Source organism: Streptomyces sp. NPDC059002, from assembly GCF_042740435.1.
In the GTDB taxonomy this organism is placed as follows: Bacteria; Actinomycetota; Actinomycetes; order Streptomycetales; family Streptomycetaceae; genus Streptomyces.
This window is the reverse complement of record NZ_JBHYJI010000004.1, coordinates 57672-115342: the sequence shown is the minus strand read 5'-3', so window position 1 is coordinate 115342 and position 57671 is coordinate 57672. Positions and strand designations below refer to the sequence as shown.

Below are 57671 nucleotides of genomic sequence, written 5' to 3'. Positions count from 1 at the left end.
CTGTTCAGCTCGCGGTACGACAGTTCGGTGTCCGCGGCGACGACGGCGACGGCGTCGGGCGTATCGGCCGCCCACTGTTCGACGACGTCCGTCACCACCGCCGACGGGGTGGCGGTGATGCTGCCCGCCCAGTCGCCGAGCAGCGTCGCCCGCTCCTCGTCGGACAGCGATTCCAGGGCGGCGAGCGGCGCGTTCGGCTGTGCCACGACCGCGCGCAGCAGCCGGATGAGACGGTCCGTCACCGCGCTCGCCCGCGCGTGGTCGAAGGCGCCGGGCGCGTACTGGGTGTGCAGGCGCAGCCGCTTCCCCGGATAGCAGGACAGGGCGAGCGGATACTCCGCCACGACCCGGGCGTGCGCGTACGGGAAGCGCAGTCCCGGCACCGTGCCCGCCAGGCTGGACACGTCCGCCATCGGGTAGTTGTTGTAGCTCATCACGGTGTCGAAGAGGTCGCCGAGACCGGCGAGCTGCTGCACCTCGGCCAGGCCCAGATGCCGGTGCTCGGCGAGGGCGGCCTGCTGGGTGCGCAGGTCGGTGACGACGTCGTGGAAGGTGCTGCCGGGCGCGAGACGGGCCCGTACCGGAAGGGTGCTGAGGAAGGAGCCCACCATCGACTCGACGCCCGGCAGATCGGCGGGCCGCCCCGACGCGACCGCTCCGAACAGCACGTCGCGCTGACCGGTGAGCTGCCCGAGCAGCAGCGCCCAGGCGCCCTGCATCAGCATGCTGAGCGTGACGCCGTGCCGCGCGGCCGATGCGGTGAGCCGGGCGGTGAGGTCCTCGTCCAGGTCCACGATCAGCTCGCCGGGGAGCGCCGCGGTGTCCTGAAGGGTCTTCCGCACCAGGCGCGTCGGCTCCTCGACGCCGTCGAGTGCCGCCTTCCAGGCGAGGCGGGCCGCCTCCTCGTCGCGGCCCAGCAGCCAGGCCGCGTAGTCGCGGTACGCGGGCGGCCCGGCCAGCGCTGCCGGGTCCGCTCCGTGCGCGTACAGGGTGAACAGTTCCTGTGCGAACACCGCCATCGACCAGCCGTCGACGAGGGAGTGGTGCACGCTCCACAGCAGACGGTGGCGGCTCTCGCCGAGCCGGACGATCCGGAAGCGCACCAGCGGCGGCCGTGTCAGGTCGAAGCGGCGCGTCCACTCCTCCTGCGTCGCCTCTTCCAGGGCGGCCTCGCGTGCCTGGTCGGGCAGGCCGCTCAGGTCCGTGACCGTCCAGTCGGCCTCCGCGGAGACGGCGACGACCTGGAGCGGATCACCGCCGGAGCGCCGGGGGAACGCGGTGCGCAGGCTGCTGTGCCTGCGCAGCAGTTGGGCCGCGCTCGCCCGCAGCAGCCCGGTGTCCAGCGGGCCCTCGACGTCCACCCCGATCTGCAGGGTGTACGGGTCGAGGCCCTCGGTGTCGAGCTGGGCGGAGAACAGGAGCCCTTGCTGCAGGGCGGACGTGGGCAGGATGTCGGCGACGGGACCGACGCACCGCTCGAACTCCTCGATCTCCCGCTGCGCGACGCTCACCAGCGGGAAGTCCGACGGGGTCCGTCCGCCGGAGCCGGGCTTGCGGGCGTGGACGACGATCCCCTCCAGCGCCCGGGCCCAGGCCGCGGCCAGGCTCTCGACGTCGGCCCGGTCCAGGAGACCGGCGGCCCAGACCCACTCGGCGACCAGGACGGTGCCGTCCGGCCGCTCCTCGGCCACCGACGCCAGCTCGACGACATGCCGCAGCGGGGTGTCGGGGTGCGCCCCGAGCCCGACCACCGCGTCGGCCCCGTCGAGGGACCACAGGGCGCCCGAACGACCGAACCTGCCCAGGTAGTTGAAGCCGAACTGCGGCGGCGCGAAGCGGGCGAGCAGCGGCTGGGTCTGGGGGTTGAGATGGCGGAGCAGCCCGAAGCCCGCTCCGTGGTCGGGCAGCGCCCGCAGCTGTTCCTTGACGCGCTTGACCGCCGCCCCGACCTCGGGGCCGCCCTCGTCCAGGGCGCCGGGCACGGCCTCGCCGTGGGCGAGCCGGACGGGGAAGGAGCTGGTGAACCAGCCGACGGTACGGGAGATGTCGACACCGTCGGCCAGGTCCTCGCGGCCGTGCCCCTCGACCTCGACGACCGTCGCCGGGGCACGCCCGGGGCCATCGCCCCGGCCGTCGCGGCGCCGCTGCCAGTCGGCGAGCGCCAGGGCGAACGCCGCGAGCAGGATGTCGTTGATCTCGGCGTTCAGCAGTGCGGGCACCTCGGTGACCAGCGCCTCGGTGAGCGGCGCTGGCAGCTCGGTGCGCAGGGTGCCCGCGGTGCCGTGCACGTCCTGTGCCGGGTCCAGGGGGCGGCTGCCCACCGTGGGTCCCGCGTCCTTCAACTGATCGAGCCACAGGGGCAGTTCGGCGGTGCGGGCCGCGGACCGCGCGTGGGCGGACACCTCGCGGGACCACCGCCGCAGGGAGCCGGGCACGGGTTCGAGCGCCGGTTCGGCGCCCGCCGCGAGCTGTGCGCAGGCGGCCCGCAGATCCGGCACCACGATGCGCCAGGAGACCCCGTCGGCCACCAGGTGGTGCGCGACCAGGACGAGCCTGCGGCCGCGCTCGGGGCCGAGGTCGGCAAGGACGGCGCGCAGCACGGCGCCCCGCCACGGGTCGAGCGCGGCGCGGGCGTCGGCCGCGAGCGAGGAGATCACCCGCGCGACGGGCCGCTCGTCCCGGCTCGCGTCCACCACGTCGAGGACGTCGGACGCCGCGACCGCGCCGGGCGGCGCGACGCTCTGGCTCCACAGTCCGGGCACCGGCGCGGACAGGGTCAGGCGCAGCGCGTCGTGCCGGTCGAGCACCGCCTGCAGGGCCCGCGTCAGCAGGTCCGGGCCGAGGTCCGGCGGCACCTCGACGGCCACGTGCTGGCTGTACTCGCGCAGCGGCGCGTCCAGGGCGCCGAGCTGCTCCCTCAACTGGTCGGCGGCGGGCAGGAGTTCGATCTCGCCCACCCCGTCGTCGGCCGCGGCGGCCGCGGCGGGCGCCGCCGGGGCGTCGGGCGCGGGATCGCCGACCGCAGCGGCGATCGCGGCGGGGGTGGCGTGCTCGAAGATGTCGCGCGCGGAGAGGCCGAGCCCCGCGCGGCGGGCCCTGCCGACGACCTGGAGGGCGCTGATCGAGTCGCCGCCCAGCGCGAAGAAGCTGTCGTCCCTGCCGACCGAGCCACGGCCCAGGGCGCCCGCCATCGCGGAGCACAGGATCTCCTCGGCCCTTCCGTGCGGCGCGGCCGCGGCGGCGGGACCGGTGAACTCCGGTACGGGCAGCGCCTTCCTGTCGACCTTGCCGTGCGGTGTCAGCGGCAGCGCGTCCAGGAAGTGGACGTGCGCGGGCACCATGTAGTCGGGCAGCAGCCGGGCGAGTTCCTCGCGCAGCGCCGCGGGGTCGGCGGCGGCGCCGGGCCGGGCGACGGGGTAGCCGACCAGACGCTTGTGGCCGCCCGCGTCGGAGTGGACGACGACCGCGGCGTCCGCGACCCGGTCGAGACCCCGCAACGCCGCCTCGATCTCGCCGAGTTCGATGCGGTGCCCGCGCACCTTCACCTGGTGGTCGCGGCGCTCCAGGAACTCGAACTGCCCGTCCTCGCGCAGCACCACCTGGTCGCCGGTCCGGTACATGCGGCTGCCGGGCGGCCCGTAGGGGTCCGGCAGGAACGCCAGCGCGGTGCGGGCCGGGTCGTCGAGATAGCCGCGGCCCACCCCGGCGCCCGCCGCGTACAGCTCACCGGGGGTCCCCGGCGGCACCGGGCGCAGCGCGTCGTCGAGCACCACCAGACGGGTGCCGCGCACGGCGCGGCCGATCGGGGCGCTGGGTCCGGTCGGCAGGGAGCGGGCGTCGATGACCGCGTGCGTGACGTCGTCCGAGCACTCGGTGGGGCCATAGGCGTTGATCAGCGGGATGGCGGGGTGGTGGTGGGCCCAGCGGACGCACAGGTCGCCGGGCAGGGCCTCGCCGGTGACCATCAGGGAGCGCAGTAGCGGCAGTGCGGGCGGGCCGCCGCTCTCCTGCCAGCCGTCCAGGGCGGCCCGCAGCAGGGACGGCACGACTTCGAGGACGGTGATCCGTTCGTCGGTGGTGAGGGGGAAGAGCAGATCGGGGTCGGCGGCCACGGCGCGCGACACGACCCGCACGCCGCCGCCGACGAGCAGCGGCGCGAGCATCTGCCACACCGAGACGTCGAAGGTCACCGGCGCGTTCTGCACCACGGTGTCGTGCTCGCGCAGGTCCAGGTCCTCGATCTTCGCCAGGAGATGGTTGACCATGCCCGCGCGGTGCACCATCGCGCCCTTGGGGCGGCCGGTCGAGCCCGAGGTGAAGATGACGTAGGCGAGGTCGTCGGCCCCGCCGACCGGGGCGGCCAGGTCGTCGGCCGCGTCCCGTGCCCCGTCGAGGACGAGTATCTGCGCGGTGGATCCGGCGGCGGCGACGATCTCGCGGGCCAGTCCGTGATGGGCGGGGTCGGCGACGAGGTGGCGTGCCCCGCTGTCCTGGAGCAGTGAAGTGAGGCGGGCCTGCGGGGCGTTGACGTCGAAGGGGACGTACGCGCCGCCCGCGCCGAGCACCGCGAGCACGGCCGTGATGAATCCGGTGCCGGGGGCGGCGAGGACGGCGACGCGGTCGGCGCCGGTGAGCGTCCGGCCGAGTGCGCTGGCGGCGCCCACCAGGTCCGTGTACGTGGTGCTGCCGGTGTCGTCGCGCACGGCGACGCCGTCCGGGTACAGGCCGGCGACGCGGCGTACGCGCTCCACCACGCCCTCGTACGCGCCGGTGGGCTGTGAGCCGTGGCCGGTCGCGAGGACGCGGTCGCGGGCGGGGGCGTCCAGGAGGTCGAGGCGGCCGAGCGGGGTGTCGGGGTCCGCCGTCACGAACTCCTCGACGAAGTGGGCCAGGCAGGCGGCGTGTTCGGCGGCGTCCTGCGCGGTGTAGAGGCCCGCGTTGCCGCTGAGGTGGACGGTGATGCCGCCGTCGACGGCGTCGACCACGGTGATCTCGAAGTCGTCGATGAGGCCGGTCGACAGATTGACGACCGTCACCTCGCACGGGCCGAGGGCCATCCGGGTCTGCTGGGGCAGGATGTTGACGAGCGGTCCGAAGGGGCGTTTGTCGTCGCTGCGCAGCCCCATCGCCTGCCGGATCCGGCTCACCCGGTGCCGCTGGTGGCGCAGGATCCGGGTGAACTCCCCGGACGCCAGCTCCAGCAGGTCCCCCGTCCTGGTGCCCGCGGTCACGGGCAGATGCAGCGGCAGGGTGTTGGCGACCATCCCGGGCACGGCACGCATCAGCGCGCCGACCCGCGTCGCCACCGGCACCGTGAGCAGGACGTCCCGCGTTCCGGTGCGGCGCTGGGTGTACGCGGCGACGGCGGCCATCACGACGGTGGGCCAGGTCACCGACGACCGCTGGGCCGCCGCGCGCAGCGCATCGGAGACCTCGGGCGACAGGCTGAACTCATCCCGTACGAAGGCCTGTTCCGGCTTCTGGTCGCGGGTGGACAGGGTCACGAGCTCCGGGGCCCGGCCGAACCGGGACTCCCAGAACGCGGCGTCCCGCCGGGCGCGGTCGGACCCGGTGTACGCGCGCTCGGCGTCCAACAGGGCGCTCAGCGGGGGCAGTCGGCCCTCGTCGGGCGACGCGCCGGTGTCGTAGGCGTCGTACAGCTCCGCGAGCCTGCGCCAGAACACCACCTGGCTGTAGCCGTCGCACAGCAGGTGGTGGATGCAGAGATAGAAGTACCAGCGGTCCTCGGCGAGCCGCAGCAGGGCGAGCCGGAACAGCGGGGCGTCCTCGGGCGTGCCGGCGCCGGAGAGGGGGGTGGCGAGATCGGCCCGCATCCAGTCGGCGGCCGCTTCCCGCGGCGCGTCGGCGCCGGTGAAGTCCACTGTCGTGTACGGCAGTTCGGCCAGCGGTGCGACGTATTGGCGCGGATCCGTCTCGTCGGCGGTGAACCGGGAGCGCAGGCACTCCGCCTCGTCCACGAGGCGGCGGGCCGCGAGGCGCAGCAGATCCGGGTCGAGCGGGCCGGTGATGTCGAGATAGCCCGCCGTGTTGTACGCGTGGCTGCCCCCGGAGAGCTTCTCGTCGAACCAGATGTCGGCCTGGCCCGCCGACAGCGGCAGTTCGGCTGCCCCGGATGCGGTCATGGTGCCTCCTGACTCGGCTGCCATGGAGGCACGGCGCGGAGCCGGGCGCGCCCATGGATACGGACCCGCCCATGCTCGGGCAACGCGGCTGACAGCCCTCTGACGGAGCGCTGATCGCGGATCGCCCGCACCAATCAGTGAGCTGTCAGCGCGCCTCAATAGCGTCCGGGCCATGACCTCAGTGGTGGCGGTGTCGAGTCATCTGCCGGAGACGGTGCCGGTGCACGGGCTCAAGGAATCCCTGGGCCTCAAGGATCAGGAGGTCCGTCGTTTCACCCGGCTCTACGGCCTCGACCGGATCTGCCAGGCCCCCGGCCGGTCGGAGGCCGAGCTGCTGACCGCGGCGGCCGGGAAGCTGGAGGGCCTGGCCGGGCAGGAGGACCGGGTCCGCTATGTGATCCAGGCCAAGGGGATCCGTACGACGGCGCCCTACCCGGACCGCCCCCTGCGGGAGGTCCGCGAGAGCCTGGGCCTGCGCCGCGCGCGCACGTTCGCGGTCGCCGACCACGGCTGCGCCACCGGGCTGCTCGCCCTGGACGTGGCCGGCCTGCTGCTGGCGGCCGACGGGGACCCGGACGCGCTGGCGCTGGTCCTCGCGGGCGAGAAGACCATGACGCCCTTCTCCCAGTGGATCGCCGACGTCTCGATCATGGGTGAGGCCACCGCGGCGGTGCTGCTGGCACCCGGCGGCGGACGCGACCGTGTGCTCGGCTACGCCAGCCGCATCCACGGCAGGGCGGACGGACTGATCGACCTGTCGGGCAGCGGCCTCGCCAAGGAGGCGTCCCGCATCTACCAGGACGCCCTCCAGGAGGTCGTGCTCGCCGCCACCGAGGAGGCGGGCATCACCGTCGCGGACCTGGACCTGGTCCTGCCGCACAACGTGAACCGGGTCTCCTGGACGGTGGCCGCCAAGAACCTCGGCATCCCCGTCGACCGGATCTTCCTCGACAACATCGGCGCCACCGGCCACAGCTTCTGCGCGGACCCGTTCATCAACTACCAGTCGGCCAGGGAGCGCGGCCTGCTCAGGCCCGGCGACCACTACCTGATGACCTCGGCGGGCCTGGGACAGACCTTCGCCGCCACGATCCTCCAGCACTGAACGCTCCCGTACCGACACCGGACAGACAGGAGAGAGGCGTCGACGACATGGACGAATTCCTGAGGGGCTTCCTGCCCAGGCTGAAGACCGCGGTGGCCGGTTCCCCCCAGGCCCCCCTCGTGTTCCTGGGCAACTTCGAGGTCGAGGAGGTGTGGGCGCGCGGCGAGCACACGCTGCCCCGCTTCTCCGCGGCCACGGGCAGTGCCGTGGTCAACCGGATGGACGAGTTCGCGCTGCTCCTCGCGGGCAAGGGCGACCACGTCGTCCTGAAGGCCCCGCCGGACCCCGGCTACCTCGCGTATCTGGAGGGGCTCGGCCTCGACCTGCCCGTCCTGCACACCGTGGCGGCGCAGGACACCCAGCGCACGGTCACCGAGGACGCCCTCGCCGACCCGGCGCTCCTTGCCGCCCTGGGCGAACTGGCGGGGCAGGGCGCCACGTTGGTGCCCCACGGGGTGTCCGTGGTGGAGGAGGAACTCGCCCGGAGCGCGGGCCTGCCCCTCGCGGGCCCCGGCGCCGACGTCTGCAAGGCCGTCAACAGCAAGATCTACAGCCGTCGTGTCGCGGACGGCCTCGGCCTGCGCCAGCCGCGCGGCTGGACCTGCGAGAGCCTCGACGAGCTCGCCGAGGCGCTCGACCACGCCCGGGGCCTGCTCGCCGAGGGGCGCCGCGCCGTGGTCAAGGAGGCCTTCGGGGTCTCCGGCAAGGGCATCGTCGTCCTGGACAACGAACGCTGGATCGAGCGCGTGCTGCGCATGGTCCGCCAGCGCGTCGAGCGGTCCGGGCAGCAGCGGATCGCCTTCGTCGTCGAGGAGTGGGTGCCCCACTCCGGTGACCTGAACTACCAGTTCACGGTCGGCCCCGAGGGCGACGTCCACTTCGACTTCGTGAAGCGGGCCGTCACCGAGGGCGGCGTCCACAAGGGGCACCGGATGCCGGCGCGGCTCACCCCGGCCCAGTCGGACCCGCTGCGGGACGCGGCGGCGGGCATCGGCGCCCGCCTGGCGCGCGACGGCTACACCGGAGTGGTCGGGGTGGACGCCCTGCTCGACACCGAGGGCGGTGTGTACCCGGTGATCGAGATCAATGCCAGGAACAACATGTCGACGTACCAGGTGCGGCTCCAGGAGCGGTTCGTCGACGACGGCCGCTGCGCCCTGGCACGCCACTACCCGCTGCGCCTCACCCGCCCGCTGTCCTTCGACGCCCTGGCCGATCTGCTGCGCGGCCTGCTGCTCGAACAGACCGGCGGATCCGGCCTGTTGGTGAACAACTTCGCGACCGTCAACGCCGGGCACGCCGTCCGCCCCGGCGAGCCGTTCGACGGGCGCCTCTACGGACTGGTGGTGGCGGACTCGGTGGCCGAGCTGGCCGCGCTCGACGACGCGATCGCCGCCAGGCTCATGTCGGAAGGAGCGATTCATGCCTGCTGAGACCGAGGTGCAGGGGCTGAAGGTCACGGACATCGCCGAGGAGTTCGGCACCCCTCTCTACCTCTACGACGGAGACGTACTGCGGGACTGCATGGCGGACCTGCGCGAGCAACTGCACCCGCGCCTGGAGGTGTTCTTCTCCCTCAAGGCCAACCCGAACGCGGCGATCTGCGCCCTGCTGCACGCGCACGGCGCCCGCGCCGAGATCTCGTCGCTCGCCGAGCTCGCCACCGCGCGGGCCGCGGGCGTCGCGCCCGAGGACACCATCTTCCTCGGCCCCGGCAAGAGCCGCGCGGAACTCGCCGCCTGCCTCGACGGGGAGGGCGGGGGCGTGTACGCGATCATCTGCGAGTCGTTCGGCGAGCTGGCCCTCATCGACGAGGTGGCCGCCGAGCGCGGGGTCGTCGCCCCGGTGGCGCTGCGCGTGAACCCCGAGTTCGCCGTCAAGGGCTCCGGGCTCACGATGGGCGGCAAGCCCCGCCAATTCGGCATCGACGAGGCCCAGTTGGCGCAGGCGACCGATCTGCCGGCCCGCCACCGGCATGTCCGCCTGATGGGCGTGCAGGTGTACATGGGTACGCGGATCCTCAGCGAGAGCGCCGTCGCCGAGAACACCGAGCGCATCCTCGACCTGGCCCAGCGCCTCTCCGGGAGCCTCGGCTTCCCGCTGGAGATGGTCGACATCGGCGGCGGCCTCGGTGTCGCCTACTTCGACAACGAGAGCGACCTGGACCTCGGCGACATCGCCGCGCGCATCAATCCGCTGCTCGACAAGTTCGCCGCCGCGCACCCCGACACCCGGCTCGTGATGGAGCTCGGCCGCTATCTCACCGCGCTGTCGGGCACGTACGTCACGCGCGTGCGCTATGTGAAGACCTCCATGGGGGAGAACTTCGCGGTCGCCGACGGCGGCACCAACCACCACATGGCGGCGGTGGGCATCGGCTCGTTCGTCAAGCGGAACTTCCCGATCCAGGTGCTCAACCGCCTGGACGAGCCCGTCGCGGGCGACTGGAACATCACGGGACCGCTGTGCACGCCGAACGACACCCTCGGCAAGAAGGTCGCACTGCCCGAGATCCGGCCAGGTGACCTGATCGGCGTCGGGCGCTCCGGTGCCTACGGGCCGAGCGCGTCCCCGGTGAACTTCCTCAGCCACGGCCACCCCGCGGAGGTGCTCGTCGTGGACGGCACCGCCCACCTGGTCCGTGAGCGCGACCGACCCGAGGACCTGCTGCGACTGCAACGCCTGCCGGGAAAGCCCGCGTTCGGCGGTCCGCGCACCGCCGAGTGACACCCCGAACCCCACGCACCCCACGCACCCCACGCACCCCACGCACCCCACGACACGAACCCCAGGAAGGGAACCCCGACCATGTCCGACACCGCCGTCACACCCGCCACGCCCGAGGCGCCGCAGGACGCCCGCAGGGACGAGGTCGTCACGGCCATCAAGGCCGCCCTGACCCAGGTCCTGAACCAGGACCTGTCCGGCCTCGACGCCGAAGCCCGCCTCTTCGACCAGGTCGGCCTGGACTCCAGCGGAGTCTTCGAGCTGCTCATGGAGCTGGAGGACCGGCTCTCCCTCGAACTGGACACGGACAGCCTGGAGATGCGGCACTTCGAGACGGTGCGCAGCCTCGCCGACTTCCTGCTCACCGAGATGAGCGCCTGACGGTGTACCGGACGCCTGCACCCGACCTCGGCGGTGCCCCGCCTCCCGCGCTGCGTCTGGCGCGGGCGGCGCACCTGGAGTTCCCCCGGGGCGAGCACCGCATCGACGACGCCTTCTCCGCCCGGCACTTCACCGATCTGACCGCGGCCCACGGGCGCGCGTACCGGCCCGATCTGGTGCCGGGCGGCGCGGGCAACGACTTCACCACGATGTCCCGCCGGCTCGTCGAGGACCTCGGGCTCGCGGCCGAGCCGGTGGGCGCGGTGATCGTCGCCCATGCCACGCCTGACCTCGACTGCCGCCACGCGGCGGCCACCTATCTGTCGGAGGTCTGGCCGGACGGGCCGCTCACCTTCGCCGTCGGCGAGCAGGGCGGCATCGCACCGTTCGGCGCCCTGGGCCTCGCCGGGGCCTATGCGCGACGGCACGCCCTGAGCCGGGTGCTCGTGCTGGTGCTCGACCAGGCGTCCCTGCCGTACGACACCGGTGCCGGGCCGCAGGGCGACGCGGGCGTCGCCCTGCTGCTCGCCGCCGACGAGGCCCCCGGGATCCGGCCGTCGGCCCGGGTCACGCCGGGGGTCGCCACGGACGACGTACGGGCCGAGCTCGCCCGGCAGTTGGCGCCCTCGCTCGCCGAAGGGCCCGTGACGCTGGTCGCGGGCCCCGGCATCGACCCGGGACGCGATGTGCCGGACGCGGTCGCCGAGGTGCGCACCACCGCGAAGGGGTTCCCGTGCACGGCGCTGTGGGCGGAGCTCGCGGGTCCGTCCGCGGCGGGCGAGCGGCCGGTCCTGGTGGACCGTGATCCGCTCACGGGCGACCTCGGGGTCTGCCGGACCGCGGGCGGGACGTCATGAGCGCGGTGACGGCACCGGCCGGGTCCCGGGTGTGGACGCGGATCCACCGGACCGCCCGCGACGAGGGGCTCGCCCCCGCCCTGACCGTGCTGCGGCGGACGGCGCTCGACGGGCGTCTGCCGCTCGGCCCGCGGGGCCATGGCATGCTCGCCGCCGCCGAAGTGCCGCAGGACGTCGAGGAGTTGGCTGCGACCGAGCTGCCGGGCGGCCGCGTGGTGATGGTCCGCCACGCGCGTGGGCCCGCCGCGGCGGATCCGGCGCTCGCCCTCGGCCTCGTCTGGCTGCGGCTCGGCCTGTCGGAGCGGCTGCGCGAGGACGTCGTCGACCACCTCCAGGGGCGCACGGTGGGGGACGGGAATCCGCTGCTGCAGCAGCAGTTGGTGAAGGCGGCGGTGGCCGAGGCGCTGCTCGACCATCTGGAGGTGCGCGCCGTGCTCGACGAGGCCGGGACCGGCATGCTGTCGGGCCCGCAGTTGCGCGATCTGCAGGATCAGCTGACCGGTGCCGACCGGGCGCAGGTGCGGCTGCTCGGCGCGTCCGGCTATCTGTCGTCGGGGCCGGGACAGGTCGCGTACGTATCGGAGTTGCTCGCCGAGGCGCACCGCGTGGAGGAGTGACGAAAGAGCGGTCCTGACCTGGGCCGGAGTGCGGAAGCGCTCCGGCCCACCGGCATGCCCGGCGGGCGGAATCCAGGCGTCCGGGGGGTCGGAACGAGCCATTCAGCCACACTCCCCAGTGACAGTTGACGGGATTCAAAGACACCTGTCACTGTTGACTGACAGGTACCGAGCAGGGATTGAGGTATGGGCTGATGGATCGTCAGAATGCCGGGGCGCGGGCAGCGGACCGGCCCACCGTCCGGATCGCCATGTGGAGCGCGCGCCACCCATGGCGCGCCGTCTTAGGCTGGCTGCTGCTCGTCGTGCTCTGCCTCGCGCTCGGTTCGATGGCAGGCACCCGCGCGGCCGACAGCGTCGACTACCGGGTCGGCCAGGCGGGCCGGGCCGAGGACATCGCCCAGGACGCGGGGATCCTGGACCCCCTCGAAGAGAAGATCGTCATCACCCCGGCCCCCGGCAGCGCCACACTGGACAAGGAGGCCGCCCGCGCCGCGGCCGCCGACGCCGTGCGGCGGATGACCGGCGCGCCGTCGGTCGCCGAGGTCAAGAAGCCCGAACGGGCGCCCAGCGGCGACGCGTTGCTCGTCACGCTCACCATGAAGGGCGAGGAGGCGGCGATCTCCGACGACATCCCGGAGCTCCTCGACCGCACGGAGGCCGTCCAGAAGGCCCACCCGCAGGTGCAGGTGGCGCAGACCGGACACTTCTCCATGGGGCAGGGCGTCTCCGAGTCGATGGGGGAGGACCTCGCCACCGCCGAGCGCATCACCCTGCCCCTGACGCTCATCATCCTGATGGTCGTCTTCGGCGCCATCGTCGCCGCCGGAGTCCCGGTGCTCCTCGCGCTCTCCGCGGTCGGTGCCGCGATGGGCCTCTCCCAGCTGTTCTCGCACCTCTTCCCGAGCGTCGGCGCCAACAACAACCTGATCCTGCTCATGGGCATGGCGGTCGGCGTCGACTACTCGCTGCTCTTCGTCAAGCGGGTCCGCGAGGAGCACGCACGCACCGGCGGCCGGATGGCCGACGAGGCCGCCCTGCGCATCGCCGTGACCACCGCGGGCCGCTCCGTGCTGGTGTCGGGCTGCGCCGTCATCGTCTCGCTCGCCGCGCTCTTCGTCGTCGGCGACGTCGTCTTCTCCTCGCTGGCGATCAGCTCGATCTCCGTCGTGGCCATCGTCCTCGGCGCCTCGCTGACCCTGCTGCCCGCACTGCTCGCCAAGCTCGGCCGCGCCCTGGAGCGGCCCCGGCTCCCGCTGCTCGGCCGCCTCGCCGCCCGCTCGTCGGGCCCCGGCCGGCTGTGGCCCCGGCTGCTGCGGCCCGCGATGAACCACCCGCGCGTCGCGCTCGTCGCCGGTCTCCTCGTGATCGCCGGGCTCGCCCTGCCCGCGCTCGGCATGCAGCTGTCCTCGACGGAGGTCAGCACGCTGCCCAAGGTCGCCGCGGTCAAGGCGCGCGACCGGATGATGGAGCAGTTCCCTTCGCAGGGCGCCGACTATCTGGTCGTCGTGCGGACGGACACCGAGCAGCGCGGCGAACTGCGCCCCGCCCTGCGGGACTTGGAGCAGCGCGCGGAGCGTGACCCCCTCTTCCGCTCCGACATGGCGCCGCGCACCAGGATCGCCGACGACGGCACCACCGGCACCCTGCGCATCAAGACTCCCTACGCCATCGACTCGGACAAGGCGCAGCAGGCCCTCGACCGGGTCCGCGACGACCTGGTGCCGGGGACCGCGGGCCGGATCCCGGGCGCGGAGACCGCCGTCACCGGCGACGTGGCGCGCAACGCGGACGTGCTCGACCACCAGATGGACGCGCTGCCCTGGGTCATCGGGGCCGTCCTCGCACTGAGCTTCCTGGTGATGCTGGTCGCCTTCAGGTCCGTGCCCGTCGCCCTGGTCTCCACCCTCCTGAACGTGGCGTCCGCGCTCGGCGCGCTCGGCCTGCTGGTCCTGGTGTTCCAGTCGGACTGGGTGCAGGGCCAACTCGACTACGAGTCCAACGGGTTCATCGTCGCCCGCATCCCCCTCTTCCTGTTCGTCATCCTCTTCGGCCTGTCCACCGACTACAACGTGTTCATGGTGAGCCGCATCAAGGAGGCGGCGCAGCAGGGCAAGGCCACGAAGGAAGCGATCCTGGAGGGCATCGGACGCTCGGCGAGCGTCGTCACGGGTGGCGCCGTGGTGATGGTGGCGGTCTTCGTCAGCTTCATCTTCACCAACCTCCTGGAGATGAAGCAGCTCGGATTCGGGCTCTGCATGGCCGTGATCCTGGACGTCGTGGTGGTCCGCATCCTGATCATGCCGGCGGTGCTGCAACTGCTCGCGGGCAGGCTGTGGTGGCCCGGCAGCGCCGGAGACCGCCTCCAGGTCGCCGTACCGGCCCGGCACGAAGAGGTGCAGGTCGTCCGGTGACGTCACCGGACATGCCGAAGGCCCCCACCACGCGCATGTGGCGGGGGCCTTCGGTGCGCCCGGCCGAGAGCACCGGTGCGCCCGGCCGAACTCACCGGGCGGACGGCGTCACGCGTCGGCGGCCGGTACCGGAAACGGCTGGTCCCGGTCGAACCGGTGGGAGCGGTAGCCCTGGAAGAGATTGAGCTTCTGCATGCTGCTCGTGCCTTCCAGGAACTCCATCGCGCGGGCGTCCCGCGCCAGCTTGTCGAGGAACGGGTGCTCCAGGCGGGCGCCGGGACCGAAGAAGGCGCACGCCTGGAGCGTCGCCTCCTCGGCGAGCCGCGCCGCCCGGACCTTCGCCGCCGACGGGAGATGCCCGCTCGCCCCGTCGTGGTCGACCGCGGCGGCGGCCCGGTGCACCAGTTCCCGGCAGGCGCGCACCTGCCGCCCGAGCCGGTCGAGACGGTGCCGCTCGTCGGCCTTCAACTGCCGCCGGTTGTCCCGTACATACGCGTGCGCGGCGCGTGCGACGCCCAGCGCGATCGCGGCCACGCCGGGCCGCAGCCGGTTGAACGTCTGGATGAACGCCCAGGTGCCCCGGCGGCTCGGCGACAGATGCCGCCCCAGGACCTGCTCGTCGGCGATGGCCACGCCGTCCAGTTCGATCGAGCTGATCAGGGCGCCGCGCAGCCCGATCATGGGCAGTGCCGCGGCCCGGAACCCGGGCACGTCCGTCGCCGTGAGCACCGCGTTCACGCCGAGCGGCCCCGGTCCCGTACGGGCGAAGACCACCCCGATCCGGGCCCGCGCCGCATTGCCCACATACCGTTTGGCGCCCCGCAGTTCGAGCCCTTCACCCTCCTTGCGCGGAGTCAGCGACGTGGTCATCGCGGCGGCATCCGAACCGTGGTCGGGTTCGGTCAGCGCGAAGCACGTCCACAGGGGCTCGGCGGTCATCCGTCCGTAGAACCACTCCTTCTGCGCCTCGTCGGCGAGCACCTCCACGAGGACGCCCGCGAGCAGCGGCCCGGGGGCGGCGATCAGCATCCCCGCGTCCGCGCAGGCCAGCTCCTCCATGATGACCGCGCGTTCCAGGGCCAGTTCACCGCGGAAGCGCCGGCCGCCGATCGGTTCGGGGTCGTGGCCGTAGGCGGCCGGGATCCCCATGCGCGCCAGATAGCGCACGGCGGGCAGGTCGAAGCAGTGCCGGACCCACTCGGGATCCGCGTCCAGGGCGAGGGCGTGCGGGGAGAAGTCCGCACCCCACTCGCTGAACTGCGCGCGCAGCGCGCGCAGCGGTGCGTCGAGCAAGGTCGAGTCGTGTACGTCCGTCATCCGTGCCGGGTGGGTCCGTGCCGTCATCCGCAGCCTCCTGCGTGTTCCTCGGCGGCAAGCGCCGCCGCTCATAGGCAGCCAGGGCCGCCACGAAGCCGTGGCGGCCCTGGTCGTATAGGGGGATGTCAGTGCTGTACGGGCATCAGGGCCTTTCGTGGGGTGACCGGTCCCCGCGTCCCGGGGACAAGGGGGCGAGGAAGCCGTCGAGGAGCCGCGCCACGTGCTCGGCGCGCTCCTGCATGGGGAAGTGGCCGCAGTCCGGGACCAGTTCGAAGCGGGCCAGCGGCAGCCCGGCCGCGAGGGCCCGGCCCTCCTCGGGAGGCGTCGCGACGTCGCGTTCGCCGGACAGCACGAGCACCGGGGCCCGCACCGCGTCCAGGTCGACGAAGGGGGAGCGCAGATAGCACTCGAAGTACCGCATCCAGCCGTACGGGCCGACCTGGTCGCGCAGCCGCCGGGCCAGCCAGTTCCGGTGCCTTTCCGGATAGCGCCCGGCCTCGCCGACGGCCAGGGCCTCCTCGAAGACCCGGTGGAACTCGTTGAGGTGGTAGGTGATCGCCGCCCAGTCGAACTCCTCGGCACGGGAGCGGTGGAACGGGCTCAGGAGCACGGTCGGCCGCGGTGCGATGCGCCCGCTCGCGTACTCCTCCAGGAGCAGGCCCGCCGCGTACGAGTGCGCGACGACGGCGTCGTACGAGGAGTCGGCGAGGTCCGCGAGGATGCGGCCCGGGTCGTCGAGCGTGCTCCAGTCGGTGGCGGCCATGCCGCGCCAGGGCAGCTCCGCGTCCCGCAGCGCGAGCCGGTCGCCGACCTGTCGCACGAGGCGGTCCCACACCGATGCCGTGCCGCCCAGGCCGTGCAGCAGCAGCACCCGTGGCGCGCCGTCCGCCGGGGCCGCCGTGCGCGGCCCCGCCGGTGGGGCGGCCGTCACCGGGGACGTCCGTCGGCCTCGGTACCGGTACCGTGCGGCGCGTCGGGGACCTGGCGGGTCGCGCCGGTCCCGCTGTCGTCGCCGGTCCTGGTACCGGTACCGTGCGGCGATCCCGGGGCCCGGCGGGTCGCGCCGGTCCCGCTGTCGTCGTCGGCCTCGGTGCCGGCACCGTGCGGCGAGTCCGGGACCCGGCGGGTCGCGCCGGTTCCGCTGCCGTCCTCGGCCCTGGTGCCGGTGCCGTGCGGCCGGATGAAGCCGATGGTGTCGGGCTTCACCCCCGCGTCGTGGTGGGCGGTGCTCTCGGTGAAGAGCACGCCCGCGTCCTCCCCGGTCGGGATGTTCGCCACTGCCTCTCCTCCGTCGGGAACCCGGTCGGCCCGGACTACCGGGACAGGCCCTCTTCGACCACCGCGACGACCCCGTCGAGGTTGACCATGCGGAGCAGCTCGGCCTGGTCGATCCCGATGCCGAAGGCGAGTTCGAGCGCGGTGAGGATCTCGATGGCGCTCATCGAGTCGGCGTCATGGTCCTCCTTGAAGAGGCTGGTGCCCGACACGTCCGCGACATCGATCTCCAGGATCTCGCAGACGATTTCCTTGACCCGGGCACGCTGTTCGCCGGTGAGGGTGACCGCGTTGGTCATTTCTCCTCCAGAAGAATCCATTCGAGGGGACGCCCCGAATTCTTCACGAAGGGACTGACGGCGAACTGACAGGCCGCTGATGGCGCCTGGTCACCGGTTTGACTTGGGTGTTTCGATTGCCGCTTAAAGGAGATGTCCGGGCTCCCGCGCAGCGCTTATCGTCCGGTCTCGATCGCGTCCGGGATTCGGCTGCGGAGGGAATTCAAGCGATGAATGCGCTCGACGGAATCATCGAAGGGGTACGCGAGGACCTGGCGGGGCGCACCGCGCGCGTCCCGCTGTCCCTGCTGCGCGACGAGGCGGCGGCCAGGGGGGTGCCGCGCGACTGCGCCGCGCTCCTGCGGCGCGGCGACCACGTCCGCGTCATCGCCGAGGTGAAGCGGGCCAGCCCCTCGCGCGGGCCGCTCGCCGACATCGAGGACCCGGCGGCGCTCGCCGCCGACTACGCCGCGGGCGGGGCCGCCGCGGTCAGTGTGCTGACCGAACAGCGCCGGTTCGGCGGCTCGTTGACGGACCTGGTGGCCGTACGCGAGCGGGTGGACGTCCCCGTGCTGCGCAAGGACTTCGTCGTCGACCCCTACCAGCTGTGGGAGGCCCGCGCGTACGGCGCCGACCTCGTGCTCCTGATCGTCGCGGCGCTCGGCGCGGACCAGCTGGCCGAACTGCACGCCCAGGCGCGGGAGATCGGCCTGACGCCCCTGGTGGAGGTGCACGACGAGGCGGAGGCGGAGCGGGCCGTCGCCGTCGGTGCCACGGTGATCGGGGTGAACGCCAGGAACCTGCGCACCCTGCGGGTGGACCGCACGACGTTCGGCCGCATCGCCCCCGGGCTGCCCGCCGACCGGGTGCGCGTCGCCGAGTCGGGGGTGCGCGGGCCGTGGGACGTGGCGGCCTGCGCGCGGGCCGGCGCCGACGCGGTCCTGGTGGGCGAGGCGCTGGTCACCGGCGGCACCCCGCGCGCCACCGTGGCCGCGCTGCGGGCCGCGGGCCGCGTCCGCCCCGTCGCCCTGCCCGCCCCGTGATGTCAGCCGGTCTCCGCGAGGGCCCGCTTGCCGGTGACGGACACCCACCGGTCGAGGACGGCGGCCGCCGCGCCCGAGTCCACCGACTCCGCGGCCCGTTCGAGACCCACGGCGAGCCGGGCCGCCACGGTCCTGCCGCCCGCGGGTTCCAGGGCGGCGAGTCCGGCGGCCGCCGAGAGCAGCACCGCGTCCCGCACCGGGCCGCGCGCTCCGGCGAGGACCTCGTGGCACACGCGTGCGTTGTACGCCCGGTCGCCGCCGCGCAGCGCGTCAGCGGGCGCGAGGGCGATGCCCAACTCGCGCGGATCGAGGACTTCTTGGCGCACCCGGCCGTCCGACACCGACCAGACCGTGGAGGTGGTGTGGACCGACAGCTCGTCCAGGCCGTCGTCGCCGCGGAAGACGAACCCGTCGGTCCCGCGGCGCCCGAGCACCCGCGCGAGCAGCGGTGCGAGGCGGGCGTCCGCAACGCCGATCGCGGCCGCCGTCGGCGCGGCCGGATTGACCAGCGGGCCCAGCACGTTGAAGACGGTGCGCACCCCCAGCTCCCGGCGCGGCCCCGCCGCGTGCCGCATGGCCGGATGGAACAGCGGGGCGAAGCAGAACGTGATGCCGACCTCCTCGGCGACCCCCGCGACCTCCTCCGGCGCGAGGCGCAGCGCCACCCCCAACTCCTCCAGGACGTCGGCCGATCCGCACGCCGACGACGCGGAGCGGTTGCCGTGCTTGACGACCCGCGCCCCCGCACCCGCGGCGACGACCGCCGACATCGTCGAGACGTTGACGCTGCGCGAGCCGTCGCCGCCCGTCCCGACGATGTCGAGCGTCGGGCCCGGCACCGTGATCCGCACGGCGTGCCCGAGCATCGCGTCGACCAGGCCCTCGATCTCCTCCGCGACCTCTCCCTTGGCCCGTAAGGCGATGAGCAGTCCCGCGAGCCGCACCGCGCCCGCGTCGCCCGACATCACCTGATCCATGGCCCAGGACGTCTCACGGGCGGACAGGTCACGCCCGCCGAGCAGTGCGTCGAGCAGCTCGGCCCATGTGTGGTCCGACGGTTCGCGGGTCACGTCATTTCCCCCTGGCGAAGAAGCGAATGTCGAATTCCAGTGTCCGGGCGCCACTTCACTCCTGCCAGACCACTCGGCCCCGCTCCATGCGGTCCACTTCGAAACGACCGATGCGCTTGACGTAACCGAAGCGTTGAAAGGAGAGACGTCATGGCTCTGCATATGGCAGTGGACGTCGCCCGTGATTCCCGCACGTCCCTCACCGCGCAGATACAGAACTTCATCAAGCGGGAGATCGAGGAAGGAATTCTGCATCCCGGCACACGACTTCCCTCCAGCCGTCGGCTCGCCCATGACCTCGACGTGTCCCGCAGCGTGGTCGTGGAGGCGTACGGCCAGCTCGTCGCCGAGGGCTATCTGGAGGCGGCCCAGGGCGCGGGCACCCGGGTCGTGGAGCACCTCACCGCCGAGGCGGTCGTCCCGACCCTCCTGGAAGCGGGGCGCCGGACCGACGCCCGGTGGGACCTGCGGCCGGGCGGCGGGAACCTGCCCGCCTTCCCGCGCCGCGAATGGCTCGGCTGCTACGAACGCGCCCTGAAGTCCGCCGACTCCTCGGCGCACGCCTACCCGCCGCTGGCCGGTGACCCGGGCCTGCGCGTCGAACTCGCCCGCTATCTGGGGCGCGTTCGCGGTGTGCGCGCCGACCCGGAGCGGATCGCGGCCGTGGCCGGGTTCTCGCAGACCCTGAGCCTGCTGTGCGGCGTCCTGCGCGGGGACGGCATCGACGCCATCGGGGTGGAGGACCCGGGCCACCCGGGACAGCGCCAGTTCGTGCGGGAGTGCGGGCTCCGGGCCGTGCCGCTGCCCGTGGACGGGGCGGGACTCGACGTCGGGGCGCTCGCCGCCACCGGCCTGCGCGCCGTCCTCGTCACCCCGGCCCACCAGTACCCGACGGGCGTGACCCTGGCGCCCGAACGCCGCGACGCGCTGGTGCGGTGGGCCAGGGACACCGGCGGACTGATCGTCGAGGACGACTACGACGGCGGCATCTGGTACGACCGCGGACCGCGCCCGCTCGCCCTGCAGCGCCTCGCCCCCGAGCACGTCCTGTACGCGGGCACGGCCAGCAAGACGGTCGCCCCCGGACTCCGCCTCGGCTGGGTCGCGGCCCCTGCCGAACTGCTCGGGCGGCTGCTGCGGGAACGGGCCCGCCACGACCTCGGCACGGAGACCCTGACCCAGCTCGCCTTCGCCGAACTGCTGCGCAGCGGACTCCTCGACCGCCATCTGCGCCGCCTCAACTCCCAGGCCCGCGACCGGCGTCACGCCCTGGAGGAGGCGGTCCGCCGCCAGCTGCCCGGGGCGGCGGTGACCGGGCCCGCGGCCGGGCTGCACACCTACGTCAGGCTGCCCCCGGCCACCGACGAGGCGGCCCTGGTCGCCGGGGCCCTGCGCGCCTCGGTGGCGGTGCGCGGCGGGGCGGCCTTCCGCACCCGGCCGCCGGAGGGGGAGGACCCCGCCCTGGTGATCGGCCACGCCCATCTGCCGCGGTCCGGCGTGGCCGAGGCGGTGCGGATCCTCGGGACGGTCAGGGCAGGCGCCCCGCGGCGGAGCGCTCACCCGAGGTCCTGAGGAAGTTCTCCATCATGGCGAGGCCGCCGGACGTCATCACCGACTCGGGGTGGAACTGCACGCCCTCCAAGGGCAGTTCACGGTGGCGCAGGCCCATCACGTACCCGTGGTCGGCGGCCACGGCCGTGCGGGTGAGCACGTCGGGCAGCGGTTCGGCGACGACCAGGGAGTGGTAGCGGGTGGCCTCCAGGGTGTGCCCGAGACCGGTGAACACGCCCGCCCCGTCGTGCCGTACGGCGCTGGTGCGCCCGTGCATCACCTGGTCGGCCACCTCCACCCGGCCGCCGTACGCCAGGGCGATGGCCTGATGGCCGAGGCACACCCCGAGCACCGGAACCCGCCCTGCGAACTCGTGCACCAGCTCCACATGGCCGGAGTCGGCGGGGTGCCCGGGACCCGGGCCGAGCACCACGGCGTCCGGCTCCCGCCCGGCAAGGGCCTCGGGGGAGCGGGTCAGGGAGCGGACCACCTCGGTGCGCGCCCCCAGGGTGCGCAGGTACTGGTCGATGATGTGCACGAAGCTGTCGTACGCGTCGATCAGCAGGACGCGCCTGTCTCCCATGCCCCGCACACCCCTCACGCCTCCCGTGCCTCTCCTGTCCGTCATGCCTGCAGCTCCTTCCCCGTGAGGGCCCAGTGCGCGGCGCCCATCTTGGCCAGCGTCTCCCGCCACTCGGACTCGGGGTCGGACTGCGCGACCAGGCCCGCCGAGCTCTGCGTGGAGTAGGTGGTGCCGTCGTACTCGACGGACCGGATGCACAGCGCGAGTTCGGTCCACCCGCGCGCGTCGACCAGGCCCACCGCGCCCGCGTAACTGCCGCGGCGCTCCCGCTCCAGACCGTCGATGATCTCCATCGCGCGCACCTTGGGCGCGCCGCTCATCGTGCCCGCGGGGAACGTGGCACGCACCGCCTCCCAGGTGCCCGCGTCCCCGGCGAGCCGTCCGGTGACCGTGGAGACGAGATGGAAGACGTGGGAGAACGCCTCCACCGCCATCAGCCGGTCGACCGGCTGGGTGCTGGGCCGGCACACACGGCCGATGTCGTTGCGGCACAGGTCGACGAGCATCACGTGCTCGGCGCGCTCCTTGGAGCTCTCCTGCATCTCCTTGACGCGCTGCTCGTTCTCCGCCTCGTCGGGGCCGCGGTGCGCCGTGCCCGCGATGGGGCGCATCTCGATCCGCTCGCCCTGGATGCGGACGTACAGCTCGGGGCTCGCCCCGACCAGCAGATGACCGGCGCGCGGCGCCAGATACATGTACGGCGAGGGGTTGCGCGCCCGCAGCCGCCGGTACAGGTCGACGGGGGTCAACTCCGTGCGGACGTCGATGCGGTGACCGATCTGGATCTGGTAGATGTCACCGACCCGGATGTGCTCCAGGCAGCGCTCGGCCCAGCCGAGGAACGTCTCGCGGCTCACGCTGTCGCGCACCGACACGGGCGCGGGAGCCCCGGGCACGGCCGACGCGGCGTCGGCGCCCCGCTCCGCGGCGTCCGCGACGAACTCCGCCACCCGCCCCGGATCCACCGTGCGCTCCCCGAAGTCCGGGCTGTCCGCGGTGAGTCGGTGCACCGTCGCGGAAGCGGGGTCGTACCAGACGGTGTCCCGGAAGAGCGTGAGGGTGATGTCGGGGCCCCCGGCGGCGTCGGTCCGCCGCGGCAGGGACTCCATGTGCCACACGGCCTCGTATGCGAGCGAGGCCAGGAACCCGAAGGCGTACCGGCTTTCGGGGACGTCGGTGTCCACGCGGAACGCCTGCTGGGCCGCCGGGAGCATGCGCCACAGCGCCTCCCGGTCGCCGAGGAGCAGTCGCCCGTCCCCGGCCGGGGCGAGCCCGGCCTCCTCGGCGGTGCGGGTCAGCGCCGCCACCACCGCGGGCGCCCCGTCGATCTCGACGTGCCGCGCGAACACCCGTATCTCCGCGAGGGAGTTCACCCCCACGACGGCCGATCCGTCGTCGAATCCGGAGCCGTCCGCGCTTTCCAGCAGAAAGACGTCCCTGTCGCGGCAGACCCCGCGCAGCCGCTCGTACAGCTCCAAAGGGTCGTGATGCGGTAGCTCGACGGAGGTGACCCGCACCCCGATACGCCGTGCCGTCTCCATGGTGAACCCCCTGTGAATCGGCCGCTGTTGAAGCGAATACGCGAGTGTGCTCGCCGGTGCATTCAGCGAAACAGCGGCCGGACCGCCGGGGCCAGACCAATTCCGCACCCCGTATGCGGACCACTTCGAAAGAGCTTGACCCCGGCCATGGCCCGGGATTCAGCTGGAGTGAATCCCGCCCGTGCACAACGGTTCCCGCTGAAAGGCTCTTGCGATGGAGAATTCCCCTCTCGAATCCTGGCGCACCAGGACCGTGGCACAGCAGCCGATGTGGCCCGACGCCCGTGAACTCACCGAGGTCACCGACTGGTTGGGCACGGCACCACCGCTCGTCTTCGCCGCCGAATGCGACGCGCTGCGCGACCGGCTCGCGGCCGTGGCACGCGGCGATGCCGTGCTGCTGCAGGGCGGCGACTGCGCGGAGACGTTCGACGGTCTGACCGCCGACGCGATCCGCGGCAAGCTCAGGACCCTGCTGCAGATGGCGGTGGTCCTCACCCATGCCACGGCGCTGCCCGTCGTCAAGATCGGCCGCCTCGCGGGCCAGTACGCCAAACCGCGCTCCAGTCCCGTCGAGCGGCGTGCCGGTGTCGAACTGCCCTCGTACCGCGGCGACGCCGTCAACGGCACCGCGTTCACCGCCGAGGCCCGCCGCCCCGCCCCCTGGCGGCTCAAGCGGATGTACGAGAGCTCCGCGACGACCCTGAACCTGGTGCGGGCCCTGACCATGGGCGGCTTCGCCGGTCTGAGCCAGGTGCACGCCTGGAACCGGGGCTTCGTCGCGACGTCGGACGCCGGTGCCCGCTATGAGGCGATCGCCGACGAGATCGACCGCAGCATCGCGTTCATGCGCGCCTGCGGCGTCGACACCTCGGAGCTGAGCACCGCCGAGTTCTTCGTCGGCCACGAGGGCCTGCTGCTCGACTACGAGGCCGCCCTGACCCGCACCGAACCCGACACGGGCCGGGCCTACGCCACCAGCGGCCATCTCCTGTGGATCGGGGAGCGCACCCGCGATCCGGACGGCGCGCACGTCGAGTACTTCTCCCGGATCGCCAACCCCATCGCCGTGAAGCTCGGCCCCGGCGCGACCCCCGACACGGTGCTCTCCCTCATCGACCGTCTGGACCCGCGGCGCGAGCCCGGCCGTCTGACGTTCGTCGTGCGCGCGGGGGCCGACCGGGTCCGCGACGTGCTGCCCACCCTGGTCGAGAAGGTGCGGGCCGAGGAAGCCCTCGTGTGCTGGGTCAGCGACCCCATGCACGGCAACACGACCACCGCGCCCAGCGGCCACAAGACCCGCGACTTCGCCGCGGTCCTCGACGAGGTGCGCGGCTTCGTGGAGGTGCACCGGGCCCTTGGCACCCATCCGGGCGGCGTGCACGTCGAGTTGACCGGCGACGACGTCACCGAGTGCGTGGGCGGCGGCAACGCCGTCCTCGCGGAGAACCTGCACCACCGCTACGAGACGGCCTGCGATCCGCGCCTGAACCACGCCCAGTCGCTGGACCTCGCCTTCCTCCTCGCGGAGATGTACCGCTGAGTCAGCGGAGCGTCAGGCTCCGTCTCTAGGGTCACGAGCCACCAGGGGCTTTCAGGGGTTCTCGCGGCAGAAGGACGCGCGACAGAAAGAGGAGATACGGACTGATGAGGTTCGACGACCTGTACATCACCGGAGTCGGCGTGCACATACCCGGTCGGGTCGCGGTGTCGGACGCCGTGGTACGCGGTGATTTCGACGAGAAGCTCGCGCGGCGCACGGACATGGAGTCCATCGCCGTCTCGGACGGCGAATCGGGCCCCGAGATGGCGGCCAAGGCCGCCCGCACCGCACTGCGGCGCTCCGGCACCGTGCCCTTGGACATCGACCTGATCCTGCACGCCGACGTCTACTACCAGGGCCACGACCTGTGGGCCCCGGTCTCCTACATCCAGCGCGAAGCGGTCGGCAACCGCTGCCCCGCCATCGAGGTCCGCCAGCTCTCCAACGGGGGCATGGCGGCCATGGAACTGGCGGCCGGGATGCTCACCGGCGGGATGCGCACCAGCTCGGCCCTGCTCACCACGGGCGACCGGTTCTGCCCGCCCGGCTTCGACCGCTGGCAGAGCGATCCGGGCACCGTGTACGGCGACGTCGGCACGGCACTGGTCCTCTCCCGCCACCCGGGCTTCGCGCGACTCCGCAGCCTGTGCACCGTCTCCGGGCCGGAGCTTGAGCAGATGCACCGGGGCGACGACCCGTTCGGGGCCGAGCCGTTCGAGGTCCGGCGGCCCGTGGACCTGGACGTGATCAAGCAGGCGTTCATCGACAAGGTGGACGTCTCCTACATCGTCGCGCAGTCGACGGCAGGCCTGTCCGAGGTGCTCAAGCGCGCGCTCAACGAGGCCGGTTGCGAACTCTCCGACATCGACTGGTTCGTCCTGCCGCACTTCGGGCGCCGCAGGCTCACACAGACCTTTCTGCGGCCGTGGCACCTCGACCGGGACGCGACCACCTGGTCCTGGGGCAGAACGGTCGGACACCTCGGCGCGGGTGACCAGTTCGCGAGCCTCACCCACCTCGCGGAGTCGGGCAAGGCCGAGCCGGGACAGCGGTGCCTCCTCGCGGGGGTCGGGGCCGGATTCACCTGGTCGTGCGCCGTGGTGGAGATCCTGCAGGCGCCCTCGTGGACGGGCGCCGCGGCGTGATCGTCCGGCGGCATCAGTTCGCTGTCAGCGGCCTTTGCGAGCGTGGGGCGGTCAGCAGTCACCCGTGAAGGAGTTGGTCGAGGTATGTGGTCCAGACACGTCACGACGGGCCTGACGGCGCTCGCGGTGGGGGCGTCCACGCTGCTCATGTCCCCCGTCGCGACCGCCGCGGCGACCGCGGTCTGCACGCCGGCCAGTCTTCCGCTGCCCGCGGGAGCCACCGAAGGCATCGTCACATCGGCCGACAGCGCGGGCGGCTACGCGGGGCACACCTACGGCACCGCGCCTCATGCCGTCCGCTGGAAGAACGGCCAGGTCACCGACTACGGCACCCTCGCAAGCCTGCCCGGCTCGCGCCCGACCGTCGAAGGCGTCAACCGCGACGGCACCGTGGTCGGCCACGCGGTCGACGACAACAACAACGTCCTTCCCTTCCGTTCCCGCGACGGCAAGCTGGAGGCCCTTCCCGTGCCGTCGTTCGACGGCGCCATGAACGCCTTCCCCACGGCGATCAACGACAGCGGCGACATCGTGGGCTACGCCAGGGCCGACCGGGACAAGGCCCCCATGGTCGCGGTCAGGTGGCCCGCGTCCGCGCCGGGCACCGTCGTACGCCTGACCGGCGGCCTGCCGACCACCGGGCAGACCAGTGCCGTCGGCATCGACCAGGACGGCACCGTGCTGGTCAACGCCTACCCCGCGGACGACCCGATCAGCGCCACCTCCGCCCACCTGTGGCGCGCGGGGAGCAGCCGGAAGCTGGCGGCCCCGGCGGGCGCGGCCAGGACCCAGGGACACGCGATCTCCAACGGCCGGGTCGCGGGGACGGCCGACGTCAACGGCGTCGTGTGGGACCAGAACGGCACGGCCATCACGGCCGACAAGGACGCACTGCTCTACACGATCAACCGCTCCGGCCAGTCCGTCGGCTACAAGGACGCGCCCTTCGGCGCCCAGGTGCTCGGGGTCTGGCAGCTCGGCACGGAGATCGCCACGCTCACGGGCATGGAGAAGAACGTCAAGGTGTCCGCGGACGACGGCTCCCTGGCCGGGAGTCTCTACTCCAGCACCACGCGCCGCACGATCCCGACGACATGGCGGTGCAGCTGACGTGGCCGACTCGCTGCACATGGCAGACATCGCGCGGCGCGCGTGGTGCACGCCTGATGAACGTCATGAATTCCGGGAAAGACTCGACGACTGCGGATTCGTCGTCCTCGATCCCGGCGACACGGACGACCTGGTCCTCGACGACATCATGCGGGGCCTCGGCGAGCCGGTCGCCTACAACTTCGGCACCAAGCTCACCCTCATGCCGGACGAGGGCAGCGAGAACGTTCAATTCACCACCCGTGGAATGCCGTTGCACGCCGACGCGACCTTCAACGCGGGGCCGCCGGTGAAGTACATCGGAATGCACTGCGTCACGGCACCGGAAGTGGGCGGGGAAACCCTGGTCGCCAGTTCCGACGCGTTCTTCGAGCACGCCCCGGCCGAACTCCTCGAGACGATGAGCGGCATCGTCGTCGAATACCGCAACCGGATATCCGGCTATTACAAGGACCGGCCCGAGGGAGACCACCCCCGGCTCGCGCCGATCCAGGTCGATCCGGAGACCGGCGGGAAGCGACTGGTCATCGGCTTCAGCGACGCCGACGATCCGACGCGCACCCACGACTCCGTGGTGGTCGGATACGGCGAGGAGGAAAGCGCCGAACTGCTCCGGGAGATCAGCGCGGTGCTGCACCGGCCGAGCGTGCTCTACGCCCACGCATGGCGGCCCGGCCAGGTGATGATCCTGGACAACCGGCGGCTCGTGCACGGCCGCGCCGCCTTCCCCGGCCAGCCCCGCAAGATCGTCCGCCTGTCGGTTTCCTGAGCTCGGGGGACAGATGAACAGCTTTCCTTCGCTCCTGCTGGACGTCCGAAACCGCCGCGACGGCCTGGTGACACGGGTCGGCCCGGCCGGAGAACCGAGCACGACCGGCCACCTCCTCGTCGAGGAGCTGGGCCGCGGCCTGCCGCTGCCCGCGGGCGCGGACAGCTGCGGCACCATCGAGTGGAGCGGCGACCGGGTGGTGATCCGCACCAGCCCGCAGAACCCCACGGTGCTGTACCGCTGGGGCGAACCCGGCGCCGACCGCTTCCTCATCGGGACCGACCTCGCCGACCTCACCGCCCGCGTCGTCCCCGGCACGGCGGCGGACCACGACCGCACCGGGCGACTGCGCGCCGCACGCGGGTCGATCCACAAGATCGGTGGCGGCCGTACGGTCGTCCTCGCCCGTGCCGGTGGCACGGTGGAGATCACCGAGACGGTCACGCACAGCTGGAAGGCGTCGCCCGTGCGGGGCGAGAGCGCCGTCGAGGCGGGCGACCGGCAGATCGAGGTGCTGCGCCGGCAGATCGTCAACGCCGGTGAGCCGCGGCCCGTCACCGCTGTCGTCTCCGGCGGGGTCGACTCGGGTCTGGTCGCCGCGCTGGCCAAGGAAGCCGGAATGCTCGACCACCTCGCCACCCTGGGCACCCCGTGGGGCGACGAATACGCGACGGCGGACGAGCTCGGCGAGCACCTGGGCATGCCCGTGCGCCACATCGGGCTGACGGAGGAGGACATCCTCCGCGCCCTGCCGGAAACCGTCCGCATGCTCGGCGCCCCGGGCGCGGAAGCCGTGGCCGGGGGCGTCGCCCTCGTGGCGGTCTACCGGAGCGGGCGGCTGCCCCGCGGGACCGTACTGACCGGCGTCGGCGCCGACTTCATCAACTCCGGCCTGCGCGTCGACGCGGGTCCGGTCGCCGATCTGCGGCAGGCGGTCGCCCAGTGCCTGGCCGACGCGGCGCTCGCCGGGGAGCTGTCGGGCCTCGCGGCCGCGGCGCACGGCTACACGCTGCGCCACATGTACTGGAACACGCCCGTGATCCAGTCCGCGCTCGACACCGATCCCGGCGTCATGCGCCACCGCGACCGGGAGAAGGGCCATATGCGCGCGGCGGCGACGCGGCTCCTGCCGGACCGCATCGCGTGGCGGCGCAAGCAGGCGCTCCACCACGGCAGTGGTGTGCACCGCAATCTGGAGGGCGCCATCGCCCGGCGCGTCGGCGTGCACACCGTCGACGTCGAACGGTTCTACGAGTGCGTCGGCTTCGAACTCGCGGACACGCTGGCCGTGTCGCCGGACGAGCCGGTCGACTCGGACACCTGCCTGCAGGGCGCGATCTCCAGGTACGTCCGTGAGCACTGTTGAGGAACGGGGAACCGCACCATGGCACTGATTGACGTAACCGATGTCGACCGGACCCGGGTCCTGACCCTGGCGCACGAGAAGCCGACGAATCCGTTCGGCAAGGAGATGGCGCACCTCTTCATGGAGGCCGTCGGCAAGGCGGACGCCGACGACGACGTCGACGCCGTCGTGGTCTTCGGCGGGCAGGACCGATGTTTCAGCGCGGGCGGCAACTTCAACGAGGCCCGGCTCCTTGCCACGGACGAGGCCATCAACGAAACCATCGACTGGTGCACCGACCTCTATCTGTCGGTCCTGAACACCCGCAAACCCACCGTCGCGGCGATCGACCGGCACGCCATCGGCCTGGGGTTCCAGCTGGCCATGATGTTCGACTGGAAGATCATGTCGACGCGCGCGGACCTGGTGATGCCCGAGCTGGAACACGGCATCGGCGCCTCCATGGCCGCCACCATCCTCTCCACGGCCTGCGGCCACGACGTCGCCCGCCACGTCATCATGTCGTGCCGTCCCATCGGCCCCGACACGGCACGGGACCGGCGCATGGTGGACGAGATCTGCGAACCGGAGTTCCTGCTCGAACGGGCGCTGCAGCGCGCCGCCCGCATGGGCCGGTATCCGGAGATCGCGTTCTCGGCGACCAAGCGGGTGCTCGTCACCCCCATGCGGGAGGCCCTGGAGAACAGCCGCGAGGCCTCCAAGGCGGTGCACCGGGCGACGTTCGGCGCCAAAGCGATGCACAAGCACTTCGACAACGTCCTGGGCACCGGCGGCGGACAGGGCAGGGGCGCCGCCTCATGACGGCCGGCAGCCACCCGGCCAAGGCCGGCGGAACCGAAGAGGGCGCGCTCTACTCGGCGTTGCGTGCCGTCACGGGACGCGGCCCGGACGCACCGGCGGTGGTGGGGTACGACGGCGTCGCGCGGTCCCGTGGCCGACTGCTCCAGGCGGCCGACGCCATCGCCGCGTCGCTCGGCGGGCACGGCCCGTCCCGCCGCGCCGTCGGCCTGGCCGTCGACGATCCGTTCACCTTCGTCGCCTCCTACTTCGCGGCCGCCAAGCTCGGCCTGGTCGTCGTCCTGCTCGACGGCGACGCGGCCCCCGAGGAACTGGCGCGCCTGGCCGCGAAGTTCGACCTGTCCCTGCTGATACGGGACGGCGCGGCGGGCAGCGGCTCCATCGAGGCCGAGGCGGTGGGCACGGCCCCCGCGGGCGCCCCCGCACCGCACGACTACCGGCCCACCGACTTCGTGGTGCACTGCACCTCCGGCTCGACCGGGGAGCCCAAGGGCGTCGTCATGAGCCAGGCCGCGGTCATGGAACGCGTACGGTCCTGGTCGCAGGAGGGCGAACTGAGGCCGTCCGACGTGGTGTTGTGCGCCCTGCCGCTCTGGCACGGGCACGGCATCGACGTCCTGACGCTGCCCAGCCTGCTGAGCGGGGCGAAGGTCGTCTTCACCCGCGGCAGGCAGCTCACCGCCCGTGGTCTTGCCGGTCTCGTCGCGCGGCACGCGGTGACCGTCGTCAGCGGGCTTCCCGTGATGTACCAGACGCTGGTCGCCGCCGAGGGCGTGGACGGGGCGAAGCTCGGCTCGCTGCGACTCGCCCTCACGGGCAGCGCGCCGATCGGCGCCGACACCCAGGCGCGGTTCCGCGAGCGGTTCGGGCTGCCGCTGCGCCAGGGGTACGGCCTCGGTGAGATCGGCGTCATCACCTACGACGGCAAGGACGCGGGACCCGGCTCGATCGGGCTGCCCATGCCGGGGATCGAATGGCGCCTCGACCCCGTCGACCCGTCCGAAGGGCCCGGGGGAATCTGCGAACTGTGGGTGCGCGGGCCGTCCCTGGCGCGCGGGTACTACCGCGACGCGGCGGCGGAGGCCGAGATGTTCGTGGACGGCTGGCTGCGGACGCACGACCTCGTCGTCGAGGAGCCGGACGGCTGGTTCATCCGCGGGCGCAGGTCCAGCTTCATCAACGTATCCGGCAACAAGGTCGCACCCCTTGAGGTGGAGACGGCGCTCCGGGCCTGCGACGGGGTCGTCGACTGCGCGGTCGCCGGAGTGCCCGACGGCGAGGGCGGCGAGCAGATCGCCGCGCTGGTCGTGGCCGGTCCCGGCCGCACGGTGGAGTCGGTCCGGCGGCAGATGGGGGCCCGGATGCTGCCCCACCAGCTGCCGCAGAAGTACACCTTCGCGGCCACGGTGCCGCGCACCCCGGTGGGCAAGACCGACCACGAAGCCGTCAGACGGCTCATCGAAGGCGTAGGAGCACCCACCGGATGACCGCCGTCGAATGGTGTGGCAGACAGCTGACCCACGCCCAAGTCGAGTCGGCCGTCGGCGCGTTGGCGGAGCGGCTCGCCCCGCTCGGCGTGGCCAGGTCCTGCGTGCTGGTCATGGGGCCGCTGTCGCCCGCGTATGTGATCGGGCTGCTCGCGGCCTGGCGGGCCGGTGCGGTGCCGGTGCCCGTCGACGCCGGGCTGAGCCGGGACCAGTACGCGTGGCTGGACCGCCGTACGTGTCCCGCGGTCGTCATCAGCAGTGATGTCACCCCCGTGGACCAGTACCGCGGCGCGACCGCGGGAACGGCCGAGATCGTGCTCGACGCGGGCACCGGCGAGGTCGTCGTCGACTCGCTGCCGGACGTCCCCCGGCGGGCACGGGTCTTCCGCGACGCGGACGCGGGATATGTGATCCCCACGTCCGGGTCGACGGGCGAACCGAAGGCCGTCGTCGGGAGCTACCGGGGCCTGAGTTCCTTCCTCGCCTGGTTCCGCGAGGAGTTCGCACTCGACGCGACCGACCGGTGCGCCGCCGTCACCCGCGTCAACTTCGACCCGTCGCTGCGGGAACTGCTCGGTGTGCTCGGCGCGGGAGGAACGCTGTCACTGCCGCCCGTCGACGCCCAGCTGGACTTCTCGGCGCTGGCGGGACACTTCATCGATTCCGCCCCGACGACGGCATTTCTCGTGCCGTCCATCGCGATGCGTCTGGCCGGTGAACTGCGTTCTGCCGACGCCCAGTTGACAGACCTCCGGCTCGTCTTCTTCGCGGGCGAGACGCTCGGCCGACGTGTCGTCGAAGAGTGGGCCGCGATCGCTCCCAACGCCGAGATCGTGAACCTGTACGGGCAGACCGAGGCGACCCTCGCCCAGCTGTACCGGCGCCACGTACAGCGCTTCGAGCACGGCGCGGAAGAGGCGACACCGGTCGGAAGGGTCCGCCCCGGCATCGAGGTGACCATCGACGAGCCCGACGGCGAGGGAATCGGCGAGGTGCTCCTCACCGCGGACGCACCGGCACTCGGGGTGCTCGGCGCCGCGGCCGGGGACGCGCCCGGCGCGCACGACGTCGTGCCGTTCGCCGTACCGCTGCGGACCGGTGATCTCGGATACCGCGGCGCCGACGGCGACATCGTCCTGGTCGGCCGCTGCGGCAACGACATCAAGTTCGCGGGGCGGCGCGTCTCCTTCCACGGATTCATCGACGCCGTCGAGGCGTTGGACGGCGTCGGGCAGTGCGTCGTCGTCGACCGGGAAGGCCCCCAGATCTTCGTCGCGGCCGCACCGCACGACTTCGCGGCCGCACCGCACGACGACGCGGCCGCCGAGGGCCTGCGTGCCGCCGTCCACCGCATCGGCCGGGAGAAGCACCTGCCCAGGTTCGCACTGCACGTGCGCGCGCAGCTGCCGATGCTGCGCAGCGGAAAGGTGGACCGGCGCGCGCTGATCGCGTCCGCCGACCTCCTGGCATCCGCCCCCGCCGCCACGGACCCGGCGGCGGGCGACGCGGAGCCCGCGGGGATCGAGCAGGTCCTGCGCGCGGCCCTGGGCTGCGAGGGCGACGACGCGACCGGATTCGCCGAAGCAGGCGTCTCGTCCCTCGACATGGCTGTCGCCGTGGCGAAGATACGGAGGCGCTACGGGCTCCGGCTGACCGTCCAGGAGTGCTTCGCCCTGCGCGATGTGGCGGCGCTGGCCCGCGAGATCGAGAAGCGGCAGCACGTCGCGGTCCCGGTCGCCGACGGGGAGACCGCGGGCGGGGCGGCCGGGCCCGGCACCCCCTACCCGCTGTCGACCCGGCAGGTCGGGTACATGTGGGTCTGCATGGCCGACGGCAACGCGAACTGGTGCAACCTGTCCCGGGAGATCCGGTTCGACCGGCGCCATGCCGCCGCCGAGGTCGAGCAGGCGCTGCACACGCTGCTCCGGCGCCACGACGCACTCGCCCTGGCGCTCACCCCTGGCGGAGATCGGCAAACCTTCACGGATCCGGGGGAGTTGACCTGCCCGGTCCGTGCCGTGGCCACCGACGACCCCGTGGACTCGGCGGAGTTCCGCGCAAGGCTGCAGGCCGAGCGCGGCGCCCTGGTGGCCGAGCTGATCGACCCCACGGCTCCGCCGCCGCTGCGGGCCGTGCTGGTGGCGGGCGCCGACGGCTGTTCGGTCGTGCTGGCCGTCCACCACTTGTTCGTGGACGGCCTCGGCCTCGATGTGCTGGCCGGTGAGCTGACCGCACTCCTGACCGGACGAGGACTCGAACCCGCCGGGCCCCCGGACGGCTATCGCGACTACTGCGTGGCGACCGCGCGTACGGAGCTGCCCCACGCGGCCGCCGACTACTGGCGGCAACTGCTGGACGGCGTCACCCAGTTCCGGCTGCCCGAAGCCACCGGCAGCGACGCGGCGCAGGGCGAGCTGGTCTCGAAACCCCTCGGCGCCCTGTGCACGCGTGCCGTGCACCGGATCGCGGAGGACCTCGGTGTCTCCGCGTTCACCGTGGTCCTTGCCGCCTTCGAGAGGGCCGTCGCGGAGACCTTCGGCGTCGACCGGCCGCCCGTCATCGTGGTGGGGCAGCACCGCGGGGACAGCCCGGCCGACGTGGTCGGGAACTTCACCACCACCCTCGTCGTCCGTACGCCTGGTGCCGGATCCCTGCGCCACGACATCGCCGCCGTCGCACGCCAGCTGGCCGACGGCGCGGCCCACAGCGACTGGGAGTTCGACCAGCGCGTCACCGATCTGGGGCTGACCGGCGCGGACTGCTTCCCGCTGTCCACGGTCCTGTTCAACCAGCGCCCCATGCCCCGCGACCTGCGCGCCCGCGACCTCGGCGACTGGCAGCCGCGGGCACTGGGCCGGGGGCTGCGCTACCAACTGCAGGGAGAGCTCCAGATGTCCGGCAGGGAGATGGTCGTCGGCTACTACTACCGGAAGGGCATCTCCGGCGACGGCGTGATCGAGCGAGTGCACCGCGTTCTTCTGTGGACGATCCGCGCGGGACAGGAGGCGCTCCATGACTGAATCCACCGTGTCCGCGGCGCACCCGCCGTACGCACTGGGACCGATCCAGCGCGGGTATCTGGTCGGCGACCAGGACGGACTCGAACTGCGCGGCCCAGCACGGTACTACGTCGCCTGTGACCTGGACCCGGCCCGCGCGGACGGCGTCCAGGCGCGACTCGACCGGCTGGTGCGCGAGAACCCCGTCCTGCGTCTGCGCGTCGGCGACGACCTGACACTGTCGCGGCTCGACGACGACGTGAGCGTTCCGGTGACCGTGCACGCGGCCACCGAAGAGACGTTCCCCGCGATCGACAGCGGGGTGCGCGACGCGTTCCGCTCCGACCGCCTCGAGTTCGACGCCTGGCCGCAGCTGAAGGTCACCCTCGTGCGCACGCCCCGCAGGGCGCGGCTCCATCTGGTCTACGCACTGTGGCTGATGGACGCGGCGTCGCTCGCGGACTTCCTCGAAGGGCTGGTGTCCACCGAGGCCGAGGCCGAGACCGGGGCGGCGGGTCCAACGTCCGCCCCGGCGGATCCGGTTCCGGCCCTGCCCCGGACCACGGCCCGCCGACGGGAACGCGACGAACGCTACTGGCGAGGCGTGGCCCCGCGGCTGCCGGAGGCTGCCGAGGTGCCGCTGCGCCCCGGCTGGCGGCAGCCCGGCCGGTCCGTCATGCACCGCATGCTGCTCATCGACGAAGCCTCGGCGGGCGCGCTGGCGGCCCGTGCGCGGCGGCACGGCCTGACCCTGCCGATGGTCTTCCTGACGGTGTACGGGGCGCTCCTCGGCGCGGTCGGCGGCGACCGGCCGCACACGCTCACGCTCGTCCACTCCCAGCGGGACGAGGCCGGTGCCGGGCAGGCGATCGGCAACTACGGCGACACCGTTCCGCTGGCGATACCGGAGCGGGCGGGACGCGACGTCGTCACGCTCGCGCGGGAAGTGCAGGGCCGCTACCTGGAGCAGTTGCTGCACGCGTCGCTCAACGGCTTCGACATCGCACGCCTCGCCGGTGCGGGCACGGACCGGAGCCGCCTGCGGCACCCCTTCGCCTTCACATCGGTGGCACTCGACACCGGACGCGAGGAGGCGCTCGGCCTGCGCCGTGTCTGGGACAGCATTCAACTCAGGGTGCCGCAGGTCCTCCTGGACCATCAGGTCGGCGTGGACGCCAACGGCACGATCCGGCTGGGCTTCGACTGGCGTACGGACGCGTTCGACGAAGGGTTCGTCACCGACTTCATCGACGCCTACGCCCGCATGGTCGCCCAACTGGCCGCGGACGAGGCGAGTTGGACCCGACCGGCCGGGCGACCGGACCCTGAGCCCACCGCCATCCGGGCCGCCACCCGCTCCGCGGCCCCCATGACCCTGCAGCGGCGCGTCATGGAGACCGCCGAGCGCGTGCCCGACGCCATCGCGGTCCATGACGAGGAGGGCTCTCTCACCTACCGCATGCTGGCCGACGCCGCCGCGGACGTCGCGGGGCGCCTGGTGGCGGCGGGCGTCGGCGTCGGTGATCACGTGGCGGTCCAGCTGCCGCGCGGCCGTGACCAAGTCGTCGCGATCCTCGGCACGTTGCTCGCCGGTGGTGTGTTCGTCCCGCTGGACCACGGGCTGCCGTCCGGGCGCCTCGACCGCATCGCCCGTCAAGCGGGGCTGCGCTGCGTGGTGACCACGGCGGAGGCGGGCGAAGCCGGTCACTGGCAGCGCCGCGGGGTCCGCCCGCTCGCCCCGGCATCGGCGGCGGCACGGGCGCGGAGCCTCCCGCCGGACCGCGGCGCGCCCGACGTCGCGTACGTCATCTTCACCTCGGGGTCGACGGGGGAGCCCAAGGGCGTGGTGATCCGCCACGCCGCCGTCCTGAACACCATCGACGCGATCAACGACATGGTCGGCCTCGGCCCCGCGGACAGCGTGCTCGCGGTGTCGTCGATCGGCTTCGACCTGTCGGTGTACGACCTGTTCGGTCCGCTGCTCGTCGGCGCGTCGGTGACGGTCCTCTCGGAGGACACCGCGCGCACCCCGTCGGCCTGGCAGAAGGCGGTCATGGCCCATGGGGTGACCGTCTGGAACTCGGCTCCCGCGCTTGCCTCGCTGCTCGCGGAGGAAGGCGGCACCCTGCCCTCGCTCCGTGCCTTCCTGCTCAGCGGGGACTGGATTCCGCTGCACTTGGCCGGTGCGCTGCGGGAGTTGTCCCCGGAGGCCGACGTCATCAGCCTCGGCGGTGCCACCGAGGGCTCCATCTGGTCGATCCACCACCGGATCACCGAGGCCGACCGCTCCGGCCGGTCCGTCCCGTACGGAAAGGCGCTGCCCGGACAGGCCATGCTCGTCCTGGACGCGCAGGGGCGCACGTGCCCGGACTGGCACATCGGCGAGATCCACATCGGCGGGGCGGGCGTCGCCGACGGCTATCTGAACGATCCGGTCCGTACCGCCGAGGCGTTCGCCGACGATCCCGAGTACGGCTGGGTCTACCGGACCGGCGACCGCGGCCGTCGCGGTCCCGACGGCGTCATCGAGTTCCTCGGCAGGGCCGACGCCCAAGTGCAGGTCAACGGTGCCCGGGTGGAGCTCGGCGAGATCGAGTCGCGGCTCGACGCGCTCGCCCCAGTGCGCGCCAGCGCCGCCTGCGTCGCGGAGGAGGGCGGGGGCGTTCTCGCCTGTGTGACCTTGACGCCCGACGCGCCGGCCGACTGGCGGGAGCGGAGCATGGCGGCGCTGCGGGACGAACTGCCGTCGTACATGGTCCCGTTCGCGCTCGTCGACGTCGACGAGATCCCGCTGACCGTCAACGGCAAGGTCGATCAGCGCAGGCTTCGGGCGCGCGCAGCCGCGACCGGTGCACCGGCGCAGCCGCCCGTGTCCCACGGCCTCCGACTCCACGTCCACGAAGTCGAGTGGTGCTGGAAGGAGATCCTCGGACGGGCCGCGGGGCCGGAGGGTTTCCTGGAGTCGGGCGGCAGCTCCCTGGACGCGATCCGGCTGCTCTCGCTGCTGCGCGGCAGGTTCGGACACGACATCTCACTCGGACGGTTCCTCATGGACCCGACCGTGACCGGCCTCGCGCAACTGTGCGGAGCCGCACGGGGGCCGGAGGGCCCCGCCGTGTGGAGCTTCGCCCCGCGCACGGTGGCGGGCCCGCGCGGCCGGGTGGTCTTCTTCCCGCCGGTCGGCGGCGGTGTCGCCTGCTACTCGGGGCTGATCCAGAGCCTGCCGGGGGACCTCGACGTCCACGTGCTCGGCCTCGACCGGCCCTTCGAACCCCCCGACCGGACCACGGGACTGACCGCCGCCGCGGGCGCCTGCCTCGAACGCCTCGCGGCGCAGACCACGGACCCGGGGGTGCCCTGCGTCTTCGTCGGCTGGTCCTTCGGCGGCGCGCTCGCCGTCGAGGCGGCACGGTCGGCGCCCCGCCCGCCCACGCGGGTCGTCGTCGTCGACACCCCGGTCTCCGCCGACGCACGGCACTGCGACGACACCGACGCGGCCCTCCTCGCCGGATTCGTCGGCGACCTCCGGCACGCGGGCGGCGTGGCCGTGACCGAGGCCGACGTGAGCGGCGATCCGGCACTGCACCGCAGGTTCGAGGTGTACCGGCAGAACATGCTGCTGCTGCGGGACTGGCAGCCGCGCTCTTTGGAGACCCCCGTCGTCGAATGCCGCGCCGGGCAACGGCCGGCCGAGCCCGACCCGGGCGCCTGGCGGCGATGGTCGCCGACGCTGCGCACGGTCGCGCTGACCGGCGGGCACTTCGACGTATTCACGCCACAGAACGCGTCCCGCGTGCGGGACGAGATCGAGGGGGGACTTCGGTGAACGAACCCATGGTGTCCGAGGCGATCGCCGCCGAACTGCGCGAGCAGGGCTATCCGTTCGGCCCGGACGAGTACCACACGGACCTGATCGGCGCCGGAGTCAACTCCGTGAACCTGATCAGACTCCTTTCGCGCCTGGAGGACCGGTTCGACATGGAATTCGAGGCCGCCCGGCTCTTCGGCGAGCAGGTGACGGTCGCGCGGCTGGCGGACGTGATCCTCGCTCGTACGGCACGGGCCGCGGAGGGGAGGAACTCATGACGGCCACCCACCCGGCACCTCTGCGGGAACGGGCCCGGCACATCGCCGCGCTCGCCGCGGAGCGCGCCGACAAGGCCGAGGCCGCGCGCACCCCGGACCCCGACGTGATGGAAGCGGTGACCGCCGCCGGATTCACGAACCACTTCGCACCGCCGCCGTACGGGAACCCGCAGAGCACCTTCCTGGAACTGAAACGGGCCGCGGTCGTCATCGGCGCGGAGTGCCCGGCGACCGCCTGGTGCGCGGTCCTCGCGGCGCTCATGGCCCGCGCGGCGGGCCATCTGCCGCCGGAAGGACAGCGGCGGCTGTGGGCCAAGGGGCCGGGCACCCTCATCGCGGGCGGAGTGACCCCCAGGGGCACCGCCGCCCCGGCCGACGGCGGCTGGACGCTGTCCGGGGCCTGGCCCTCGGTGACGGCGGCGGAGCACGCCGACTGGATGCTCCTCGCGGCCCGCGTGGCGGGCGCGGCGGCGGACCCGGTGGCCGGTGCCCGGGTGTTCCTCGTGCCCTGCGACGCGGTGCGCGTCGAGAAGACCTGGGACGACATCGGGATGCGGGCCACCGGCAGCCACACCGTGGTCGTCGACCGGGCCTTCGTCGCGGCACCGATGACGTTCCCGCTGGCGTGCTTCGCGGAACTCGACGACCCGCAGCCCGGTCCCGACGGCCGCGCGGTGCCGCTCCTCGCGGTGAACACGTTCATGTTCAGCCTGGCGATGCTCGGCGCGGCCCGGGGCGCGGTGCGCTGCTGGGAGCGGCTGGCCGGGGCGCGGATCCGCGAGCGCCCGGCCGGATACGACCCGGTCATCTCCCACTACGCCGATGTGTTCGCGCGCAGTTCCGGCGAGATCGACGCGGCCGACCTGCTGCTCGACCGCGTCGGAGAGTTCATCGACACGGCCGGGGCCGTGACCCGCGCGGACGTGGCGCGCAATCAACGGGACTGCGCCTTCGCGGCCGATCTGCTCGTCGGCGCGGTGGACCGGCTGATGCGCGCGTCCGGCTCCGGCGGCCACAGCACCGGCTCGGTCCTGCAGCGGCTCTGGCGCGACGTGCACACGGCGGGCGCGCACGCCGCGCTGCAGTTCGGCCCCGCGGCGGCGAGCTACGCCCGGGAAGTCCTGAAGGGGGACGACGCGCATGCATGAGATCACCGACATGCGGGAACTGGCCGCGGCGGCGCGGTGCGACCGGGGGCCCTCGTCCCCGTACCTGGAGAAGCTGGAGCGCCACGGCTTCGTCGTCATGGAGCCCGAGGGCCCGGAGCAGATGCCCCTGGAGGACATCATGGCCCCGCTCGGCGACCCGGCCTCGTACCGGTTCGGCACGCAGCTGATCCAGGAACAGCGCGCGGACACCGACAACTCCCAGTTCCGGACCGGCGCGATACCGATGCACGTGGACGCGCACCTGAACGCCAACGCGGTCAGCTACATGGGGTGGGAGTGCCTCGAAGCCCCGTACGAAGGCGGCGAGACGCTCATCGCGAGCAGCGCGGCCTTCTTCGCGGCGGCACCGGACGACCTGGTGGGGACGCTGCGCGGCATCGAGATCGAGTACTGGTCGAGGGTGTCCGGGTTCTACGCGGAGCGGCCCGGGGGGAATCCGGTCGTGGCGCCGATCCAGGTGGACCCCGTGACGGGCGCGGACGCGCTGTGCGTCGGCGTCGACTTCCCGGCGGATCCGAGCCGCAATTTCGGTGCGGCCGTGGTCGGTTACGGCAAGGAGCGGAGCCTGGAGCTCTTCGAGCGTCTCGCCCAGGTGCTGAGCCGTCCCGAGGTCGTGTACGCGCACCGGTGGCGGGCCGGACAGGTGCTGCTGATGGACAACCGTCGCGTCCTGCACGGCCGGGCGGCCTACCCGGCCGATTCCCCGAGGAAGTTGCGCCGCATCTCGGTGAGTTGAAACCGGAGGAGTTCTCTTGCCTGATGTCACCGCGTCGCCCTCTGCCTCATCCGTCCGGGATGCGGCCGGACTTCGTCCGGGCCTGGCGCTGACCACCCTTCTCGCCTGCCAGTTGATGATCACTCTCGATGTCACGGTGATGAACGTCGCGCTCTCGCGCATCCGGTCCGACCTGGACTTCAGCACCGCCGGTCTGTCCTGGGTCATCGACGCGTACACCCTGGTCTTCGGCGGGCTGCTGTTGCTGGGCGGACGGCTCGGCGACCTCATGGGCCGCCGCAGGATGTTCGTGGTGGGCGTGGCCCTGTTCACCGGGGCCTCGCTGGTCGGCGGCCTGGCGCCCACCGCTGGCTGGCTGATCGCGGCGCGCGTCGCGCAAGGCGTCGGCGCCGCCCTGGCGGGACCCAACGCTCTGGCGCTGCTGACCTCGATATTCGTCGAACCGAAGGCCCGGGTGAAGGCGCTGGCGCTGTACTCGGGCATGGCCGGTGCCGGGTTCGCCGTCGGCCTGATCGTCGGTGGTCTGCTGACGCAGTGGCTCGGCTGGCGTGCGGTGCTGTTCATCAACGTCCCGCTGGGCGTGCCCGCGGTCGTGCTGGCCCTGCGGTATCTGCCCGAGGTGCCGCGCGGGCGGGCCCGCCTCGATCTGCCGGGCGCGCTGACCGGGACCGCCGGGGTGGCCGCCCTGGTGTACGGATTCATCAGCGCCGCCGCACGGGGCTGGGGCGATGTGACGACGGGGGTGTCGCTCGGTGCGGGCGTGGTGCTGACCGCGCTGTTCCTCGCCGTCGAGCGGCGGACGGCGGGGCCCTTGCTGCCGCTGAGCCTGTTCGCCGACCGCAATCGCGCGGCCGCCTACACGAATGTCTTCTTCGGCTACATGGCCAGCATGTCGATGTTTTTCTTCCTGTCCCTGTACATGCAGGACGTACGCGGAATGAGCCCGCTGGCGACGGGGTTCGCGTTCCTCCCGACGGCCGTCCTGATGTTCGTACTGATCCGTCTGGTGCCGCTGCTGCTGCGCCGGGTCGGCCCGAAGCCGGTCACGATGGCCGGATCGGCGTCGATGGTCGTCGCGCTGGTGCTGCTCACCCGACTCTCCACCGAAACCCACTACTTCCCGCTCGTGTTCGTCGCGGCGGTCCTGATGGGGTGCGGCACCGGCCTCGCGTTGATGCCGCTCAGCGTCATCATCATGTCCAGCGCGCCGCCGAGCGTGTCCGGGGTGGCGGGCGGCGCGATGCAGACGATCCAGCAGACCGGCGTCGCGCTCGGCCTCGCGATCCTGTCCACGGTGTTCGGCGCGGCCTCCAGGGGCGAGCCGGGTCCACCGCACCAGGTCCTGGTCAGCGGCATCACCGCCGCCTTCGCCGCCGCCGCGACGATGGCGGGGCTGACGCTTCTGGTCACCTTCCTGTTCCGCCGTGACGCACGGGACGGCGCGTAGCGAAGGGTTCGTCGGGCTTCACGAGATTCGCGGCTTAGAGGAGGTCGTTGTGGCTACAGACTCTGTCCACCGCTTGAGCGGGGATTTCTTCCAGAACCCGCATGCCGTGTACCGGGAGTTGAACGAGCGGGGCCCCGTGCACCGCGTCGAGTTTCCCAGCGGCATGAACGCATGGCTGGTCACCGGATACGACCTCGCCAAGGAGGTCCTCACGGATCCCACCCTCAGCAAGGACCTGTACGGCCCGCCGGGCGAGCAGGCCGAGAGCAACGGCAACACCGTCCTCCGCCTGGACCCGCCGGTCAACGACCACATGCTCTACTGCGACCCGCCACGGCACACCCGGCTCCGCAAGATCGCGATGAAGGCACTCTCCAGCGGAACGATCCGCGATTTCACCCCGCGGATGGAGAAGATCGCGGATTCCTTGCTGGACGGGATGGCCGACAGGGCCGGTACGGACGGCATGGCCGGTCAGGAACCGGTCGACCTGCTGCAGGCATACACCTACCCCTTCTCGATCTCGGTCATCTGTGAACTCATCGGCATCCGCGCCTCCGACCGGGCCGAATTCCAGGGCTGGTTGGCGACCCAGGTGTCCACCGCCGACGCCGACGAGAAGCACGCGGCCGCCGCGCGTTTCGAGGCGTACGTCCACCGTCTGTGCGAGGAGCGGGCGGGAAAGGGCGGCGGCGATCTCGTCTCGGAGCTGATGAGCCCCGCCGACGACGGCGACCGCCTTGACCGGCGCGAGCTGGTCGGCATGGTGAACGTGATCCTCCTCGGCAGCCAGGAGACGGTCGCGGGACTCATCGGCAACGCCGTCCTCATCCTCCTCAACCAGCCGCGTCTGCTCGCCGGACTGCGCCGCGACCCGGCCCTGGTCCCGGCGTTCCTGGAGGAGACGCTGCGGTACGAGAGTTCGGGGAACGTCGCGACGCCGCGCTTCACCACGGCGCCGGTCCGCATCGGCGGGCACACGGTGGACAGCGGCCAGATCGTCCTCGTGGCGCCGGCCGCCGCCAACCGCGACCCCGGCCGGTTCGACTGCCCCCACGACATGGACCCGTCGCGGCCCGACAACCGGCACCTGGCCTTCGGGTACGGGGTGCACCGCTGCCCCGGAGCCGCCATGGCCCGCACGGAGTCCCGCATCGCGCTGACCCGCCTCCTGAGCCGCTTCCCCGACCTCTCGCTCGCCGTGGACGCCGAGGAACTGACGTGGCAGCCGAGCCTCATCTCACGAGGTCTCCTGTCGCTCCCGGTCCGGCTCGGGCGGTCCTGCCCCGCTGTCGCGGACGTCGGCAGCCCCATTCCGCAGCAAGAGCAATCGAAGGGATTGGACGCACATGGACGCACTCGCTGAAGCCGTGCTTTCCGGAGCCTCCCCTGATGTCCTCAAGGGCCTTCCGGTACCGGCGGAGTACATGGCGGCACATCTGCGGATCGAGGATGTGGACATCTTCTCCGGCCTCGCGGACAAGGACGTACGGAAGACGATCCGCGTCGGCCCCGTGCCCATGCCGGAACTCGCCCCGGACGAGGTGCTCGTCGCCGTCATGGCGTCGGCGTTGAACTACAACACGGTGTGGTCGGCCAAGTTCGAGCCGATGCCCAGCTTCGGCTTCCTCCGGCACTACGCGAAACAGGGCGGCTGGGCGGCACGGCACGACCAGCCGTTCCATGTGATCGGCTCGGACGCGGCCGGTGTCGTCGTGCGCGCGGGCACCGGCGTACGCAATGTGCGGATCGGCGACCACGTGGTCGTGGCGACCGCGCACGTCGACGACCAGGATCCCGTCACCCACAACGACGGGATGATGGGCGCCGAGCAGCGGGCCTGGGGCTTCGAGACCAACTTCGGCGGCCTCGCCGCCTACGCGGTCGTACGGGCGAGCCAGCTGCTGCCGAAGGCCGCCCATCTCAGCTGGGAGGAAGCCGCCTGCAATCCGCTGTGCGCGGGCACCGCCTACCGCATGCTGATCAGCGAGCGCGGCGCCAACATGCGGCAGGGGGACGTCGTCCTCATCTGGGGCGCGGCCGGTGGCCTGGGCGGCTACGCCGTCCAGATGGTGCGCAACGGCGGCGGCATCCCCGTCGGGGTCGTCGGCTCGGACAAGAAGGCCCAGATCGCCCGGGACCTCGGCTGCGAGCTGGTGATCGACCGGCGCGACATCGGCGAGATATCGGCCGACCCGGAGGTCGCGGTCAAGTCGGGGAAGCGGCTCGGGAAAATCATCCGCGAGGAGATCGGCGAGGACCCCAACATCGTGTTCGAGCACGTGGGGCGGGACACCTTCGGCATCTCGGTGTTCGCGGCCCGACGCGGCGGCACGATCGTGACCTGCGGGTCGAGCACGGGCTACCAGCACACCTTCGACAACCGCTATCTGTGGATGCGCCTGAAGAAGATCATCGGGAGCCACGGCGCCAACCTGTACGAGCAGTGGCAGACGAACCGCCTCATCCAGCGCGGCCGCGTCGCCTCGATGCTCTCCGACGTACGCCCCCTGGAATCGGTCGGCGAGGCCGCACGCGCCATTCAGAACAACGCGCACATGGGCAAGATCGGCGTCCTCTGCCTGGCCCCGACGCCGGGCCTCGGCATCACCGACACCGCTCTGCGGGATCGGCTCGGGAGTGACCGGGTGGCGCCGTTGATGCCGGCGTAGGGTCCTCCCAGCCTGCCCCGCGTGCGCCCCGTGTCAGACTCGACTCATGGATATGGGCCGTGAGTCCCGCTGGGAGAAGGACGCGATGACCGTCGAGATCATGTTCGCGCTGTTCAGTGCCGCGTTCATCGCGCTCGCGGTGTTCTTTGCCGTGCTGCTGCCCGGCCTCGTCTGGGAGGTGTCGCCGCGCGTCGGCAAGGGGCTCCAGATGGCCGGTGGGGTGCTGGGGCTCGGGGCGGGCGGGTGGCGGGTGGTGCATGTCCTCGTGAGGTTCGACCGGCATCGGCGCGCGGGGCGCTGACGGGAGCGGGGCGGGGCGGTCCGGGCCGGGCCGGGGTCAGGTGCCGTCCGGGTCGAGGGCCCGGAGGACGGCGGGGGCCTCGTCGGCGTGTACGCGGAGTTCCGTGCGGCCCGATGGGGAGCGGAAGGCGACCGTCGCGCTGTCGGCCGAGGCCATCTCCAGGGCGGGTGCGGTGAAGGGCACGGCGTTGGTGCGGCCCTTGCGGGGCTGCCAGAAGGTGGTCCTGCCGCCCAGCAGGAGGTGGCCGTTCTGCCAGGTGCTTCCGGTGAGTTCGGGGTCCTTCAGGTCGACCGGGATCCTGACGTCCTTGCCCTGGGCGAGCTGGGCGAGCTGGGCGAGGCGGCGTTTCCTGCGGCGCTTCTGCACGAAGCCGATGGGTGGGAAGTAGGCGAGGGCCTCCATGACGACGCGGAAGAGGCCTGCGAGTAGTTCGCCCATGGGTGCTGCGCCCTTCGCCCAGTTTGTGCCGATATGCGGGTGCCGTTGATGTTACGCGGACAGGTGTGGTTCTTCCGTCGTCAGGAGTGACGCGAGGAGCGAGCGCGCCTGCACATTGACGTAATGGCCGTGCTGGGTGAGGGAGTTGAGCTGGCCGGGGGTGACCCAGATGAAGCCGTCCGGTGGTGTCGTGGGGGCCGTGGACTCGTCCGCCTCGACGATCAGATACCGGCTGCGGGCCCGCAGGAACCGGCCGCCCTCCTCGGAGAGCGTCGTACCGAAGAGGACCGCGGACCGCGGGGCGTTCAGCACGTCGGCCAGGAACGGGGGCCGGCGGTCCGGCGGCAGGTGGGCGTGGTTGGCGGGGGTGCACTGGACCGTCGGGCCGAGCTCCACCGTGTCGAGGAAGCCGCCCTCCCTGCGCGCGCAGGCGAGGACATGGCGTACGCCGCCGAAGCGGCGGGTGACGAAGGCGGTGACGCCCGTGCCGAGCGGGTGGAACAGGGGCTGGGTCCACTGGGGGACCTCGCGGCCCTCCGCCCGTACGTTGACGGCCACGACCTCGAAGTAGCGGCCCTCTTCATGGGAGATGGCCCAGCGGTCGCGGTGCCAGCCGGTCACCGAGGAGAGCGGTGTGAGCTCGGCCCGCACGTCGCGCAGGGAGCGTTCCTCGGTGAACCAGGACCGGACCTCCGTGTCGCAGTGCAGGGCCGACGCGGTCTCCGGGGCGAACGGCAGGCAGGCGAGGACGGAGCGGGTGTCCATGTTGACGACGTCGTCGTGGCGCAGGAGTTCGCCGAGCTGGCCCAGCGTCAGCCAGAGGTAGCCGTCGCGGACCGGGACGTCCTCGTCGACCTCGACGACCATGTTGCGGTTCGTCTTGCGGAAGAACCAGGAGCCGTGTTCCGACTGGAGCACGTCGGCCAGGACGCGGCCGCGCGCGGGGCCGGTGAAGTGGCCGAGGTAGGCGACGTCGCGGCCCCGGTGCACCTTCGTGTAGTTGCTCCGGGTGGCCTGCACCGTCGGCGAGAGCTGGATGAGGCCCGCGTTGCCCGGCTCCATCTTGGCCTGCATCAGGAAGTGCAGGACCCCGTCGAACTCCCGGGCGAGCAGCCCGAGTATGCCCACCTCGGGCTGGTTGATGACCGGCTGCCGCCAGGCGTGCGGCGCCGCCCCGCCGACCTCGGCGCGCAGGCCCGCCACCGAGAAGAACCGGCCGCTGCGGTGCGCGAGGTCGCCGGTGCCCGGCGCGAACGACCAGCCGCACAGGGCGTCCAGCGGGATGCGGTCCACGAGGTAGCCGCCGGACCCGGCGCGCGCGGCGAGCAGGCCGGGGACGTCCGCCGTACGGACGCCGGAGCCCTCGCGGGCGAGGACGGAGAGGGCCAGGCGGTCGGCCAGGGCGGCGTCCGCGCGCGGGCGCGGGCCGGGGCCTGTGGCAGGCGGTGAGTCCATGAAGTGCCGGGCGTCCACGCGGTGTTCCGCGTCCGCCAGGTGCTGCGTGGGTGTCATGCGTCCCCTCCTCCGCTCGTCCCCCTGCCGCGGACATAGCGGTCGAGGAGCTCGTCGGGGTAGTCCGGGCCGAGGCCGAACTCCCTCGACTCGGGGACGAGGGAGCACATCAGGCGGGTGGAGACCCGCAGTGTTTCCGGTGGTACGTCGTGGAAGCGGCGGCGTGCCCGGCAGCCGAGCCGCTCCTCGACCCCGGCCACCAGCCGCTCGGCGGGCACGGCCGTCCCCGAGGCGACGTTGACGACGCGCCCGTGCACGCCGAGGGCGAGCAGCCGGTCGAGCACGACGAGGAAGTGGCGTACGTCGAGGAGGTCGCGCCGCGCGCCGCGGTGCACGGCGACCTCGCCCGACCTGATCTGGCGCACCAGCGAGGGCACCAGCTGCCGGGCGTTCTGCTGGGTGCCGACGAGATGGCTCAGGCGCAGCGTCAGCCAGCGGGCGCCGGAGTCGGCGACGAGCCGCTCCATGGCGAGCTTGTGCCTGCCGTACGCGGAGAACGGCGCGGGCGCGCCGTCCTCACGGCCCTCGCCCTCCCTGCCGTACAGGCCGCCCGCCGCGGAGGAGAGGAACACCAGGAGCCGCCCGTGCTCGCGGCACCGCTGCGCCGTGCGCCGGACCAGGAGCTCCTCGCGGCGGAAGCACTCCGGCGAGGTCTCGGAGGTGTCGGAGACACCGGCCGCCACGAGCGTCGCGTACGGGATGTCGGGGCGGGCACCGAAGTGGCGGCGCGCCTGAAGGGCGATGAAGCCGCCGCCGATCACGTCGACGGTCACGTCGGGCGCGGTCACGCCGGGCACGTGCGTGGCGGGTGCGGTCGCGTTCGCGGTGGTCAGGCCCGGGGCGGTCGCGTTCGCGGCGGTCAGCTCCGCGGCGTTCAGGTCCGGTGCGTTCAGCGTGGTCATGACGGGGCGAGCCCGCGTTCCACCGCGTCGGCCGCGGCCCTCGCCCCGCCGAAGCCCCGGATCTCCTCGCGCACCGAGGCGACACGGGCGCGGACGGCCGCGTCGGCGTGCAGCCGCAGCACCGCGGCGCGCACGGCGTCGGGGGAGACCGCGCGCAGCGGGAGCGCAGCGCCGAGGCCGAGTTCCCTCAACCGCAGGGCGTTGCCCGCCTGTTCGCGGAGCCGGGGCACGACGAGCGACGGCACCCCGTGGTACAGGCACTCCATCACGGTCGCCATCCCGCCGTGGTGGACGGCGAGCGACGCCCGGGCGAGGACGGCCCGCTGCGGGACCCACGGGTGCGCCTCAACGCCGTCCGGCAGCGGACCGAGCGCGCCGGGGTCCGTGCGGCTGCCGACGGCCATCACCACCCGCCAGTCCAGACCGGCGAACGCCTCGGCCACGGTCCTGAAGAAGTCCGGGTGCGCGGTGTCGATGGAGCCGAGGGTGACCAGGGCGAGCGGGGGCCCTTCGGGCGGGGGACCGTCCTGCGGGGCGTCGACCGGCGCGAGAGCCGGGCCCGCGAAGGTGAACTCCGGGCCCAGCTCGGCGCCGCCCGGCTGGAACAGCCTCGGCGTCAGGACGAGGCCGCCCGCGAGCCGCGCGGTCAGATGGGCGCGCGCGCCGCCGCGCACACCGTGCTCCGTGAGGAACGCGTCGAGCCCGGCGAGGAACTCCGCGGCCACCGGGTTGGCGCCGGGCGTGCCCGGTTCGGCCAGGGACCAGTGGGTGGGCGACGCCGTGTACGTCCACACCTGGGTCACCGGGATGCGCCACTTCGCGGCGAGCACGCTGCCCGCGCCCGCCGGGTCCTCGGTGAGGACGAGGTCGGGCCGGTCGTCGGCGAAGCTCCGCGCGAGCAGGGGGAGCGTGGCGCGGGCGTCGTCGAGGTAGAGGAGGGGCAGCCGGTGCACCTCGCGCGGCCAGTCGGCCGGGTCGGTGGGCAGCGAGGAGGCCAGGACGACGGGCGTGGCCCCGGCGGAGCGCACCAGCGGGGCGAACTCCTCCGTGGTGACATGGCTGACCCGGTGCCCGCGCCGCACCAGCTCCGCCACCACGCCGAGGAGCGGACTGATGTGGCTGTGCGCGGCGGCGGTGCAGACCGCGATGTGCGCCCGGCTAGCCCCGGTCACCGCTCGCCTCGCCGCCGGGCTTCGCCATCCGGACGCGCAGTTCTTCCAAGTTCGCGATGAGGCGCGGCAGTTGAACCGGCTGGTTGCCGTCGCGCTTGCCGGTCGTCATGCTCAGGCCGGTGACCGGCGGAGCGATCACCACGTTCGGGCGCTCGGCGAGGGCGGCACGGTGGCCGCGCATCGCGGCGCTCTCCCAGCCGCCCGGGGGCAGCGCGGCGGCGAGCGCGATGGGGGCCTCGGTGCACTGCAGGGCCATCACCGCCGGGGTGTCGGCGAGACCGAGCGCGAGGCGCGCGATGAAGTGCATTCCGGCGGGATAGACCGCGACGGCGTCGGGCCAGTTCGCCAGTTCCACATGGAGTTTCCGCGCCTGCGGCTCCTCGGACCAGGCGTCCTCGAACACGACGCGATTGGTGAGTACGGAAAGTCCTTCGCGTGTGACGAAGCGCTGCGCGGACCGGGTGAGAACAATCCGCAATTCGGTCTTCGGGTAACTCACCTGAAACCAGTTCACCCAGAGCGGCAGAAAACTCGCGTTGGAAGATCCGGTGCCGACGAGAAGGAGTCTCTCAATTCCTGTCGGAGGTACCTGGGTGCCAGGCATTCCCCAGTCTTCTTCACGTGGCATGGCGTACTCCGGATCTTGGATGGGAAGGGGCGAATGCCGCCCGGGGGGACCCGGGCGGCACCCGCTTGTGGACCTGCGTCAGCAGCCGCACCACGAGCAGCAGCAGGAGCAGAGGATGGCCTGCGCCTCGTTGTTGTCCGTGTCGTCCTTGAGGAGCTCGTCCTCGGTCAGGGCGTCCACGTCGAGCAGGTCATCGGCGAGCAGGTCAGCGATCGGCACGACTGTCTCCTTCACTGTGCAGAAGAGATACCGGTGAACGGGACAGCTCACCGGAGCCACCGCCCGAGGCGAGTGGCCGCCCTCATGATGTCCGCGGCGAATGGTGAATTCTTCAGCCGCTCACCTGGTTTCTCGGACCCCGTTCCGGTGGGAGTCGCGGCAGGACCTCATACTCAGGTGGGAGGTCGTATATCCAACTCCGGGATGGGGTGCGGGAAAAGGTGTACGGAGCAGTCGAACCGCCCTACCAGTACCGATAATTCCTTTGCTACGGTGCGGTTCTGAATTCCGTCCGTCCGGAGACAGCAGGTGGAACGATGTCCCATATCGCCTTCTTCAACATTCCTGGCGCCGGCCATGTCAATCCGACCGTGGGAATCGTCGAGGAGCTGGTGGCGCGCGGGCACCGCGTCAGCTATGCCGTGACGGCGAGCCAGGGCGCCGAGGTGGCGAAGGCCGGCGCGATGCTGGTTCCGTACGAGACGACGATGAAGCGCTTCCGGGCCACCATGACCCAGCTGGAGGACAACGACCGTTTCACGACGGGCGACTTCGTCCAGGTGCTGCGCGGTCTGACGCAGGAGACGGAGGCGCTGCACCCGGCGCTCGACCGCGCCTTCGCCGGTGACCGGCCCGACCTCCTGGTCTACGACGGCCTGTCCGGCTGGACCGGCCGACTGCTCGCGGAGAGCTGGGGCATCCCCTCGATCCGCAGCATCCCGACCCTCGCGACGAACGAGCACTGGTCCCTGGCGACCGACGGCGAGTACGCGTCCTTCGACGGCGAGCAGTCCGGGCTCAACGAGCTGTACCGCGACATCGGCGTGATGCTGGAGCGGCTCGGCGCGGGCATCTCCACGCAGGAGTTCTTCGCCTCCAACGACCGAGGCCCCGCCCTGGTGTTCATACCCAAGGAGTTCCAGTACCGGGCCGAGACGTTCACCGACGACTTCCACTTCGTGGGCCCCGGCTGGAACGAGCGGAAGCTCGACGGCGACTGGCGGCGCCGCGGACCGGGCGAACGCCCCCTGGTCATGGTGTCGTTGGGGACGATCCACAACGACGACGTGGCGTTCTTCCAGCAGTGCGTGGACGCCTTCGCCGATGCCGCGTGCGACGTGGTGATGGCGGTGGGCGGCCAGGTGGATCTGGACCGGCTCGTGGGGGTGCCGTCGCATGTGGAGGTGCGGCGCCACGTGCCGCTGCTGCGGGTGCTGCGTGAGGCCGATCTGTTCGTGACGCACGCGGGGATGGGCAGCGTGATGGAGGCTCTGTCGTTCGGTGTGCCGATGGTGACGGTGCCGCAGATGGCGGAGCAGCGGGCGAACGCCGACCGGGTCGTGGAGCTGGGCGCCGGAGTACTGCTGCACCGCGACGAGGTATCGGCCAAGTCACTGCGGGCCGCGGCGGATGCGGTCCTTGGCGATCCGGGGTACGCGGAGCGGGCCGGGGTGATGCGCGGGCACATCGAGCGGTCCGGTGGCGCGGTCGAGGCGGTCGACGTGATCGAGTCGCTGCTCGCACCGGCACCGGCACCGGCTGCCCCCGGCACCACCCACGCCGGAGCCGCCCGATGAGCGGCGGACGCACGGCACACATAGCCTTCTTCTCGCTGCCCGGCAGCGGACACGTGAACCCCGCCCTCGGCGTCGTCGAGGAACTGGTCGCGCGCGGCCACCGCGTGAGCTTCGCCGTGACCGAGCGGTTCTCGGAGGCCGTGGCGGAGGCGGGCGCACGGCTCGTCCCGTACGAGTCGACGATGGACGGGCTCCCCGCCAAGGACGACCCGGCCGACCGCGCGGAGCGCTTCGGCAGCGACGACCTCGTCCGGGTGCTGCGCGACCTGCTGCGCGAAACCCTCGCCGTACTCGGCCCGTTGGACCGCTTCTGCGCCGAGGACCGCCCCGACCTCATCGTGTACGACGACCCCTCGGGGTGGGGCGCCCGGCTCGTCGCCGCGCGGCGCGGCATCCCCGCCCTGCCGTACCGCACCACGTTCGCCGCGGGCGAGGAGTGGTCGCTGGCGGAGCAGCACACCGACGTCGACGTGTCGGACCCCGAGATCATGCGGATCTACCGGGGCATCGCCAAGCTGCTCGCCCGCGTCGGCGTCCGGATGCAGCCGCAGGAACTGATGGCGGGCACCGACAAGGGCCCCGCGCTGGTGTTCGTGCCCCGCGCGTTCCAGTACCGGGCCGAGACCTTCGGCGACGACTTCCACTTCGTGGGCCCCTGCCTCGCCCGGCGCGCCTCCGAGGGCGACTGGCGGCGCGCACACCCCGAACGGCCCCTCGTCCTCGTCTCATTGGGGACGATCCACAACGGAGACCTCTCCTTCTACCAGCGGTGCGTGGACGCCTTCGCCGATGCCGCGTGCGACGTGGTGATGGCAGTGGGCAGCCAAGTGGACGCGGACCGCCTCGTGGGGGTGCCCTCGCACATGGAGATACGTCGCCACGTGCCCCAGCTGCACGTGCTCCGCGAGGCCGATCTGTTCGTGACGCACGCGGGGATGGGCAGCGTGATGGAGGCCCTGTCGTTCGGCGTCCCGATGGTGACGGTGCCACAGATGGCGGAACAGCGGGCGAACGCCGACCGGGTCGTGGAACTGGGCGCCGGAGTACTGCTCCACCGCGACGAGGTATCGGCCAAGTCACTGCGGGCCGCGGCAGATGCGGTCCTCGGCGATCCGGGGTTCGCGCAGCGGGCCGGAGTGATGCGCGGGCACATCGAGCGGTCCGGTGGCGCGGTCGAGGCGGTCGACGTGATCGAGTCGCTGCTCGACGCGGAGCCGGAGTCCGTGGAGCCGCAGTCCGCCGAGCCGGAGTCCGTGGAGCCGATGGCCGCCGAACCGCAGGCCGCCGAACCGCAGCCCGCCGCTGCGACGTCCGGCCCCGCCCCCACCCCCGCCGGAGCCGGTCGATGACCGCCCCCGTCCTTATCGACCACCCCGCCTTCTTCGGGGACCAGCACGGCTATTACGAGCGCGTACGAGAGGACACCCCTGGGCCCCACCTGGTGCGCAACCCGCACGGGCTTGAGTACTGGCTGGTCACGCGGCATGCCGAGGCCAAGGCTGTGCTGCTCGACGCGCGGTTTTCCAAGGAGCCCCGGCTCGCGGCGCCTGCCCTGAGCGCGGCGGGCTATCCCGACCAGGGGCCTGGCAGCTTCTTCCTGCCGCTGGTCAACAGCGATCCGCCGGACCACACGCGGCTGCGCGCGCTCGTCTCCGGCGCGTTCACCCCGCGCCGCGTCGCCGAACTCGGCCCGCGCGTCGAGGAGATCACCCACCAGCTCATCGATGAATTCGACGCGGGCGCCGGACAACCGCCCGTCGACCTCATGGCCGCCTTCGCCTTCCCGCTCCCCGTGCTCGTGATCAGCGAACTCGTCGGTGTGCCGCACCGCAGCAGGGCCGCCCTGATCGCGTGGGCCACGCGGATGCTCACCGTTTCCGGGACGGCGGGCGGCGGCCCCGGCGAGCGGACCCGGCGGCTCGGCCTCTGGTTCGCCTCGCTGGTCGCCGCGCGGCGACCCGGCGTACGCGGGGACGTACCGCCGGAGGAGCAGCCCGATCTGCTGAGCGCGCTGATCGCGGCGCACCACCAGGAGGAGCGGCTCAGCGACGAGGAACTCGTCAGCCTGCTCGTGCTGTTGCTGGTCGCCGGGCACGAGACGACCACCGGCATGATCGGCAACGCGGTCGACGCCCTGCTGCGCCACCCCGAGCAGCTCGCCAGACTGCGCGCCGAACCGGACCTCATGCCGGGCGCCGTCGAGGAACTGCTGCGCTACGAGGCCTCGTTGGCGCGTACGACCCTGCGGGTGGCCCGCGAGGACGTCGAGGTGGCGGGCGCCGTCATCCCGGCCGGTGCCATCGTCAGCGTCTCACTCGCCGCCGCCAACCGTGACCCGGACGTCTGCCCGGAGCCGGGGCGCCTCGACATCGCGAGGGAGCGGGCCCCGCACCTGTCGTTCGGCCACGGCATCCACTTCTGCCTGGGCGCGCCGCTGGCGAGGCTCCAGGTGCGTACGGCGTTGACCGCACTGCTCGAGCGCTGTCCCGGACTCGCGCTCGCGGACCCCGGCCAGCCGCAGCACTGGCGGCCCGTCGGCGACATGCGGGGGCTGCTCACGCTGCCGGTGCGCCTCACCTCCGGAGCCACGGCATGAGCGACGGCATGATCGAAGTGAGCGCCCTGCACAAGCGGTTCGGTGCCACGCCCGCGCTGGGTGGCGTCGATCTGTCCGTCGCGCCCGGCACCGTCTGCGGTCTGCTCGGGCCCAATGGCGTCGGCAAGACCACGCTGGTGCGGATCCTGGCCACCCTCGCGCGGCCGGACGCGGGAAGCGCGCGCGTCGCCGGGCACGACGTGGTCGACGAGGCCGCCGCCGTGCGCTGCCGCATCGGGCTCACCGGGCAGTACGCCTCCGTCGACGAGCTCCTCAGCGGCCGGGACAACCTGGAGATGTTCGCCCGGATGTACCGGATGCGCGGCGCCGCCGTGCGCGGACGCGCCGCCGAACTGCTCGAACGCTTCGGGCTCCAGGACGCCGCGCGGCGCCCCGTGCGCACCTACTCCGGCGGCATGCGGCGCAGGCTCGACCTGGCGGTCAGCATGATCGTGTCGCCCGCGGTGGTCTTCCTCGACGAGCCGACCACGGGACTCGACCCGGAGAGCCGGGGCGAACTCTGGGACAGCGTCCGTGAGTTGGTGCGCGGCGGTACGACCGTGCTGCTCACCACGCAGTATCTGGAGGAGGCCGACCACCTCGCCGACCGCATCGCCGTCCTCGCCAACCCGGACGGCGCGGGCGGCCGCGTCATCGCGAACGGTTCGCCGGACGAGCTGAAGGCGTCGCTCGGCACCGAGCACATCGACCTGACGGTCCGCGAGGCGCATCAACTCGACCTGGCCGCAGCCGTGTTGGAACGCGCGGGCGGCGGACAGCGGGCCGAGGTCAGGACCGAACTGCGCCGGGTGACCGTCGCCGCGGGAACGGGCGAGGCGCACGGCACCGCCGTACTCGCCGCCGCACTGCGGGAGCTGGCCGCCGCGGGCGTCGCGGTCGAGGACCTCGCCCTGCGCCGCCCCACCCTCGACGAGGTCTTCCTGCGGCTCCTCGGCGACGCCCGCCGCACCCAGGAGGCGGCACGGTGAACCGCACCGCCCTCGCACGGCGCGCCCCGCTCGCCGTGCCGCCCCTCGCCATCAGCCCGGACGAACCCTGGTACGTCAGGCTCCGCTGGTGCGCGGGCGACGCCGCGACCGTCACCCGGCGCTATCTGAGCCATCTGCGCAGCGCCCCCGAGCGCGCCGCGATGGCGCTGCTCCTGCCGCTCCTGTTCACCGTGCTCTTCGTATACGTGCTCGGCAGCAACATGCAGGCACCGGGCGGGAGTTCGTACGTCGACTTCCTGCTGCCCGGGATGCTCGCGCAGATGACGGTGTTCGGTGTCTCCGCGAGCGCGGGAGTCGTCGTCGAGGACAAGGAGAAGGGGGTCATCGACCGCTTCCACTCGCTGCCGATGAGCCGCGCGGGCGTCCCCCTCGGGCAGTCGCTCGCCGAGATCATCGGCGGCGCGGTCAGCCTCCTCGTGATGGCGGGCTGCGGACTCCTCGTCGGCTGGCGCCCCGGCGGCTCGGGACCCGGCATCGCCGCCGCTTTCCTGCTGCTCGTCGCCGCCCGCTACGCCTTCAGCTGGCTGGGCATCTGGCTGGGCCTCGTGGTGTGCTCCCGCGCGGTGACCGACCTCATCGGCATGCTGACGTTCCCGCTCACCATGGTCTCCAACATCTTCGTCCCCGCCGACGGCATGACGCCCGCCCTGCGCCTGGTCGCCGAGTGGAACCCGGTGAGCGCGATCGTCTCCGCGGCCAGGGGACTCTTCGGCGACCCCATGGCCGTGCCGCCCGACGCCGCCTGGCCGACCGCCCACCCCGTCGCCGCGGCGCTCGGCTGGTGCGCGGTGCTGCTCGCGGTCTTCGGGCCGCTCGCGGTGCGCGCCTTCCACACCCCGCGGTACTGAACGGAGCACGTCATGGCACACATCGGGTTCTTCAACATCCCCGGATTCGGGCACGTCAACATCACCCAGGGCCTGGTCGCGGAACTCGTCGCCCGCGGACACCGGGTGAGCTACGCCGTGCCCGCCGCGTACGGGGCGGAGATCGAGCGCGCGGGCGCCCGCCTGGTGCCGTACGACACCACGCTGACCGACCCCAGGGCCACCCTCGCGGCGACCGCGGACCCGGACCGGCTGACCACCGTCGACTACGTCCACAACCTGCGCGGCCTGACCCGCGAGACCCGCACGATCGTGCCCCCGCTGCTCGACGCCTTCCGCGCGGAACCGCCCGACCTGATGCTCTACGACGGGGTGCTCGGCTGGGCCGGACGCATCGTCGCCGACGCGCTCGGCGTGCCCGCGATCCGCTGCGTGCCGACGCTGGCCGTCAACGAACACTGGTCGCTGGCCTCGGCGGGCTACGCGCACTTCGATCCCGCGGACCCCGAACTCGCCGCCGTCTTCCGGGAGATGGGCGCCCTCTTCCAGGACCTCGACGCGCCGGGCGCGGCACGGGACTTCTTCGGGGCCGGGGCGCCGGGGCCGCGCCCCACGACCCTGGTGTTCCTGCCGCGCGCCCTGCAGTGCGCGGGGGACACCTTCGACGACAGCCACCACTTCGTCGGGCCCTGCGCGGCGCCCCGCACCCTCGACGGCGGCTGGACGCCGCCCGGCGACGGACGCCCCGTGGTCCTCGTGTCGCTCGGCACCGTGCAGAGCGGCAGGCCGGGATTCTTCCGGGACTGCGTCGATGCGCTGCGCGCAACCGACTGGCACGTGGTGATGGCCGTCGGCGCACACGACCCGGCCGGGCTCGGCCCGCTCCCGCCGCACATCGAGGCGCACGCCCACGTGCCCCAACAGGCGGTCCTGCGGCACGCCGACGCGTTCGTCACCCACGCCGGCATGGGCAGCGTCCTGGAGGCGCTGAGCAGCGCCGTGCCCATGGTCACCGTCCCGCAGATGGGGGAGCAGCGGGCCAACGCGGACCGCCTCGCGGAGCTGGGCATCGGCGTCCCGCTGCACCGCGACGCGCTCGACCCGGCCGCGCTGCGCGCCGCGGTCGCCGGGCTGCTCGGCGACCCGGTGGCGCAGGAGCGCGCCCGCGCCATGCGCGAGCAGATCCGCGCCGCCGGGGGCCCCGCGCGGGCCGCGGACATCGTGGAGCGCCACCTGCCCGCCGTATCCACCGCGTCCGCCGTATCCGCCGCGACTGTCGCGTCCGCCGTATCCACCGCGACTGCCGCGTCCGCCGCGACTTTCGCGTCCGCCGTATCCACCGCGACTGCCGCGTCCGCCGCGTCCGCCGCGACGTTCGCGTCCACCGCGTCCACCGCGTCCACTGCGCCCGCCGCGACTTTCGCGTCCACTGCGCCCGCCGCTCCTTTCGCGTCCGCCGCGCCCGCCGCTCCTTTCGCGTCCACCGCGCCCGCCGCTCCTTTCGCGTCCACCGCGTCCGCCGCGCCCGCCGGGTCCGCCGTATCCGCCGCGACGTTCGCGTCCGCCGCGACGTTCGCGTCCACCGCGTCCACCGCGTCCACCGCGTCCACCGCGTCCGCCGCGTCCGCCGCGCCCGCCGCGTCCACCGCGTCCGCCCGTACGGAAGGAGCATCGTGAAAGCACTCGTGCTCGCGGGAGGCGCGGGGACGCGGCTGCGGCCCATCACCCACACCTCCGCCAAACAGCTGGTGCCCATCGCCAACAAGCCCGTCCTCCACTACGGCCTCGAAGCCATTGCGGACGCCGGGATCAAGGAGGTCGGCATCGTCGTCGGCGACACGGCCGCCGAGATCGAGCGGGCCGTCGGCGACGGCTCGGCCTTCGGCCTCGACGTGACGTATCTGCCGCAGGAGAGCCCGCTCGGCCTCGCCCACGCGGTCCTGATCGCCCGGGAGTTCCTCGGCGACGAGGACTTCCTGATGTACCTCGGGGACAATTTCATCCTCGGCGGGATCACCCCGCTCGTGGACGGCTTCCGCGCCGCGCGGCCCGACGCGCAGATCCTGCTGACCCGGGTGGCGGACCCCAGCGCGTACGGGGTGGTGACGCTCTCGGAGACGGGCCGCGTCACCGGCCTGGAGGAGAAGCCGGAGCGGCCCAAGAGCGATCTGGCCGTCGTCGGCGTCTATCTCTTCACCCCGCTCATCCACCGCGCCGTACGGGCCATCTCCCCTTCCGGACGCGGCGAGCTGGAGATCAC

Annotated in this window: 46 protein-coding genes (2 of these 46 cut by a window edge); 32 read left to right on the top strand and 14 right to left on the bottom strand. The window is 72.7% G+C overall.

Annotated features, from left to right (window positions below):
• Nucleotides 1–6143, bottom strand: partial view of an amino acid adenylation domain-containing protein gene (locus tag ACFWZ2_RS05900; protein WP_384542416.1) — the 5' portion only. The gene continues 5224 nt to the left of window position 1, outside the view; 6143 of the gene's 11367 nt are visible here — the first part of the coding sequence; the start codon lies at nucleotides 6141–6143; the stop codon falls past the left edge of the window.
• Nucleotides 6144–6315: 172 nt separating this feature from the next.
• Here ACFWZ2_RS05900 and ACFWZ2_RS05895 point away from each other — a divergent pair, with 172 nt between their 5' ends.
• The 7 genes from ACFWZ2_RS05895 (at nucleotide 6316) to ACFWZ2_RS05865 (ending at nucleotide 14244) form a co-directional block, all read left to right on the top strand.
• Nucleotides 6316–7248 (top strand): 3-oxoacyl-[acyl-carrier-protein] synthase III C-terminal domain-containing protein, encoded by a 933-nt coding sequence (locus ACFWZ2_RS05895; RefSeq protein WP_384542414.1) that lies wholly within the window; start codon nucleotides 6316–6318, stop codon nucleotides 7246–7248.
• Nucleotides 7249–7295: 47 nt separating this feature from the next.
• The gene (locus ACFWZ2_RS05890) at nucleotides 7296–8681 is read left to right on the top strand and encodes an ATP-grasp domain-containing protein (protein WP_384542411.1); all 1386 of its coding nucleotides are present in this window, start codon (nucleotides 7296–7298) and stop codon (nucleotides 8679–8681) included.
• A complete protein-coding gene (locus ACFWZ2_RS05885) occupies nucleotides 8671–9975 on the top strand; it encodes a type III PLP-dependent enzyme (protein WP_384542408.1) in 1305 nt (434 codons plus the stop codon). Before ACFWZ2_RS05890 ends, ACFWZ2_RS05885 begins: the two co-directional genes overlap by 11 nt.
• An 81-nt stretch (nucleotides 9976–10056) precedes the next feature.
• Nucleotides 10057–10356 (top strand): acyl carrier protein, encoded by a 300-nt coding sequence (locus tag ACFWZ2_RS05880; protein WP_384542405.1) that lies wholly within the window; start codon nucleotides 10057–10059, stop codon nucleotides 10354–10356.
• A 2-nt stretch (nucleotides 10357–10358) separates the two neighbouring features.
• Entirely contained in the window at nucleotides 10359–11213 is an 855-nt protein-coding gene (locus tag ACFWZ2_RS05875) for a hypothetical protein (protein WP_384542402.1), read from the top strand.
• On the top strand, nucleotides 11210–11830 hold the full coding sequence (locus ACFWZ2_RS05870; RefSeq protein ID WP_384542399.1) for a hypothetical protein: 621 nt from the start codon (nucleotides 11210–11212) through the stop codon (nucleotides 11828–11830). The genes ACFWZ2_RS05875 and ACFWZ2_RS05870 overlap by 4 nt, the downstream gene beginning before the upstream one ends.
• A gap of 194 nt (nucleotides 11831–12024) precedes the next feature.
• Nucleotides 12025–14244, top strand: coding sequence for an MMPL family transporter (locus ACFWZ2_RS05865; RefSeq protein WP_384542396.1), 2220 nt, complete (start codon nucleotides 12025–12027; stop codon nucleotides 14242–14244).
• 108 nt (nucleotides 14245–14352) lie between these two features.
• Here the strand turns inward: ACFWZ2_RS05865 and ACFWZ2_RS05860 are convergent, their stop codons facing one another.
• The 4 genes from ACFWZ2_RS05860 to ACFWZ2_RS05845 form a co-directional block, all read right to left on the bottom strand.
• Nucleotides 14353–15588, bottom strand: a complete 1236-nt coding sequence (locus ACFWZ2_RS05860; protein WP_384542393.1) for an acyl-CoA dehydrogenase family protein — start codon at nucleotides 15586–15588, stop codon at nucleotides 14353–14355.
• Nucleotides 15589–15703: 115 nt separating this feature from the next.
• On the bottom strand, nucleotides 15704–16492 hold the full coding sequence (locus ACFWZ2_RS05855; RefSeq protein WP_384542390.1) for an alpha/beta fold hydrolase: 789 nt from the start codon (nucleotides 16490–16492) through the stop codon (nucleotides 15704–15706).
• Nucleotides 16489–16839, bottom strand: coding sequence for a hypothetical protein (locus ACFWZ2_RS05850; RefSeq protein WP_384542387.1), 351 nt, complete (start codon nucleotides 16837–16839; stop codon nucleotides 16489–16491). The genes ACFWZ2_RS05855 and ACFWZ2_RS05850 overlap by 4 nt, the downstream gene beginning before the upstream one ends.
• A 35-nt stretch (nucleotides 16840–16874) precedes the next feature.
• Nucleotides 16875–17135 carry an acyl carrier protein gene (locus tag ACFWZ2_RS05845; RefSeq protein WP_384542384.1) on the bottom strand — a complete coding sequence of 87 codons (261 nt, stop codon included), beginning with the start codon at nucleotides 17133–17135 and terminating at the stop codon, nucleotides 16875–16877.
• Between the two features lie 209 nt (nucleotides 17136–17344).
• On the opposite strand from ACFWZ2_RS05845, the gene trpC reads away from it, so the two are divergent.
• Nucleotides 17345–18157, top strand: coding sequence for an indole-3-glycerol phosphate synthase TrpC (trpC, locus tag ACFWZ2_RS05840; RefSeq protein WP_384542381.1), 813 nt, complete (start codon nucleotides 17345–17347; stop codon nucleotides 18155–18157).
• A gap of 2 nt (nucleotides 18158–18159) precedes the next feature.
• Here trpC and trpD read toward each other — a convergent pair whose 3' ends face one another.
• Nucleotides 18160–19227: an anthranilate phosphoribosyltransferase gene (gene trpD, locus ACFWZ2_RS05835; protein WP_384542378.1), complete on the bottom strand. Its 1068-nt coding sequence runs from the start codon at nucleotides 19225–19227 to the stop codon at nucleotides 18160–18162.
• Nucleotides 19228–19377: 150 nt separating this feature from the next.
• Between trpD and ACFWZ2_RS05830 the strand changes: the two genes are divergently transcribed.
• Complete coding sequence (locus ACFWZ2_RS05830; protein ID WP_384542375.1) at nucleotides 19378–20799, top strand: PLP-dependent aminotransferase family protein; 1422 nt, start codon at nucleotides 19378–19380, stop codon at nucleotides 20797–20799.
• Here ACFWZ2_RS05830 and ACFWZ2_RS05825 read toward each other — a convergent pair.
• Together ACFWZ2_RS05825 and ACFWZ2_RS05820 are read right to left on the bottom strand one after the other, a co-directional pair.
• Complete coding sequence (locus ACFWZ2_RS05825) at nucleotides 20756–21361, bottom strand: anthranilate synthase component II (RefSeq protein WP_384542372.1); 606 nt, start codon at nucleotides 21359–21361, stop codon at nucleotides 20756–20758. The two genes, ACFWZ2_RS05830 and ACFWZ2_RS05825, sit on opposite strands and share 44 nt — an antisense overlap.
• Before the next feature lie 41 nt (nucleotides 21362–21402).
• Nucleotides 21403–22902, bottom strand: coding sequence for an anthranilate synthase component I family protein (locus ACFWZ2_RS05820; RefSeq protein WP_384542369.1), 1500 nt, complete (start codon nucleotides 22900–22902; stop codon nucleotides 21403–21405).
• A gap of 214 nt (nucleotides 22903–23116) precedes the next feature.
• Here ACFWZ2_RS05820 and ACFWZ2_RS05815 point away from each other — a divergent pair, with 214 nt between their 5' ends.
• The 16 genes from ACFWZ2_RS05815 to ACFWZ2_RS05740 all read left to right on the top strand — a co-directional run bounded on the left by ACFWZ2_RS05815 (nucleotide 23117) and on the right by ACFWZ2_RS05740 (nucleotide 44530).
• On the top strand, nucleotides 23117–24445 hold the full coding sequence (locus ACFWZ2_RS05815; protein WP_384542366.1) for a class II 3-deoxy-7-phosphoheptulonate synthase: 1329 nt from the start codon (nucleotides 23117–23119) through the stop codon (nucleotides 24443–24445).
• A 104-nt stretch (nucleotides 24446–24549) separates the two neighbouring features.
• Complete coding sequence (locus ACFWZ2_RS05810; RefSeq protein WP_384542363.1) at nucleotides 24550–25590, top strand: ketoacyl-ACP synthase III family protein; 1041 nt, start codon at nucleotides 24550–24552, stop codon at nucleotides 25588–25590.
• A gap of 84 nt (nucleotides 25591–25674) precedes the next feature.
• Nucleotides 25675–26700, top strand: a complete 1026-nt coding sequence (locus ACFWZ2_RS05805) for a hypothetical protein (protein WP_384542360.1) — start codon at nucleotides 25675–25677, stop codon at nucleotides 26698–26700.
• 1 nt (nucleotide 26701) lies between these two features.
• Nucleotides 26702–27469, top strand: a complete 768-nt coding sequence (locus ACFWZ2_RS05800; protein WP_384542357.1) for a TauD/TfdA dioxygenase family protein — start codon at nucleotides 26702–26704, stop codon at nucleotides 27467–27469.
• Between the two features lie 13 nt (nucleotides 27470–27482).
• Entirely contained in the window at nucleotides 27483–28835 is a 1353-nt protein-coding gene (locus ACFWZ2_RS05795; protein WP_384542355.1) for an asparagine synthase C-terminal domain-containing protein, read from the top strand.
• Nucleotides 28836–28853: 18 nt separating this feature from the next.
• Nucleotides 28854–29636, top strand: coding sequence for an enoyl-CoA hydratase/isomerase family protein (locus ACFWZ2_RS05790; protein WP_384542352.1), 783 nt, complete (start codon nucleotides 28854–28856; stop codon nucleotides 29634–29636).
• Nucleotides 29633–31120 carry a class I adenylate-forming enzyme family protein gene (locus ACFWZ2_RS05785; RefSeq protein ID WP_384542349.1) on the top strand — a complete coding sequence of 496 codons (1488 nt, stop codon included), beginning with the start codon at nucleotides 29633–29635 and terminating at the stop codon, nucleotides 31118–31120. The genes ACFWZ2_RS05790 and ACFWZ2_RS05785 overlap by 4 nt, the downstream gene beginning before the upstream one ends.
• The gene (locus ACFWZ2_RS05780; RefSeq protein ID WP_384542346.1) at nucleotides 31117–34140 is read left to right on the top strand and encodes an AMP-binding protein; all 3024 of its coding nucleotides are present in this window, start codon (nucleotides 31117–31119) and stop codon (nucleotides 34138–34140) included. The genes ACFWZ2_RS05785 and ACFWZ2_RS05780 overlap by 4 nt, the downstream gene beginning before the upstream one ends.
• Entirely contained in the window at nucleotides 34133–37945 is a 3813-nt protein-coding gene (locus ACFWZ2_RS05775) for an amino acid adenylation domain-containing protein (protein WP_384542343.1), read from the top strand. The genes ACFWZ2_RS05780 and ACFWZ2_RS05775 overlap by 8 nt, the downstream gene beginning before the upstream one ends.
• A complete protein-coding gene (locus ACFWZ2_RS05770) occupies nucleotides 37942–38205 on the top strand; it encodes an acyl carrier protein (protein ID WP_384542340.1) in 264 nt (87 codons plus the stop codon). Before ACFWZ2_RS05775 ends, ACFWZ2_RS05770 begins: the two co-directional genes overlap by 4 nt.
• A complete protein-coding gene (locus ACFWZ2_RS05765) occupies nucleotides 38202–39353 on the top strand; it encodes a hydrolase (RefSeq protein WP_384542337.1) in 1152 nt (383 codons plus the stop codon). Before ACFWZ2_RS05770 ends, ACFWZ2_RS05765 begins: the two co-directional genes overlap by 4 nt.
• Nucleotides 39346–40110 carry a TauD/TfdA family dioxygenase gene (locus ACFWZ2_RS05760; RefSeq protein ID WP_384542334.1) on the top strand — a complete coding sequence of 255 codons (765 nt, stop codon included), beginning with the start codon at nucleotides 39346–39348 and terminating at the stop codon, nucleotides 40108–40110. Before ACFWZ2_RS05765 ends, ACFWZ2_RS05760 begins: the two co-directional genes overlap by 8 nt.
• Nucleotides 40111–40126: 16 nt before the next feature.
• Complete coding sequence (locus ACFWZ2_RS05755) at nucleotides 40127–41557, top strand: MFS transporter (RefSeq protein ID WP_384542331.1); 1431 nt, start codon at nucleotides 40127–40129, stop codon at nucleotides 41555–41557.
• A gap of 49 nt (nucleotides 41558–41606) precedes the next feature.
• Nucleotides 41607–42923, top strand: a complete 1317-nt coding sequence (locus tag ACFWZ2_RS05750) for a cytochrome P450 (protein WP_384542328.1) — start codon at nucleotides 41607–41609, stop codon at nucleotides 42921–42923.
• On the top strand, nucleotides 42907–44229 hold the full coding sequence (ccrA, locus tag ACFWZ2_RS05745; RefSeq protein WP_384542325.1) for a crotonyl-CoA carboxylase/reductase: 1323 nt from the start codon (nucleotides 42907–42909) through the stop codon (nucleotides 44227–44229). The genes ACFWZ2_RS05750 and ccrA overlap by 17 nt, the downstream gene beginning before the upstream one ends.
• A 46-nt stretch (nucleotides 44230–44275) precedes the next feature.
• On the top strand, nucleotides 44276–44530 hold the full coding sequence (locus tag ACFWZ2_RS05740) for a DUF6332 family protein (RefSeq protein ID WP_384542321.1): 255 nt from the start codon (nucleotides 44276–44278) through the stop codon (nucleotides 44528–44530).
• A gap of 36 nt (nucleotides 44531–44566) precedes the next feature.
• Here ACFWZ2_RS05740 and ACFWZ2_RS05735 read toward each other — a convergent pair whose 3' ends face one another.
• The 6 genes from ACFWZ2_RS05735 to ACFWZ2_RS05710 all read right to left on the bottom strand — a co-directional run bounded on the left by ACFWZ2_RS05735 (nucleotide 44567) and on the right by ACFWZ2_RS05710 (nucleotide 49401).
• Complete coding sequence (locus tag ACFWZ2_RS05735; protein ID WP_384542315.1) at nucleotides 44567–44968, bottom strand: hypothetical protein; 402 nt, start codon at nucleotides 44966–44968, stop codon at nucleotides 44567–44569.
• A 51-nt stretch (nucleotides 44969–45019) separates the two neighbouring features.
• Nucleotides 45020–46423, bottom strand: a complete 1404-nt coding sequence (locus ACFWZ2_RS05730) for an NDP-hexose 2,3-dehydratase family protein (RefSeq protein ID WP_384542767.1) — start codon at nucleotides 46421–46423, stop codon at nucleotides 45020–45022.
• 53 nt (nucleotides 46424–46476) lie between these two features.
• Complete coding sequence (locus ACFWZ2_RS05725; protein WP_384542312.1) at nucleotides 46477–47382, bottom strand: NAD-dependent epimerase/dehydratase family protein; 906 nt, start codon at nucleotides 47380–47382, stop codon at nucleotides 46477–46479.
• Complete coding sequence (locus tag ACFWZ2_RS05720; protein WP_384542309.1) at nucleotides 47379–48554, bottom strand: macrolide family glycosyltransferase; 1176 nt, start codon at nucleotides 48552–48554, stop codon at nucleotides 47379–47381. The genes ACFWZ2_RS05725 and ACFWZ2_RS05720 overlap by 4 nt, the downstream gene beginning before the upstream one ends.
• Nucleotides 48541–49158: a flavoprotein gene (locus tag ACFWZ2_RS05715; RefSeq protein WP_384542307.1), complete on the bottom strand. Its 618-nt coding sequence runs from the start codon at nucleotides 49156–49158 to the stop codon at nucleotides 48541–48543. Before ACFWZ2_RS05715 ends, ACFWZ2_RS05720 begins: the two co-directional genes overlap by 14 nt.
• Before the next feature lie 102 nt (nucleotides 49159–49260).
• Nucleotides 49261–49401, bottom strand: coding sequence for a hypothetical protein (locus ACFWZ2_RS05710; RefSeq protein ID WP_157877745.1), 141 nt, complete (start codon nucleotides 49399–49401; stop codon nucleotides 49261–49263).
• Nucleotides 49402–49718: 317 nt separating this feature from the next.
• Here ACFWZ2_RS05710 and ACFWZ2_RS05705 point away from each other — a divergent pair, with 317 nt between their 5' ends.
• The 7 genes in view from ACFWZ2_RS05705 to ACFWZ2_RS05675 are tightly spaced (at most 12 nt apart) and all read left to right on the top strand, a layout consistent with a single transcriptional unit that may run on beyond the window.
• On the top strand, nucleotides 49719–50978 hold the full coding sequence (locus ACFWZ2_RS05705; RefSeq protein WP_384542304.1) for a macrolide family glycosyltransferase: 1260 nt from the start codon (nucleotides 49719–49721) through the stop codon (nucleotides 50976–50978).
• The gene (locus ACFWZ2_RS05700) at nucleotides 50975–52327 is read left to right on the top strand and encodes a macrolide family glycosyltransferase (protein WP_384542302.1); all 1353 of its coding nucleotides are present in this window, start codon (nucleotides 50975–50977) and stop codon (nucleotides 52325–52327) included. The genes ACFWZ2_RS05705 and ACFWZ2_RS05700 overlap by 4 nt, the downstream gene beginning before the upstream one ends.
• Nucleotides 52324–53574 carry a cytochrome P450 gene (locus ACFWZ2_RS05695; protein ID WP_384542299.1) on the top strand — a complete coding sequence of 417 codons (1251 nt, stop codon included), beginning with the start codon at nucleotides 52324–52326 and terminating at the stop codon, nucleotides 53572–53574. Before ACFWZ2_RS05700 ends, ACFWZ2_RS05695 begins: the two co-directional genes overlap by 4 nt.
• A complete protein-coding gene (locus tag ACFWZ2_RS05690; protein ID WP_384542296.1) occupies nucleotides 53571–54563 on the top strand; it encodes an ATP-binding cassette domain-containing protein in 993 nt (330 codons plus the stop codon). The genes ACFWZ2_RS05695 and ACFWZ2_RS05690 overlap by 4 nt, the downstream gene beginning before the upstream one ends.
• Nucleotides 54560–55432: an ABC transporter permease gene (locus tag ACFWZ2_RS05685; RefSeq protein WP_384542293.1), complete on the top strand. Its 873-nt coding sequence runs from the start codon at nucleotides 54560–54562 to the stop codon at nucleotides 55430–55432. The genes ACFWZ2_RS05690 and ACFWZ2_RS05685 overlap by 4 nt, the downstream gene beginning before the upstream one ends.
• A 12-nt stretch (nucleotides 55433–55444) precedes the next feature.
• Nucleotides 55445–57088, top strand: coding sequence for a macrolide family glycosyltransferase (locus ACFWZ2_RS05680; protein WP_384542291.1), 1644 nt, complete (start codon nucleotides 55445–55447; stop codon nucleotides 57086–57088).
• Nucleotides 57085–57671 carry the 5' portion of a glucose-1-phosphate thymidylyltransferase gene (locus ACFWZ2_RS05675; RefSeq protein ID WP_384542288.1) on the top strand. The gene runs 481 nt beyond the window's last position, so the window shows 587 of its 1068 coding nt (coding positions 1–587); its start codon is at nucleotides 57085–57087; its stop codon lies off the right edge, out of view. The genes ACFWZ2_RS05680 and ACFWZ2_RS05675 overlap by 4 nt, the downstream gene beginning before the upstream one ends.

Excerpts from the sequence above, each read along its gene's own strand:
- ACFWZ2_RS05895 (WP_384542414.1), top strand. The coding sequence starts at position 6,316 with ATGACCTCAGTGGTGGCGGTGTCGAGTCATCTGCCGGAGACGGTGCCG.
- ACFWZ2_RS05890 (WP_384542411.1), top strand. The coding sequence starts at position 7,296 with ATGGACGAATTCCTGAGGGGCTTCCTGCCCAGGCTGAAGACCGCGGTG.
- ACFWZ2_RS05885 (WP_384542408.1), top strand. The coding sequence starts at position 8,671 with ATGCCTGCTGAGACCGAGGTGCAGGGGCTGAAGGTCACGGACATCGCC.
- ACFWZ2_RS05880 (WP_384542405.1), top strand. The coding sequence starts at position 10,057 with ATGTCCGACACCGCCGTCACACCCGCCACGCCCGAGGCGCCGCAGGAC.
- ACFWZ2_RS05870 (WP_384542399.1), top strand. The coding sequence starts at position 11,210 with ATGAGCGCGGTGACGGCACCGGCCGGGTCCCGGGTGTGGACGCGGATC.
- ACFWZ2_RS05865 (WP_384542396.1), top strand. The coding sequence starts at position 12,025 with ATGGATCGTCAGAATGCCGGGGCGCGGGCAGCGGACCGGCCCACCGTC.
- ACFWZ2_RS05860 (WP_384542393.1), bottom strand. The coding sequence starts at position 15,588 with ATGACGGCACGGACCCACCCGGCACGGATGACGGACGTACACGACTCG.
- ACFWZ2_RS05845 (WP_384542384.1), bottom strand. The coding sequence starts at position 17,135 with ATGACCAACGCGGTCACCCTCACCGGCGAACAGCGTGCCCGGGTCAAG.
- trpC (WP_384542381.1), top strand. The coding sequence starts at position 17,345 with ATGAATGCGCTCGACGGAATCATCGAAGGGGTACGCGAGGACCTGGCG.
- ACFWZ2_RS05830 (WP_384542375.1), top strand. The coding sequence starts at position 19,378 with ATGGCTCTGCATATGGCAGTGGACGTCGCCCGTGATTCCCGCACGTCC.
- ACFWZ2_RS05825 (WP_384542372.1), bottom strand. The coding sequence starts at position 21,361 with ATGGGAGACAGGCGCGTCCTGCTGATCGACGCGTACGACAGCTTCGTG.
- ACFWZ2_RS05820 (WP_384542369.1), bottom strand. The coding sequence starts at position 22,902 with ATGGAGACGGCACGGCGTATCGGGGTGCGGGTCACCTCCGTCGAGCTA.
- ACFWZ2_RS05815 (WP_384542366.1), top strand. The coding sequence starts at position 23,117 with ATGGAGAATTCCCCTCTCGAATCCTGGCGCACCAGGACCGTGGCACAG.
- ACFWZ2_RS05810 (WP_384542363.1), top strand. The coding sequence starts at position 24,550 with ATGAGGTTCGACGACCTGTACATCACCGGAGTCGGCGTGCACATACCC.
- ACFWZ2_RS05805 (WP_384542360.1), top strand. The coding sequence starts at position 25,675 with ATGTGGTCCAGACACGTCACGACGGGCCTGACGGCGCTCGCGGTGGGG.
- ACFWZ2_RS05795 (WP_384542355.1), top strand. The coding sequence starts at position 27,483 with ATGAACAGCTTTCCTTCGCTCCTGCTGGACGTCCGAAACCGCCGCGAC.
- ACFWZ2_RS05790 (WP_384542352.1), top strand. The coding sequence starts at position 28,854 with ATGGCACTGATTGACGTAACCGATGTCGACCGGACCCGGGTCCTGACC.
- ACFWZ2_RS05785 (WP_384542349.1), top strand. The coding sequence starts at position 29,633 with ATGACGGCCGGCAGCCACCCGGCCAAGGCCGGCGGAACCGAAGAGGGC.
- ACFWZ2_RS05780 (WP_384542346.1), top strand. The coding sequence starts at position 31,117 with ATGACCGCCGTCGAATGGTGTGGCAGACAGCTGACCCACGCCCAAGTC.
- ACFWZ2_RS05775 (WP_384542343.1), top strand. The coding sequence starts at position 34,133 with ATGACTGAATCCACCGTGTCCGCGGCGCACCCGCCGTACGCACTGGGA.
- ACFWZ2_RS05765 (WP_384542337.1), top strand. The coding sequence starts at position 38,202 with ATGACGGCCACCCACCCGGCACCTCTGCGGGAACGGGCCCGGCACATC.
- ACFWZ2_RS05760 (WP_384542334.1), top strand. The coding sequence starts at position 39,346 with ATGCATGAGATCACCGACATGCGGGAACTGGCCGCGGCGGCGCGGTGC.
- ccrA (WP_384542325.1), top strand. The coding sequence starts at position 42,907 with ATGGACGCACTCGCTGAAGCCGTGCTTTCCGGAGCCTCCCCTGATGTC.
- ACFWZ2_RS05740 (WP_384542321.1), top strand. The coding sequence starts at position 44,276 with ATGGATATGGGCCGTGAGTCCCGCTGGGAGAAGGACGCGATGACCGTC.
- ACFWZ2_RS05735 (WP_384542315.1), bottom strand. The coding sequence starts at position 44,968 with ATGGGCGAACTACTCGCAGGCCTCTTCCGCGTCGTCATGGAGGCCCTC.
- ACFWZ2_RS05730 (WP_384542767.1), bottom strand. The coding sequence starts at position 46,423 with ATGGACTCACCGCCTGCCACAGGCCCCGGCCCGCGCCCGCGCGCGGAC.
- ACFWZ2_RS05725 (WP_384542312.1), bottom strand. The coding sequence starts at position 47,382 with ATGACCACGCTGAACGCACCGGACCTGAACGCCGCGGAGCTGACCGCC.
- ACFWZ2_RS05715 (WP_384542307.1), bottom strand. The coding sequence starts at position 49,158 with ATGCCTGGCACCCAGGTACCTCCGACAGGAATTGAGAGACTCCTTCTC.
- ACFWZ2_RS05705 (WP_384542304.1), top strand. The coding sequence starts at position 49,719 with ATGTCCCATATCGCCTTCTTCAACATTCCTGGCGCCGGCCATGTCAAT.
- ACFWZ2_RS05700 (WP_384542302.1), top strand. The coding sequence starts at position 50,975 with ATGAGCGGCGGACGCACGGCACACATAGCCTTCTTCTCGCTGCCCGGC.
- ACFWZ2_RS05695 (WP_384542299.1), top strand. The coding sequence starts at position 52,324 with ATGACCGCCCCCGTCCTTATCGACCACCCCGCCTTCTTCGGGGACCAG.
- ACFWZ2_RS05690 (WP_384542296.1), top strand. The coding sequence starts at position 53,571 with ATGAGCGACGGCATGATCGAAGTGAGCGCCCTGCACAAGCGGTTCGGT.
- ACFWZ2_RS05680 (WP_384542291.1), top strand. The coding sequence starts at position 55,445 with ATGGCACACATCGGGTTCTTCAACATCCCCGGATTCGGGCACGTCAAC.